Raw genomic sequence first — 57671 nt, 5'->3', positions numbered from 1 at the left:
GCTACACTTAATCAATTAGCTATAGAAGCAGGCGGAATGAAACGAAAACGCAAGTGCCATGGGCACCATTTTTTATCTTTGTGTGTATGGTTAAATCAACAAATCGCTACTACCTCTCTTACTCAACTTTGTAGTCAATTAGAAACTTCAACAGGAGTTTTATTAAGTCCTGAGGGACTTAATCGGCGATTTAACTCGGCTTCTGTAGCCTTCTTTCGAACTGTATTTACTACACTTCTACAAGCTAAAATTGGGGGATTATCTAAGATTTCTCATGCTCTTTCTGCTCACTTTGAGCGTATTCTTATCCTTGATTCTACAACATTTCAAGTGCCGGATCGATTTGCATCTACTTATCCTGGTGCCGGAGGATGTAGTCATAAAGCTGGTGTGAAAATCCAACTAGAGTATGACTTGTTGAGTGGAGAATTTTCTGATGTGAAAATTGAACCAGGAAAACGAAGTGATCAAGCGTATGGCGCGACTCGAACAGGTATAGCACAAAAGAATGAACTATATATTCGTGACTTAGGATATTTTCGTTTACAAGACTTTAAGTCTATTCAAGATAGGCAAGGATATTATTTATCACGTCTTAAGTTACCAACTAAGATATATAGAAAAGAGTTCGAAACAGTCGTATTTAAAACAAAACCCGCTCAACTGAGGCCGGTATATATACAAATTCATTTGGAAGAAATCATGAACCAATTACAACCTGGCCAAGTGTATGAATTACATGATGTATATGTAGGGAGCAAAGACAAATTACCTACTCGCATTGTGGTTTATAAATGTACGGAGGAGCAAAAACAAAAACGCCTACGTGATCGAGCTATTCGTGAAAAGAAAAAAGGAATTACATATACAGAGCGTACAAAACTTCTACAAGGAATTACGGTATATATGACAAACATTCCTACGGAATGGGTACCAAAAGAGAAAATCTATGATTTATACTCACTACGTTGGCAAATAGAACTGTTATTTAAGATATGGAAATCCTGGTTTCAAATTCATCGTTGTAAATCTATTAAACAAGAGCGATTAGAATGTCATCTTTATGGACAACTCATTAGCATCCTATTATGTTCTTCTACAATGTTTAAAATGAGAGAACTCCTGTTACGTAAGAAACAGAAAGAGCTAAGTGAATATAAAGCGATGTACATAATTAAAGATTATTTTTCACTATTTCATCAAGCATTACAAAAAAACACCCAAGAATTATCAAAGATTCTCCTTCGTCTGTTTAACCTCCTACAGCAAAACGGACGAAAATCTCATCGGTACGAGAAAAAGACAGTCTTTGATATTTTAGGTGTTGTTTATAATTATACCACTCCGAATCATCAGGTGGCATAGCTAAAAAAGTAAACCCATTCGGGTTTATTTGGTATGCGTACTTTTAAGACATATGTAAAAGGCAATGAAAAACTACTTGGAAAACCTTAACTTTTATATACAAATGTATCTTAAGTTGATGGATGTGGGGCAGCATCACATGCCCATCAACTTAAGAATTTTATAATGCCGCCAAAACAAAAAAATGTACATTTTCACCTTGAGATGTCGATTTTCTTGTTTTTGGGGCATTTGCTTTTCTTAACTTGATTGTGATGGGGTGCAACCCCATCGCAATCAAGTTAACGGTGAGAAACCCTAGCTACACCTTGATTTTTGTACTGTAACTTATGAGTTTCGCAAAAATAAACATGCCAAATAAACCTATGAAAATGTGATTTTTCCGCTAGACAACTTGCCTTTTATTCACCATCGTTTCATAGACAACACCAAGAATATCGAAGACGGTCATTTAGGATGTCCTTACACTCAAAAATTTCAAAGAACGACTTTCATGTTTTAAACAAAATCTCTATTTGCCAACGTAGAGAGTAGATATATAGATATCGCTGTAGTTCTTCAGTGAACAAATGAAACGCATCTTGAATCAATAGAAATATACAAAAGCGCCATCCTTTCTGTATATTTCTACAAAAAGAATAACGCTTTCTATGAATTATGTGTATAAGTTCACCTTAGGTTGATAGTAATGTAGAGTGATTCCTAATAAAGTGTCATTCCTTGATCGTCTGCTAAATATTTTCCGATTCCGTCTGATTCTAACACCTAAAGCTTGTATTTATTTGACTTATCACGAATCGTATCGGTGATGGATAAGTCTTTTACATTCACACGGGAAATGGAGAGATCACGATTAAGGACATAAGCGCGTTCTCCGTCCTGGCTAAAGACAATGGCTTGCCGGGGTTCTGTGAAACCACCGATTGTCTTAATCACATGGTTATCAGAGACGTTGATCACATCGATAGTATTGTCCGCCTTGCTGCTTGCAAAAAGCAGTTTACCATCGGGCGACAAGGCTGCACCATATGGCTCACGTCCAACTTTTACCTCGTTAACGATTTGTCCTAGAGAGATGTCCACCACGGAAATGCTGTCACGACCGCTGTTTGCAGCATACAATGTTTGACCATCGGCAGTCACGGAGATTCCACGAATCATAGAGAAACCAATAATCTCACGTACGATGTTCTTAGTGGCTACATCAACTACGGACACCTTATCTCCTTTAAAGTTTGTTACAAACACATATTTTCCATCCGGAGAGACTGTAATACCTTGGCGTGGTTGGGAGAAACCAGTGATGACTGCAGTCGGTTTGCGTTTCTCAAGGTCTATAACGGTTACAGAGCTATGTGCCTGATTGTTCACGTACAGCGTCTTTCCATCAGGGCTGACGCTGGTGCCGAATGCACCTGGACCGACTACGACTTCATCCTTTAAGGTTAGGCTTTTTGCGTTGTAGAATCGCAAAGTGCCTAGCGTACTGTCCGAGACAACAAATTCTGAACCATTGTTAACGAACACGATATTTCTCGGTGTAACAAAACCATCGATTTTCTTGCGTAAAGTACCTTTAGCAAGGTCATAAATACGGATGGATTGTTCGCGACTATCTGAAACAATCGCAATCTGCTCATCGGGACTTATAGCGAGGGAGTTGTTAGTGATACTTCCATCGAAGCTCTCCTTTGCCATAGAGCTTTTATTTTCAGTAAATGAAGCAAAAATGGCAGTCGGAAAAATAATAACAAACATCAAAGCTACAACCAATACACCTTTAAATTTCATTTTTTTTAACATTTCTTCACCTCGTTAAATTTTTTTCACATGATAAATCTTCAAGATACATGAATAACTTTCATAGGTACACGCAAAATCAGCAGGTAAACAGGGTGTTTGAATCTTTGCAAATATACTTACTATACGTTTTTTGATTCCCTCCTATTGTAATCGTATCTGAATTTTTATCCCTTCGTTCTATGTAAACGTACAGATGGACAAATTGGTTTGAATATTATAAAAAAATAAATTTGATGATTAAAAATAATTACATGTTTTATAAAGAGTACCACCACATCACTATCTAGCTAACAAAAGTAAATACCCCAAAACGAAAAATAGAACTGACTTCTCAAAGTAACTAACTGTAGAGAAAGAAAAGTTTCATTTTTGGGGTACTTCAAAATCTTAGCTTGATGGACATGTATGGTGATCCTTATAAGAAAAACGATTTAAAAATTGGTTCTATGCTTAAATATTTGGAGTTTTGATTATTGGAGTGGAAGTCGTAAATCTGCCGCGAAGGTAATCTTCATACTTTTTCCTTACATATAAAACAGTCCTTTACTTGACTAGAAAAATCAAGTAAAGGACTGTTCTTCTTATTTATATTATTTAGTTCAATCAGCAAGCTTTCCATATTGACGCTTATGCATCCAAGTTAATGTACCAATTGTTCCAAGTGATAACAGAACAATGAAGATCATTAAAACACCTGCGTTTTGCCACATATAACTGAAGTCTCCGCTTGAAATAACTGCTTTAAATCCTGATACAGAATATGTCATCGGGAACCATGCGTTAAAGATTTGCAGCGGTTTCGGAATTAACTCAAGTGGGAATGTACCCGCACTTGTTGTTAATTGTATAATCAATGTCAGGATTGCAATAAAACGTCCTGCATCGCTGAAAGCTGTTACTAAAAATTGAACTATCGCAATAAACGATAAACTTGTAATAATACTAAACAATACGAAGTATGGAACACTTTGCACTTCAACACCTAACCAAAACAGTAACACTGCGTCTGCCACAAGTGCTTGCATCACACCAACGGCAAGTAGTACACCAAACTTACTAATAAACCAGCTAAATCCTGATTTCGGTATACCAACTGTTTCGCGTAACGGGAACACGATAGATAATAACAATGCCCCAACGAATAAACCAAGAGATAAGAAGTACGGCGTAAAGCCTGTTCCGTAGTTTGGAACCTCTGTTACTTTCTCAGTTTCCACTTTCACAGGACTCGCGAACATGTCATATTTGTTCTCGTCACCTTTTGTTTCACTTGTTTTCTCAGCACCTTCGCCAAGTTTTGTTGCTAATTCTTTTGAACCGTCATTTGCTTCGCCAAGACCGTTTGTTACTTTGCCAGAACCGTCTGCTAACTGGCTGATGCCGTCTGCCATTTGTTTTGAACCAGAAGATAATTCACCTAAACCACCTGTTAATTGGTTTGAGCCTGCATATAACTGACCTAGACCTGCTGTTGCTTTACTAGACAGTTGATTTAAACCGCTATTTAAACCACTTGCACCTTTTGATGCTTCTCCTAATTTCTTACCAAACACTTGGAAATTCGTTACAAATGACTGTTGACCTTCTGCTAATTTACCGGCACCAGCAACAAGTTGCTGTTGACCATTTTGTAATTGATCAACACCATTTTGAAGCGCTACCTGACCAGTATGAATCGCATTTGCGCCACCGGCAAGCTTTGTAGCACCGCCTTGAATTTCATCTGTTTTTCCAGCAAGTCCTTTCACACCTTGTGAAACTTGTTCTGTACCTGCTGCCACACCTTTGCTACCTGCTTCTAATTGTTGAACAGTTGCTTGTAATTTTTGTTTCGCTTCACCATCAGGTAGATTTTTGATTTGTTCATTTAAAGCAACTAAACCGTTCGCAACGTCTTGAGCGCCTTTTGCTGTTTTATCAGCGCCACCACTTAACTCATTTGCTTTTTGTTGCCACTTTGTTGCACCCTGCGCTAACTCCGAAGCACCTGCGCTAAGACCTTCAGTTCCTTTTGTTAACTCTGGCAATTTCTTTTGCATTTCTTGAACGCCAGCTGATGATTTTTCTAAACCACCATGTAAATCATTAATACCTTTTTGAATTTCTTTTGCTCCACCAGCTAACTTTCCTTGTCCTTCTTGAAATTGAACAAGCCCATCTGCTAACTGTTTAGAACCGCCTGATAATTGTCCTAAACCGCTTTGGAATTCTCCTTTTGGATCGACAAATTGCCCTAAGCCACCCTCGATTTGCTGAGATCCATTTAATAGTTTTCCAACACCAGTTTGCATTTCACCAGTCTTACTATTTATCTTATTCAATCCATCTGTTACTTTCCCAGAACCGTCTTTTAATTTCCCTGTACCATCATAAATCTTACCAGCGCCTTCACTCGCATCCGCAAAACCTTTAGAAACATCTTGTAATGAATCAAACATTGTCTCAGCATATGTTTTTGTTACTGCAGCTGAAACTTCTCCTTTAATTTTTTCAATAGCTGATCCACCAATTTGTGAAGATAAGAAGTTTAAGCTTTCATTTGGAATGTACTCTAGTTCTGATTTTTTTGGGTTTGCATCCATCAATGTTGTTGTATTTTTCGAGAAATCTTTTGGAATGCGAATCGTCATGTAGTATTTGCGATCATCCATTCCTTTTTTTGCTGTTTTCTCGCTGACAAACTCCCATTTGAAGCCCTCTCCCTCTTTTTCTTTCAAATTATCAACAAGTTCTTTACCGGCTTCAATCGGTTTTCCATTGTACACTACACCTTCATCAAGGTTTACAATTGCAACTGGTAAATCATCTAATTGGTCATATGGATCCCAAAATGCCCATAAAAACATACCAGCGTACAATACTGGAATAAATAAGACCGCAATAATTGGAATTAAGATTTTTTTGTTTTTAATAATGGTAGCAAATTCTTTTCCAAGCAGTTTCAATCCTCGCATTGTTTACTCCTCCTTTAAATAATTGACCATATTGTTCATTTAGTCATTTTTTTGTAAAAAAAGAAGAAAATAGCGATCAATTCATCTTCTCGTATATGTTTCTATTTTCTTACAATTTCTCCTCCACTGACACATGACTGAATTATTCAATCGGTCACATTTTATAATAATAAGGGGATTATCTCATTTTGACAATCCTTTTAATAAATATAATTCAAAAAGTTTAGCGATATGCTCTTTTTCTAACGGTTCATGATGTTTTTCCCAATCAAAAATAAGAGATACATACAAACGAACCATAATAAATGCTGTAATTTCTGGATCACATTCCATAATTGCACCTTTAACAATGGCATCTTCAAGACGCGATTTAACAAACGTAATAATTGTAGCATCCAGTTGCTTCATCACATCTTGCACTTCTTTTGTTCCCATATCTCGCTCTTCTTGAATAAGCTTAATCATAAGTTGATGATCTTTTCGAAACTCTAAAATACTATATAAAGTACAATGTACGTTTTCAAAAAATGGTTCATTTGAATCGATAGTCATTTCTGCTACTTGCTTCATTTCTGTAATCAAATTAAAAATGATTTCACCAAACAATTCTTCTTTATTTTTGAAAAACGTATAAATCGTTCCCTTCCCAACATTCGCTAACTTTGCAACTTGGTCCATTGTTGTTGCCTTATAACCAAACATTGAAAAAGAATTTGTTGCAGCTTCAATAATAGAACGTTTTCGATCTACTGCCACATCTCCACCTCCGAATGACTTTTTGGACAATATAGTCAATAAGTTCGTTTTTGATATTATCACGGTTTTCCATTGTTTACAAGTCCTATCATTTTATTTATTTCCAAGTAGGGGTACTGCCCATCGCTATCAAGCTAAAATTCTTAATTACCCCCAGAATGAAAATTTTATATCTATACAAATTGTATTACTATGCACCTTTAAGACAGGTTTTATTATCATTATGACAAGTTAACTTGTCATAATGATAATAAAACTTTACAATGAAAATATAATTAATAAGGGGTGGTTACTAATGATGCAAAAAGAAGAGATATTAAGAAAATACAAAAAAATGGGGAGAGATGAACGTAAAGAACTTATAGAATTAGATTCATCTAGTTACGGTTTAATAGCGGTTCTTGTTTTAGTCCTATTTTTTAGTTCTTGGAAATTGATGCATGGTATTAAAAGTTACGAATTAATTTCAATTTTTTCTGGTTATATAGCTAGTACAAGCTTTTATAAGTTTAAAAAATTGAAAGCACAAAAATTTCTTATTGCAAGCATTTTAGCAATAATGAGTACAATTGCAAGTGCCATAGCTTTCTTTCTGGAGGGATGATAATTGAAAGATGAATTAGTACTGCAAAATCGTTTGAAAGTAGCAAGAGCTGAGAAAAAAATATCACAGGGAGAATTAGCTGAAATGGTAGGAGTATCTAGGCAAACAATTAGTTCTATTGAAACAGGACAATTTTGTCCAACTGCAAAATTAGCATTAGTACTTTGTATAGCATTAGATAAAAAATTTGAAGAATTATTTTATTTTTGATTAATCGGTGTACTAAGAGTCACAGAAAATTCCTATCAATCTAGTTCTTTCATTATTCATAAAGCAAAAAAACGTTATCCTTTCTGTATAATTATAGGAAAGGATGGCGTTTTTTGTATGTCTGTATCTGATGAATTAAAATTATTTGCTCAAGAAATTCAAAGTTTCTTATCCTCAAATATCTTACGAGATTTTGCTAGAGATGTTGGTTTTGTGCAGCGAACCAGTAAGTACCAAGTAAAGGATTTAGTCGCTTTATGTGTATGGATGAGCCAAAATGTCGCTACAACTTCTTTAACTAAGTTATCCAGCTGTTTAGAAGCATCAACAAAAGTGCTGATCAGTCCTGAGGGATTAATTCCAACCTACTTCTTTACAAAAAGAGGCCTCATGTATCCAAGCCTCTTTCTTCCATGCCACCAAAGAAGTGAAAACTGCTGCCAATATAGATTTCCTGCACATCGAGCACTTCCGCTACCTTCATCATTCAATACCAGCATAGAAGTTACAATTTTGTTACACTCTGCGCTTCATTTTTTCCATTCTTACTTTTTCTTAAGTCATATCTCAAAGATCATACATCTATTTTCGATACACTTGAAATTTAACAGAGCAGAAAACAAAAAGAACCACTTTGTTAGAGAGTGGTTCTTTATAAGTACGATTACTACATATTATAGAGCTTGTATGTAAGTAATTACTTACATGCATATTTCCTTATTTACTGGAAGAAGAATCCCCATTATATTATTTTCTAATCAGTCTAGTTAAAGCCATCCCAAGAAATCCAGCACCCATTCCCATTAGCCATCCAGTTTGGGTATTTCCTAACATAGAACCCACCCCTCCACCAAGAAACATGCAGCCAACGAATACTAATCCTCCAATTCCCCAGTTCGGCCGTTCCATAATTCAATCACATCCTTTCAATAAAACATATGCTATTAGCTACCTAAACTTTCTTGCATAGGATATGTTAATTATTTTGCTAGAGATGGTATAGTTATTTGGCTTAAGTTTAGCAACTTGCAGGAGGAGAATTTAATTTTTATGTATTATAATAACTTAAGGGTTGCGAAACAAATTCTTCTTCAACTAACCAGCTAATAGATGCCTAAAGGTTCCCACAATCGGGAGCTCATCCCCCCTCTAAGAATACCTCACTCAGTTCTTGTTGTTGTAAGATAAGCAGCATATAATCAAGTGAAATAATTTAACAAACCACATTAGTAACAATAACATCCAAAAAAGACATTCCAAATATGGAATGCCCTCTATTATTTTATAAAACTATTCACTTAAATCTATTTTTCAAATATAACATCCAACACTCTAAAATATTCTAATTAACTTAATCACTCATTTAACTAAAGAAATTTGTTAATTGCATAACGCTCTTCTAACTTTTCTTGCAAAATTTAGTGGATCATCAACGTCTTCGATATTAACGTAAATCAAATTTGGATCATCACATAACCACTCATTGTGTATAGACGAAACTATTATTCCTTGTTTAATAATTGTAGCAACAAATTCTGTAACTTCCTTTTGTAAGAGTGCTACCCGGCCTAGACATAATGCCCGTCCAGTTTTATTATCTCGTGATTCGAATGAGAAGGAAGTTGTTACTCTAAAACGTTTTCCTAAGATTGTTGCTTGTATTTCATCCCGATTTATTGTTGCCACACATTTTCCACCGGCGAATCCTTCTTGTCCGCCTATAATTCTTGCAAACTGTTGACAAATTAATTCATCATTAATCGCCATACCTTTAATCCCCCCTTTTACTGTTAGGGTATGAATTCATACATAAGTCTGAATCAGTAATGAATCTATTCAGTCACAAAAAAGATGCTGGTACACGAAATCAGTAGGCAACGATGTATAAAATTTTCGTTATCGGTAGCAAGAAAAAAAGCAGAAAATCACGATTGATTTTCTGCTTTTTTGAAACTTAAATTGGTATTACTTCACGCGGGGTTGCTATTTTCTAGTACACGATAACTGGATCATACGTGTTTAAATTATCATACACAGTTTTTGCAACATTAGGCAGAAGGTTAACACATCCGCCTGATCCCCCTGTTAAATAGGCATTATTTGCCCAGTCTTTTCGCCAGCCGGCATCATGGAATCCTTGACCGCTATTTGTGAATGGAACCCAGTAATCTACTTTAACTGCATAATCAGCTTTACCTACTGCGCTGCCTTTCAGCGTGTATGGTGTTCGTTTATATAGGACGTACCATACACCTGGTGATGTATCTTCACCCGTGCTATGTTTACCAGTTACTACATTTGTTGTGACTGCTAATTTTCCATCTTTGTAAATCCAAATTTGTTGCTCTGCAATTGAAACTTCCGCATACGTGTCTCCAATGCCATTATTCGATGTTGTTTCATAACCGATACCTTCTTTATCCCAGCCATTCCCGTGAATATTAGAAGCAGATAGCGATTTTTCACCTTTTTCAAAGGCTTGTTGAACTTGCTTTGTTTCTTTTTCAACATCTAGTGCCCAGCCATAGCCTTGTCCTTTTACTGATATGACCGAACCAGAATGAGTTTTAAATTTGAAATCTTTATTTAATGTTGATTTGGCATTATTAATTTCAGCAATCTTATTCTTAATGTCGCTCGCATCGATTGTAACTTTCATATCCTTTGACATAGAGGCATTTTGAATTAAATCTTTCGCTTTTAAAGGATAAACTTCATTCTGCACTTTATAATCAACGGACTGTTGAAGTAGATTCTGAAGTGCTTTCTCCTCTTTTTTGATTATCGGATCGTCTTCTTTAATAGGCTGTATGTATGCAGACTTCAAATGAATTTCGCTTTTATATTTCTGCTTGTCGTAATCTTTCAGTAGACTAGTAACGTCATACTGTTTTCCTTCAACGCTTTTCGAGATGACAATTTTTCCTTGTTCAAGCTTCGCCATAGCATCTTGAGGTGCTTTTAATTCTTTATTCATAGAGATGAGCTTTTCTTCTACAAGTTTTTTCATCGTTTCACTACGATATTGATCTGCCTTTTCTGGTAGCAATGAATAATTTTTTTCCTTTGAGGAAGGGAAAAGTGTCCACTGGCTTTTTAATAGTTTCTTAACTTGAGGCAAATCTTTTTCCGTAAGTTCCGTTTTTGTATCTGTTTCATCTAAAATTTGCTGTTGATCGACATAGACTTTGTTTTCTAGTCCAGATGTTTTTAATTTCTGTATTGCCTGATCAGCGCTCAGACCACCGACTTTTGTGTCGTTAATCGTAACATTCGAATTAAAGTGAGTTGCCTGATAATAACTCATTCCCCCAATGAGAAGTGCGATTATACCAACACCCGCTGCGATAAGCTTCCAATTTGTAAAACGTTTGCTTGATCTTACCCGTTTTTTATCAACTTCTTCAACTGATTCATTTATTGCATTGTTGTTCATCAATCTTTCCCCCGTATACATTAACGTCAATCGATTTTAAACCAAAACCATTGACTAGTGTACCTTATTTTTCCTGAAATTTCATTATTTTTGACTAGATTTTATCACATTTAATTGATCAAATTTAGACTTTTTAATAGAACGACACAGAAAAATGGTAGATATTTTTTTCAATTCACACTGAATAGTCCCTTACAAGTAATAAATTATTATAAAAAGTGTTCTCACTCTATGCCTATCAATCTAACAGAACAAGTTGCTCCCAAAACAGTTCCAGCAACAATACTTGTTGTCAATATAGCGAGAAACGCTAAGACGTTAAATAATAATAATCCCCCACTGCTCTGGGGTAACTCCATAAGACATTAATCTCTTGGTAAAATAATTGGTCATTTTAAGTATCAAATTATTTACCTATTATTTTTCTAAGTCAAAATCAATCCCATACATTCATATAAAAATAGATAAGGAGTGAGCTTTTTTGGCTATCAATAATGAATTTTTATTGATGGTATTTATATATATATTTACTCATAAGAATAGAACTAGCTAAGTATTTACTGGGGGGATTAAGAATGAATAGGGATGAAACCTCATTACATCCTGATACGGGTGTTACATCTGTAATGTTTGTTGAACGATCATTAAATGAAATTCGTTTTTGGTCTAGAATCATGAAGGAGCATTCTTTTTTTCTTCGATTGGGGTTTAGATGCGAGGATACCCAACTAATCGAAGAGGCTAATCAATTTTATCGATCGTTTGAACATATCGAACAAATAGCGTATTCCTATACAAATGAAACAGATCCTGGACAAATAAAAAGATTTAATTCAGAAGTACAACAAGCTGCAACTAATATTTGGGGATTTAAACGAAAAATTCTAGGGTTAATTCTCACATGTAAATTGCCAGGACAAAATAATTTCCCACTGTTAGTTGACCATACAAGTAGGGAAGCTGATTATTTTAGAAGACGTTTAATTGAATTAAATGAAGGTAAATTAGATGCTCTTCCTGATGCTATTATTAAAGAAAATATTTTCTTTTTAAGGATTATGGCAGACCATGCTAAATTTATTGGTCATCTTCTTGATCCATCGGAAAGAAAGCTTGTAGATACAGCCCGGAATTTTAGCAATGATTTTGATGAATTGATGTATCAAGCAATTGATTTAGAATCTATGAAACCACAATCTCAAACTGTTCCTCTTTTAGATCAATTTTTAGATCAAAATCGTGTGTCAGTTACATCTCTTCGGGATTTTAAGAAAACGGCACGTGATTTAATTGAGCAATGCAAAATAAAGAGTATCATTCATCCATTATTAGCAGACCATGTTTTCCGTGAAGCTGATAGATTTCTTGAAATAATTGATATGTTCGATGCTCATCTTACAAATATTAAATCACAACCTAGATAGTAGAAAATAAGGAAAGATACTATTTTTCCTCACGCTGAGAAGTTAACAATTTATTGTTAGCTTCTTTTCCTTATGACTTTCAGAATTTCTGAGTAATGGAATTAATCTTACGTATTTTAGTGGCTAATTAAGATAATATAATGTGTGTAACTTAGCATTTGGTGCGTTACTTGCTGGTCTCTTAACTGATATACTAAATGTGAATTGGTATTGGTTTGGTAGCTTTCTTACCTTTTAGTACAGAATAATAATAGCAGTACGATTAACTGAGACATTACCATCATTCGAATCAAAAAATCATAATCAGCCAACAAATGGGGTGCAATTTTTTTATACAAATGAAACCTTTATCAAGTAGCTATCAAATCAAAGAAATTTCCAGTGAACTTTACATTGAAAATAGGAGTGAGTGAAAATGGCATATCTATTACAAGTTGATTTTCCGTTCGAAGGTCCTTTTGGTGAAGAAATGGAAAAAGCATTTTGGGATTTAGCAAAAAGTATTAACGAAGAAGAAGGGTTCCATTGGAAAATATGGACAGAAAATCAAGAAACAAAAGAAGCTGGCGGTATCTATGTATTTGAAGAAAAACAAGATGCTGAAAAATATGGGGAAATGCACAAGAACAGACTTCAAGCATCTGGTGTTAAAGATATTAGAGTAAGAATTTTTAACATCAATGAAGAGCCAACTAAACTTAATCATGGTTATGTGAAATAATAAGGGATACGCAACAACTAGAATGGACAGAAAGTAAAGGTATCAGGACCAGATTAGCAGTTCCAATTCACGTGGAGGTGTACATAAAAGAGTGTTCTCTGCCTTTAATATATATAATGGTTCACTTCCATTATGCTTTTAAGATGTGAAATACGAATACATCCCATAAGCCACAAATAAAATTAATAGAATAGAAATGCTAAGTACCGTATATACGATCCATTTCAAATTTGAACTCATATAATCCCCCTCTCACCTTCTAATAATTCCAATATATAACAAAAAAGCATTGGATACCCAATGCTTTTTACACTTACGCAAATAGAGAAGTATTCACATATAAAGCTGGTGAACCACCTGAATGTACGAATAAAATGTTGTCTTCTTTATTAAATTTACCTTTTCTAATTAAGTCGATTAGTCCCGCTACTGCTTTACCTGTGTACACTGGATCAAGTAAAATACCTTCAGTTTTCGCAAGTAACTGAACTGCTTCTACCATTTCCGCTGTTGGTAACGCGTAACCAGGTCCTACATATTCATCAAAGCACGTAACAGCGTCGCGCGTAATAAAGTTTGGAATACCAACGTGAGCTGAAGTTTCATCTACAAGTTTTGCTACTTTCTCTTCTTGCTCAGCTTTTCCTCTACTTACGTTAATTCCGATTACAGGGATGTTACTTTGTGTTCCAGAAAAACCAGTAATTAAACCAGCGTGCATACCGCCGCTACCACTTACACAAACAACTGAACTGAAATCAATTCCTTGTTCAAATGATTGCGCCATAATCTCTTGCGCACAAGCAACGTATCCCATTGCGCCAGTAGGATTTGATCCACCAACTGGTATTACATATGGTGTATTCCCTTTTTCACTTACTTCTTTCGCTACTTTATGCATCTCTTCCATAAGATCTGCTCCGTTTGGTACAACAATTACGTTTTCAGCACCTAATAAATGATATAAGAAATAGTTACCGTTAAAGTCTCGCTTCTCTTCTGGCTCAAGCCCTTCTTCTAACACAAGGATACATTTCATCTTTTCTTTTACCGCCGCTGCAAGAGTTAAACGGCAATGATTAGACTGAATACCGCCTGCTGTAATTAACGTATCCGCACCTTTTTCCTGCGCATCCGCAACTAGAAATTCTAACTTTCTCGTCTTATTACCACCAGCTGTTAAACCAAGTAAATCATCTCGTTTAAAATAAATAGTTGGGCCACCAAGTGCCTCAGAAAAATTGTTTAACTTTTCAATTGGTGTATATGATTCTGTATATTTTTTTCTCGGGAATTTAGCTAAATTCATTGTAACGCTCCTTTTGTACTTCTTTCACAATATATGTAACGATACTATTATTACATGTAAAAATGATGAAGTCACCTTTCTGAATTAAAAATGTATTGAATTTCAGTTCGGTAAATTCAATTACATGAATGATTTTAACTTCAATACGGTACATGAAATTTAAATGAACGATTTTTCAAATATATCGTTCATAACTTGAAATATATCAACGATTCGACATAAAATATCGATTTACCGACAAAAACGATAAAACAAAAAGAGCCCTATCTCATTAGATGGGCCCTCTTCCAATTACTTATTTACCGAAAAACGAAGTAGCTGTGTTAATCCCGGCTGTAAATTCATTTCTCCTTTATGACGGACGTAAACGATTTTGTCCCCATCAAATTTCGGAGGGTTCCCTGGATTATACGTATGCCACTCATTCGTTCCTTCTATAGAATACTCCATATATTCAGTTGCACCGACGATTACGTTTTTACTATCATCAGCAGTTACATTTGGTGCCATTTGTGCAATTTTCGAATCGCTAATTAATAGTTTCTTAATATCCTTATCACGTTTATAATCGTAAGCTGTTACTACTACATCGTTACCGTATGCTTTGATTTGTAATCCTTGTTTAAATGAATATCCATCCGGAGCAGTTTTCTCTCCGCCATTTGCTCCAGCCGACATCCAGCCTGTTTCAATTCCGCCCGTATTTACAACTGTAAATCCTTTTTCATCTCCACCTGCAATTTTCTTTTTACCAGCCCAGTCCGGTAAGTTTAAATCCCAATGCGTATGACTCGTGAAGAAAACAACTTGTGGGTAGTCTTTTAATATATCGTACAATTTATCGACGTTTAAATAGTCTTGTAAATATGGTGATTGTCTTGATCCAGATACCGTATCAGGTAAAACGTGATGAGAGAAAATGAAAATTGGCTTATTTTTATCTTTTTGGCTGTACTCTTCTAAATTTTGCTTTAACCAACCTAATTGTTCATCACTCATATATACTTCGTCCCACATTTTTGAATCGTGATATTTCATATATTTTTCAGTTCCTAAAAATAGAAGCGGATAACCGTCTAATTCTTTTTTATGGTACACCTTTTCTTGTCCACTAAATTTTAAATAGCGGTTAAATAATGTTTCTTCCGCTACACCGTTTGGCCATGTGCTTTGAGATAATTTTCCATCAGCTGTCCATTTTCCAGCATAAAACTCATGATTTCCAACAGTTGACCATACATTTTCCGGGAGTTTATTTTTGTTTAACACACGCTTAACATCATCATATTGTGACTGCTGTCCAGTTGATGTTATATCCCCATTCATAATAAGTGCTCTAGAAAGTGGCGTCACCTTGTTCATATCTTTTAACACATGATCAAAATCCCCTAAATCCCCTTGGATATCACTAATAACGTTAAAAGTTGTAGCTGATTTTCGGACTTGCTCTTTCCCTTCCGCATGTGCTGAAAATGTCGGTAATAACGCCGTCATAATAGCTAATGAAGCAACTGCCTTTTTCATACAAATTCTCCCCCTAATAATAAAATGTATAAACTGACATGTTCTGCTTTCTCTTAGTTGCTTGTCCAATTCACATTATAGAGAGAGATTGTAAAGATTGATGGAGTAAAAATTTAAGTGTTTTTTAAGAGATTTTGTCTTTTTTTGCAATCCACAATTAACAATGCGCGCTAATCTAGCTTTCTAGCCTTTAACATTAAATAAATGTAAATTTATATGATGAATCTTTTAATTTCCGTTACATAACCACAACAAAATACGCTACTTTTTTAAGTCCTCTTCATTTAATCCGAATAACTCTGGTAAAACAAACTCCCCATCTTTTCTGATCAGTACATCATCAAACCAAATTTCACCCCCGCCATACTCTGGCCTTTGAATATTTACTAAATCCCAATGTATCGCTGATGTATTCCCGTTGTCTGCACCTTGCAACGAATCTCCAATCGCTAGGTGAAAACTACCATTTATTTTTTCATCAAATAACGTATTGTTCATCGGATGTAGTATGTAGGGGTTAAAAGCCAGCGCAAACTCTCCAATATATCTTGCTCCTTCGTCCGTATCAAGAATTCGACTTATTCGCTCTGTATCGTTTGCATATGCCTCTATTATTTTCCCATTCTTAATATGTAACTTTATATTTTGAAACGCATAACCTTGTTGAACAGATACTGTATTGAATGCTACTATCCCATTCACTGAATTTTTAACGGGTGCTGTATATATTTCGCCATCAGGTATATTATCTATACCATCTCCCTTTAAAATGCCGATTCCTTCAATTGAAAATTTCAAATCCGTACCTTCTCCAATAATCCTTACTTCCTTTGTTTTTTCCATTAATTCTTTTAACGGCTCCATTGCTTTGGACATTTTATTGTAATCTAGCGTACAAACATCAAAATAAAACTCTTCATAAGCCTCGGTGCTCATATTCGCTTCTTGCGCTGAAGCTGCATTTGGAATTCGAGTTGTCACCCATCTCGTTTTATACACTGCTTCACTATGTGCCTTTCCAAATACCTTTTGATACAATTTCATTTTCTCTGCTGGTACATCCGCTAATTCGTATGCATTTCTAGGACTACGGAGATTAATATATACGTGCATCTTACTTAAGCGGTAGCACTCCCAATCTGCCAACAACTTAAACTGTTCTTCAGATCCAGACAAAATCAATTGCCTCGTAACAGAAACGTCACGCATAGATACATGCGCATATCCCCCAGCTTTTTCCACAGCCTTAATAATCTCACGAACTACTATAGGGTCTATTTCAGTAACACTTTGAATTAATACTTGGTCACCAGGTTTCACTTTAGTAGAATGGTTAACTAGTATATCTGCTAATTTAGATAATTCTCGCTTCATTACGCTCCTCACCCTCCCATTTCCGTTTCAAAAACTTAATAAAAAAAGAGAAATACTTTCTTCAAGCATTTCTCTTTTTCATCCGAACGATAGATATAAAATAAATCATTAAAAATATAATATATAAATTCCATAACGTAGGTATTGCAGCTATACTAAGGTACAGCGTCCCAGGTAATAACTAAACTCCAAAAAGAATCATCAAAATAGGTTTTCTAACAAGTACTGCAATTACTGCTAAAAAAGAAGGAAGCAACAAAATAAAAAATACAGTGATATATACTTCCTTATCAAGTATTTGATTGCTGTAAGGATTGAAATAAAGGAAAACGATCGAAAGGATAAAAATGCTTATAGCCGCTAAAACTCCTATAAAAACATATACATTATTTTTCATAATCTATCTTCCTTCCAATCGCAACATACTGATGTATAAACGTTACTCCCTTTTTAGTTCGCTTTAAAATTATAAATCGGCTTAATAATATGTTTCATATCGATTGTGTCCTTTGTATTCTCAACAATTTCTTCCATTGGCTTATATACCATTGGAGCTTCATCTAACGTGCTTTCTGCAACAGATGTAGTCCAAACCTCTGTCATTGTATTTTGGAAATCCTCTAAGTTCAGTACTTCTTTCGCTTTCTTACGGCTCATAATACGTCCTGCTCCATGTGGTCCAGAAAAGTTCCAATCTGGATTTCCTTTACCAAATGCAATAATTGAACCGTCTCTCATATTAATTGGAATGATTACCCGTTCATTTTTTTGAGCTGAAATAGCACCTTTTCGTAGAATCATATTTTCCAAATCAATATAATTATGAATTGTAGTAAATTGATCTGTTACTTTCCAATCCATTCTAGTGACAATTTCATCCATCATTGCTTTACGATTTAACTCCGCATACTGTTGAGCAATTTTCATATCATTCATATAATCTTTAAATCCTTGCCCTTCTAAGTAAGCTAATTCTTTCCGAATTGTCGGCTTCTTAATCCCTCGTATAGCTTCATGTATTTCTTGTTGTCTACCTTCTCTTGTGAAACGCTCAATGATTTCTTCTTTAATAGATTTAACATTAATAAGTTGCTCATACGCAAGGTTTTGATAATACTCTGCTACTTGTTTACCTAAATTACGAGAACCACTATGAATGACAATGTATACATTCCCTTTATCATCCTCATTCAGTTCGACAAAATGATTTCCTCCACCAAGTGTACCAATACTCTTTTGAGCACGTTGCAATGTAAATGGGGCTCTTACACTATCAAAATCAATCATTTTTGAAAATCGATGTTCCTTATCTCGAATACGAAAACCACTTGGAACAAATTTACGAATTGTTTCGTCTAAGTGATCGAAGTTGATTTCCTCTTTCTTTTTGTCGATCACAACAACTTCAATGCCACAACCAATATCGTACTTACCTCCCAGTTTCCTGAAAGAGTGGACTATACCTTCTCTACAGTCATCGAGATATGCAGTCTCTACCGTAGGCTCACCGTATTAATTATCCCTCTTCAACTCAAAATGGATGAGGAATAATTCTGTATCTCAGTCTGCTAACCTGATACAAGTCTCTGAACCATTCGATTATGTCACCATAACCACTGGCTGCTGATTGCCCTCGCCTTTTATCGTTAGGGTTCCCAGTCAATTGAGTGAGTAGTTTAAAGTCTGAGCCGATTAATTAACCCCGACTAAATTAGGAACGATTTTATCTTGAATCGTCATCGTTGTCCCAATCGTACACCCTGCCCCCGCATGTGTATCTGGCATAATACGAATCTTGCTATCCTTTACAAACTCTTGATTACAAAGATCAATAATTTGACCTGCTGCAGTTTCTTCTACGTTAGTAGTAAATATTTTCGCTTCATTGTATTTCCCTTGTAATTTCAACATCTTCTATTTCTCCTTTCCTTCAACTTCCACAAAGCAGTATTCACATATATATGTAGCAATATATTTATAATTATATTTTCCATCACTACATTTAATCTCCTTGTTTCCCCTAAAAAAAGAGACACAGAGATTTCTCCCCATGCCTACTTATAGCTTTAAAAGTTAACTATTGAATGTTTTTATTGCGCTCTAATTGGTTTTGAATTCCTGACCTATCAATTTGAATCCAATACTCTGCAATTTTTCCATCTTCTACTCTATACACCGCACTTGCCATTTGAATTATTGGGAGTCCTGTAGGTTGATATCCATCGATTTCTCCTACATGCATACCTACTTGTTTCCAACGTACATATACTTTACTTCCTTGTTCTAAAAATTCTTGAATTTCTAAAGAGAAATTACCATATACTTCAATCATCTCTCTTACATGTTCAGCATAATCTTCAGGTGTTCTGCAAACTGTTTGTTCTTCTTCAGATACAATTTGATGTGCCAATACTTTTTCTGCCATTAATTGATTTGAATAATCAGGATTATTCCCTGAACGTACTTCTTCAAAAAACTTTCTAACAATTTGTTCTGGCGTCATTTAAAAACCCCCTTATTAAGAAATCCAATACCAATCATATCATAATTTATCTTAATCTAACTATTAAAGTAAACTGATTCGTGTGTACAATAAAAAGACAAAATCTCTTCTTTCTTAAGAAATTCCAATTGTTTCCCCTGAAAATTCACAATACTAATTATCTACCTCTTCACCGCATGCACATAATGCACCGTCTCAAAAGCTTCTAAATAATCGTTTCGTCCTTCAAAATATAATTTATGAATATCCTCTGGTGATAAATGCTCATAAATGAGTAAGCCCGACTTCTCTAACAATGCTTCCATTTCTTTATAAGAAAAACATGATTTCATCGGTTCTCCGCCTACCGCAGCCATTTTCACCATGTTTTCAACTCGATTGGATAATCCTTTTTCCGTAAATAAGTTTTCATCAGGATAATCGAAAACGATGGAACTCCCCTCTGGAACCATCTCGAATAAACATTCTATTAAACTAGCAAGCTCCTCTTTCGTTAAATAGTACGTAACACCTAAAAGGCTAAAGAAAGTTTTTTTATTTTCAAATCCTTCATTACGCAACTGTTCATAGGAAAATCCTTTCGTAAAATCCATTGAAACAAAATGAAGGTTATTTGGAATTTCAAGTTTTGCTTCTTCTACTCTTTCCTTCTTAAATCGCTGCGTAGAAGGATGATCCACTTCGAATACTTCTATTTTATTTTCTAATTCTCGGTGTCTAAAACTAAACGTGTCTAAGCCTGCACCAAGTATGACGTATTGTTTTGCTCCTAGTGTCATTTCATGTAGTAGTACTTTTTCACAATATGCCGCACGTGCTAAAGGTGTTGGTGATAACTGCACTTGCGTAATCCATTTTAATATTTCTTTCGGGTCATCTTGAAACTGCTGTGCAATGTCCTTATTGAAAAAATGTATCCCTTGAACCATGTTCATTTCAATATTGTTACGCTCTTTTTGTGAAATTAAATCTTTAGCTACATAATCATCAAAGATTTTAGGACTATCAAATTCACTATGATACGCCCTTCCAAAAGCTGATACTAACGACGTTACACTTGCTTCACCTTGTTTCACGCACATACACTCTCCTTCATTTTCACAACAAAAATAGGGTTCCCCTGGCCAGGAGAACCCTATTATACACGTTATTTTTATATTGGTAAATTATAGCATAAATAAGTTTTTTTGTCAATATTCTAGTTTGCTATCGCTCCTACAATTTGTGTATTCTCTGGCAGGAAGATTCCTGTTTATAACGATATTAACGGAGGCCGTTATGAAAAGATTAGTGATTATCCTAGAAGGAATTGTTCATCTTACTAAAGAGTTATCCCCTCCCCATAAGAAATTACATAATCATAGATTATTATGCAAATAATTCCTCTAGGCGCCGAACTTGGTATATAATGATAAAATAATCTACTTTTATATGCTCAAGTCTACACAAAACAGCTCACTCATATGAAAGAAAAGAGGTACAAAAATATGAAGACAAAACAAACAATCGCTGCATCAACACTAGCTTTAGCAATGATTGCAGGTGCAAACTCGGCCCATGCGGAAGTAAACGATGCTACTACTCAGCCAAGTACTGGAGATCGATTAGCTGAAATTAAGCAACATAAACAAGAATTAGATGCGAAACTACAGCAGCACAAAGAACATGTGGATCAAACGTTAAATGAACTTAACCAAGTTAAGCAAACTGTCGATGAAAAGGCGAATGAACTACATGAACATAAACAAGTTGCAGAAGAAAAAATCAGCGAAATAAAACAACATAAACAAGAGTTAGATGCAAAACTTCAGCAAGACAAACAAATCGCTGATGAGAAAATCGCTGAAATTAAAGAACATAAGCAAAATATCGATACAAAGGTTAACGAGATTAAAGAGCATAAACAAACTGTCGATGAAAAAGTGAATGAAATTAAGCAACATAAAGAGCACATCGATCAAAAGGTTACTGAACTTAAGCAGGTTAAAAAACATGCAGATGAAACATTAGCTGAGTTAAAGAAGGCGAAACAAACTGCTGAGGATAAACTTGCTGAAATTAAAGAAAACAAGCCGAATACCGGTAACACGTTAGAAGAACTGAAGAAAATTAAAGGGAATTTAGATAGCCTTTCATCTAACTTAGAACTTGCTAAACAAGATGTACAAAACAAACTAGCTGAGTTACAAAAAGCTAGACAAGACTTAGAAAATAAATTAAATGAAATGAAACAATCGAAACAAACTGTTTCAGATGATTTAACACAGAAAAAGCTAGGCCTAGACATTAAAATAAACGATTTTAAACATACTGAGAAAAAAATTGATGACAATTTAGCTGAGTTACATACAACGCAGCAAAATGTAGATAACAAAATTAATGAAGTATCACAACCTAAACCAACGACAGCGGATAATAACAATACTACTGTTCCAGCAAAAAACGATGCTAGAGAACTTCCTAACGCTGGTAGTGAGCAATCAAGTAATATGGCTTTAGGAATGTTATCTATTCTAGGTGGACTTTTATTAGTAACACGCAATAAAATTAAAACGTTATTCTCAAAATAATGCTATTATAACTATCTTAAATTATTAATGAAAAGGACAACAGCATTTATATGTACTGTGGTCCTTTTTCATTGTTCAATTTTGGATTAACTGCCCATCTCTAAGCGTCAATATACGATCACATACATCAAGCATTCTTTCATCATGTGTAATCATAATAGCTGCTTTTTGACTTTCTTTCACTTCACGTTTCATCATTTCCACGACTTCACGTGCGCGTTTTGAGTCTAAGCTTGCCGTTGGTTCATCTGCTAATATTAAATCTGGGTTGTTCATGAACGCACGAGCGATTGCTACCCTTTGTTTTTCCCCACCAGATAGTTGATTTGGATAATGATTTTTTCTTTCTCCTAATCCAAATGCTGCTAATAAGTGATCCGCACGCTTTTCAGACTCTTGTTTGTTGTCTTTTTTAAGCTTTGCAATGTAAAGTAATTGTTCTTTTACATTTAAATATGGAACAAGATTTGCGAATTGGAAAATGAAGCCGATTTTCTTCAAACGAATGTCTGTCATTTCCTTTTCTGATAACTTCGTAATATTTTGTTCACGAATGTAAATATCCCCTTTTGACGGTGATAGTAAAGCACCCGCGATTGATAATAACGTACTTTTCCCTGATCCAGAAGGACCAACGATTCCGATAAATTCTCCAGCTTTCACATCAAGTGACATCGAATGAAGGGCTGTTACTTCAGTATTCCCTTCTCCGTACACTTTACTTACTTTGTCTAATTTTAATAATGAAGTCATTACATCCCGCCTCCAATTGCTTCTAATGCATCAACTTTTAATACTTGATATAACGAAATAAGTGTTCCTAAAATACTAATTACGATAAAGATTGCTGCATATTGTGCAATCATCGGTGTTGTTAATAAGAACGGCATACCTGCTGGTAAAATTTGTTCTAACCCTTGTACAAGAACAATACTGATTATCATCGCCACAACTGATAAGAATAACGCCTGTACGACTAAGCTATTTGCTAAATAAGAATTTTTCGTACCGATTGCTTTTAATACACCTAATTGCTGTGTTTTTTGTAATGTAATTACGTAGAAGAATACACCAATTAGTAACGCAGCGATAACAAGTAAGAACGCAATAATCATCGTTAATGTTCCTTGTTCTTCTTTAAATCCTGGAATACTTTGTAATACTTCTTTTTTGTCGATAACATGTGCATTTTTAATGTCTTTATCTGTATTAAGTGCAATTGCACTATAATCTTTTTGGTTTGGTTGTGAAATAGCGCCCCATACGTCTTCATTTACATAAACGACTGGTGTATGGCTAAACATTTGATTTTTCGTAAATCCAACGATTTTAAATTCTTTCTTTGAAACAGGATCAATAATTGTATCTCCAATATCGATTCCTTTTTCTTTAATTGATTCATCAGCAACCATTTCGTTGTTTGCTGTACCTAACTTCTCACCTTCAACAATTTTCGGTTCTAAAAATGAATCGCGTTCACTTGAGAAAATAGCGACATCAACTTTTTTCGAACTACCTTTCTTTTCATAAGTTGAATTTTTCACACGAAACGGAACGGCCTCTTTCTCGCCTACTTGATTTACTACGTTATCTACATCATCTTGCTTAATTTGTGAACGAAGTAATTTATTTTCCGCATCATCCGCTAATACAAATTTATTTGCCTCCATATTTTGAATCGATGAAGCATTATCATATGATAATCCATTTGCTAATCCTGAAATTACAAGGACTAAAAATGATAATAACACCATAATAAGTCCGATTAATCCGTATCTTAATTTTGATTGTTTTAATTCACGCAGAGCTAAAAACATTTCGCTCGCTCCTTTCTCTTACTTTCTATGCACTTATGATAAAAAAGAAATATGAACGGAATATGAACGGAATATGAACAGAAGATCAAAAAATAAAGATTAAATTTTCTGAAAGTATTGAAAACAAATAGAATCCTTGATACAATTCAGTCAAATAATATTGACCGAGTAATTTAATTCAAGGAGTTGATCATTTTGAAGCCCATGTTCACACTAACTACTTATAGCCAACTAAAAGCAATGAGCGATCCACTACGAGTCGAAATGATGATGCGTCTATGTGAACGTCCTTATACAGGGCAACTACTATCTGAGAAATTCGGCATTTCAAGGGCGAAAATTCATTATCATTTAAAAGAATTAGAGAAGAATGGTTTTATAGAAATCGTATATACAGAAGAAAAAAATGGCATCGTTCAAAAATTTTATCAATCTGTCGCGAAAGGCTTTACCCCTGCCGCAGATTTATTACCTCATTTAGAATTATTAAGCGAATCAGGTCGCCAAATCTTTTTACAAATGACGGAGACAACGAAAAGCCACATTCTCGCTGCACCAGAAGAAGCTTTTACATTACGAAAAGTAAGCGAAGACCCGGCTGAGTGGAATTACGTTTCATCCTGCTGGGAGTTTGATGCTACGCCAGAACAATTTCAAGTGTGGGTGAAAAAATTTTATGAATTAATGTATGAATTAGACGAGATCACAAAAGACGCGGATAAAGATCCAAATAGTAAATCATATTACATTTCTACTACTGCACTACAAATCGATGAGCGAGCAATGCAACGCTTTGTGAAAAAAGAAGAGGAATAAACTTGTCGGTGTTTGTCGATAAGTCGATATCCCCTGTCGAAACGTCGATATATTTCATTTTGCGTCGATATAATTAAAGTTGTGTTCGATATATCTTGATTTGCGTCGATATAGTTTCATTTTAAAAAAATCGTAATACGATTTTTTTTACAACAACGGTCAATTTTATTTTACCGAATAAATTTATTATAAAGGAGTAGATAAAGTGGACGTATTAAAGAACCGTAATTTCCTCTTATTATTTTTAGGGAGAATTTTTACAAACATAGGAGATAGTTTGTATTATGTAGCAGCGATGTGGCTCGTATATAAGCTGAGTGGTAATCCTTTTTATTCTGGATTAGCTGGTTTTCTTACGTTATTACCTTCTGCACTTCAATTTCTTACTGGTCCATTCGTTGATAGATGGTCAATAAAAAACACCCTCGTAATCACACAAGTTTTGCAATGCATTCTTATTTTAATCATTCCTATTACACACTACTTCGACCTACTAACAGTTCAACTACTACTCATCATTATGCCCATCGTAGCCTTTATCGAACAATTCGCCTATCCCGCACAATCGAAAGCTTTACCACTTCTACTGCATAAAACACAATTATTAAAAGGAAACTCCCTCTTCTCATTTGCGTATCAAGGTATTGATTTAATTTGTACGACTCTTTCTGGAATATTAGTAGCACTATTTGGCGCAATTACTTTATATGTGATCGACTCCTTTACATTCGCGATTACTGCCCTTTTGTTCTTTTCATTAAAAATGCCGAAACAAACCGAAACAGGTGCAGCACTTTCAACTAAGCAATATTTCTCTGATTTAAAAGAAGGTTTTTCAATCGTCTTTCGTTCATTAATGGGTGCCTTCTTAATCGGTTCAGTTGTTGCCAATTTTTCAATCGGTATGACGATGGCGATACTTCCTTCTTTCGCTGATTCTTTAGGCGGCGTGAAATTATATGGTTTCTTTTTAGCCGCTATATCAGCCGGCAGTTTAATTGGAGCATTATTCAGTTCATGGGTTGGTAAACGTAATGTTGGCCATGTCTCCATTATTAGCTTTGCGGCTGGTGCTTTCTTTTGGTTTCTCTCTACGATTGTACCGTTTCAATGGCTATCTATTTTCTTATTCGGCCTAGCTTGGATACCAATTGGTGCGACCAACATATTATTTGCGACAATTAGTCAAATTGTAATTCCAAATCAATATATTGGACGCATCAACTCTGTCATGCGAAGTATGGGTACAATTGCTATGCCGCTTGGTTCTTTAATTGGCGGATACACTGCAAATGTATTTAGTAGCCAGCTCATTTTCGCACTCGCTAGCATCGGAATCTTATTCATTTCTCTCGTATGGCTACTTCATCCGAAATTACGAGCATTGCCAAAAGCTGATGAAATTACAGCGGATACTTTTGGGGTTCGGTTTAAGGAAGAACGGGTGAAAGGTACTGCTTTATAGTAGAAAGAAAATATTATCTAATCCGATGTGTAGAGATAAAATTATTTAATTTTAAAAGCTCAAACAAGCATAACCCCGTTCTAAATTTAGGACGGAGTTATGCTTGTTTAATTTTGGATGTAAACTACTTCACTACAATACAGCCGTTTAAAAATCTAAGTTTTATTCAACAATAGCGCCAATGGAATGAACTAGAACATTCAATCAACGATTTGATGGCCATGCCCCCTGCATTTTTCTTAATTGAATAATTTGGCCCGTATGATAAGCATCGTGAAGCATGATGTCCAGTAATTTCCCCTCAAGTGAATTTTGTTCAAGCTCTTTTTCAGAAATTGCACTCAACACCTGTCTTAAATTACGTTGAGCATTTTCAGAACGTTCAACGACTTTCTTCCATTCCTTATCACTATTAGATTGATTGGTTAGATAGAAGGTTTCACCACCGTCGAGATTATTTGTCCATTCACGGCCCTCCAAGTTTGCAGCAAGCCTCTCTTTATAATAAATGAGATGATTAACATTCTCCCAAATGGTATTCGTTGTCTCTCCAGATGGTTTCCAGATAGCCTGTTCGGCTGTAAGTCCCTCTATAGCATGTTTAAACGGTGCATACCAACTTTCTTTATCGAATGTTGAATCTAGTGCGTTTAAAAACAAGTCAATTCGTTTCAAAGTAATTTCCTCCCTAAATGGTTACAGTTTCGATAAAACCCTTATAACTCTGTAGGGATTCTACATTTTGAAATAAACTTCCTGCTAATCTTATGCCACAAACTAACCCAATTATAGAATAGAATGAATCGCATGTTTTCAAACAACTTTTTTCACTTTACACATAGACTAACGAACAAAAAAGAAGAGGCCGTTCCAAACAGCCTCTTCCCTTGCATCTATTTCGGAAGCTCAACCCGAACAGTCGTCCCTTCCCCTTTCGTACTAAATACCGAAACGGTTCCTTGATGCAGTTCAACGATTTTCTGCACGATCGATAACCCTAAGCCACTACCTTCTACGTTTCTTGCCCTTGCTGTATCTACTTTATAAAAACGGTCAAAAATACGAACCATTTCTTCTTTTTCCATGCCGATTCCGTTGTCTGATATAGAAATTACAATACTGGACTCTAACTCTTCCACAACAAATTCAATCGTTCCACCATCGTTTGAAAACTTAATGCTATTCGTAAAAACATTACTCCATACTTGATGAAGTAAGTTTTCATCACCTTTTACAGTGATGTCTGGCACATCAAATTCAACGGCTATATCTTTTTCACGCCATTTCCATTCGAGCATAAAAATGACGTCTTTAATTTGCTTTTGTAAATTGAATTCTTTTATCTGTAATACTTTCTCTTCTTTATCTAAAGAAGCTAGCGTAAGTAACTGTTTACATAAACTAGACATCCGCTTACTTTCGCCCTCAATAATTTTCAAGTAACGTTTTCTTTCCTCTTCACTCATATTCTCCGATTGTAATGTTTTCGAAAAACCTTGTATCGAAGAAAGCGGTGATTGAAATTCATGAGAAACGTTAGAAACGAACTCTTGTCTCATTTGATCTAATTCTTTAATACTTTTCGTCATCTTTTGAAAATTAGTTGCTAGCGTACCAATTTCATCTTTTCGATTTTCATCTAATTCAATATCATATTCACCACTTGCAATCTTTTGAGTCGCTTTCGTAAATGTTCGAATTGGACGAACGATATAACCTGCTGCAATCGCTATAAAAATGATACTTAATACGACCATGAAACCGAGTAATACCGCTAGAAAAATTCGCATCTCCCCAAACTGTTGTTGAATGTCAGGACGAATGAATAAAGCGTACTGTTTATCTCCATGTTTTAACGGTACACCCACACTATTAATTAATTCATTATCGAAAAATCCTGTAATAAAGAAACGCGTTGGATAAGTGGAAACACCATTAAACGTTTCTCCTTCCAATACTTTACGAACGGTATCATCGCTAATAGACGTCTTACGAAATGCATTGCCGATACGCTTTCCATTCTTTTGGTCATCTACAATATAAATTTCATACCCCAATTTCGCAACAGATTGTAAATATACCTCTTTATTCTCTTCACTTTGCTTTTCATATAATGATTTTACTTCCTCAGCATACTTTAAAATCTTTTCACTATTGTATGGTTTTAACTTCACTTGATAGTACACATTTGTTAATAAAAAGCCGATAATACTACTCAGTAGCATAATACCAACCGTCATAAAAACAAATCTAGAATATAATGATTTCATCTTATTTCAACTCCAACTTATAACCGAGTCCGCGCACTGTTGTAATTTGAAAATCATCTGTTCGTTTTGAGAAACGATCTCTCAGTCTCTTCACATGAACGTCGACTGTTCGCTCGTCCCCTTCAAAATCCATTCCCCATACTAACTCAATTAATTCTTCTCTTGAAAATGTTCTTCCAGGATAACTAGCAAGTTGCGATAATAATTCAAATTCCTTTAATGGAAGCAAAATCGTTTGACCGTTACATTTTACTTCAACACCTTTACGATCAATTGTCGTTCCGTGCAACGTGATAATATCAGCACTCAGCATTTGATAACGGCGCAATAATGCTTTCATACGGAAAATCACTTCAGCTGGTTCAAATGGCTTTACAATATAGTCGTCAGTACCAGAAATGAATCCTTTTTCTTTATCCACTAACTGATCTTTTGCAGTTAATAAAATAACAGGTATATCATGATACTTACGAATTTCTTCACATAACGTATAGCCATCCACAAACGGCATCATAATGTCTACTATCGCAAGATGAATATTTTCCTTCTCTAAAATGCCTTGCGCTACCTTTCCATCTTCAGCCTCAAAAACTTTAAACCCTTCTTTTTGTAAATGGTAATGTAATAACTCTCTAATATGCTTATCATCATCAGCTAATAAAATATGTATCATCTTCATTAAACCCTCTCTCGTTCATCCTTCTACATCCTTACATTAAGAAACAATTAGATTTTTTGCAAGAAAAAGAAAAACAAAATGTTATAAAACAGTTATTTGGTATAAGAGTTGATAAATAATCCCCTACAAACCAATATTTTATGATAAATAAAAAGAATCTATTTTGAAAAAAGATTATTCAAAATAGATTCTCACATTTTAGTATTAAGATTATTTTAATCAAAAACAATTGCTAACTCTTATTAAGCCTTAGTAATATCAACAAATCCTTCTCCGAACACATCACGAACATCGTGTATGGCGATGAAAGCAGTAGGATCCGTAGTTTGAACAATCCGCTTTAGCTTCACTACTTCTTGCTTATTAATAACAATATAAAGAATTTCCTTCGGAGTTTTCGTGTAATAGCCATGACCTGAATACACAGTAACCCCTCTGTCCATTAAGGTAGTCACCTTTTTGGCAATTTCATTCGGGTTATCAGAAATAATCGTAATAGCCTTTTTCGGATTCAAACCTTCAATTACAAATTCCATTACTTTCGTTCCTACATATAGCATAATAATTGTCAGCATCAGCTTTTCTGCACCAATGATGAAATAAGATGAAAAAGCAACGATTAAATCGAAGAACAATAGACCATAGCTAATGCTCCAGCCTAAGTACTTATGCGTCATTCTTGCTAAAATGGTAGTACCTGCAGTTGTTCCGCCAACACGAATGATTAGACCGATACCGCATCCTATAAATACTCCGCCAAAAATGGCATTTACCAGCATTTCATCCGAAGTAATGTACCAGCCCTCTGTCAAATGAAGAAATAGCGAGTTAGTAACTACAGCAATAATCGTATAAATTGTTGTTATCTTATTCAAAAATTTATAGCCAGCTATTAACAAAATCGCGTTTAGAATTAAGTTGACTAAGCCTGGTGACCACTCAAATAAATAGTAGGTAATAATCGTGATACCCGTTACCCCACCTTCACCAAACTCGTTCGGGATAACAAACAAATTCACACCTAATGCAAAAAGGAATGCACCAATAATAATAAAAATAATGTCTGTGGTTCTTTTCTTCATACAATACCTCACTTCTTATGTAAATATTTATTCTGCCATAAACTCTCACCATTATATCGTGGAACACTCAAATCGAACAGTGGTTTGTTTTTATTTTAATATGAATTTTTAATTAAACTTTATTCTAAATCTGTACATAAACTGACTCACACAAAGTTTGAACAAAAAAAGATGCGAAGTCATAGAAATAGACTTCACATCTTTTTTTATTCAAGCGATTTATATGAATGTAAATCCCCTGTAAGGTCTTTACCACGACCGTCACACCTTACTGCTTTGTACCCCATTTTTCTATACGGAAGTAGCCCCCCATCCTCAATATTATTTTGAAAATAGAATGATCAAAATGGATTCCTCACCAGCGGATTTAAGTTAATTTTCTTATAAACATGCTATGTTCTAAAGGATTATTACCATTGTATTTTACATTCATAAATTCCAGAAAAAGATTTACTTATCTTTATCCATATACTCTTTAATCTTTCGTTCTTCCCACTCTTTTCCGAATATCCCTAATGGAAGAGTTGTCAAACCGTGTATAACGATACCTATTCCCCAACCTCCAAGTGGATATAAGAACCATAATTTACTTGAGTCAGAGTTTATATTTATTAGAAAAAGCATCAAATTAACTAGTATATAGACCGTTAAATGAACATAAAACGCTTTTAAATTCTCTACCCTTTTTTTAGCTCGTAAATAAATCTCATCTTGTTCCATCTTTCAACACCTCTTTCGATATTGTATTTTTCACATTCACTCCAGTGTTAACATCATATTCTAATCGAAAATCCCTTATTCTTAAAAAAACACAAAATAAAAAAGCACGCATCTAATTGTCATTCACATGATAATTAGATGCGTGCTGCATAATACATTCAGTTTATACATTTGTTGTTTGGAGTAAATTGCAAATAACAACCACTTTTCTCATGCAATCTTGCATACTGTAATTTTCAAATATAAAGCGATTCTTACACTTGTGACTTTCATATAAAGTTTAATAAAAGAATTCATTGTAGATTATTCCTATATTCAACACTAGTGCTAAACTCTTGAATTACAGCAGGTGAATTTACTGAAGATGCAGAAACTAATGTCATATACCATGTTTTTCAACTCTACACTTTATATAGTCGTAGTAAATTAAATTATGCAGGGGTGGAATTAAAATGTTAATTAAACCAAAAAGATTACAGCCAGGAGATATTGTGGCGACAGTAAGTGCTTCATGGGGAGGAGCAGGTGATTCTAAGCTACGATGGCGTTATGAGCAAGGAGTAAAGAGATTAGAAGAAGTTTTCGGCCTTAAAGTTATCCCAATGCCAAATAGTTTAAAAGGTAGCGAATACCTTTATAACAATCCAGGGGCTCGCGCGGAAGATCTAATGACAGCATTTAAAGATACGCGCGTTAAAGCAATTATTACGAATATAGGTGGAGAAGATAGCATCCGTTTACTTCCTTATATTGATTTTAAAATTATACGTGAAAACCCAAAAATTTTTATGGGGTACTCTGACGATACCGTTTCACATTTGTTTTGTCATAAAGCAGGCCTTTCCTCTTTTTACGGTCCTGCAATTTTAACCGATTTTGCTGAAAATGTGGAGATGGATCCATATACGATTGAGATGGTAAATCGTACTCTCTTTTCAAATGAGATGATTGGCGAAATTCAATCAGCAAATGAATGGACGAGTGAGCGTTTAGAATGGATAGAGTCGAATAAAAATCAAAGGCGTACGATGCAGCAGAACAATGGATATGAGGTACTTCAAGGCTCTACCACTGTACAAGGACGTTTAATTGGTGGTTGTATGGAAGTGCTCGAATTTGTAAAAGGAACGGAACTTTGGCCTGAGAAAAAACATTGGAAGAATAGTATTCTCTTCTTTGAAACATCTGAAGATCATCCAGAACCAAGTTATATAAAGTATTGGTTGCGAAATTATGCAGCTCAAGGCATTCTGGAAAAAACAAATGGGATTATTTTTGGTAAACCAAAAGACGAAAAATATTATGAAGAATATAAACATGAAATACTTAAGATTATGAAGGAATATAACTTAGAAGATTTGCCTATTCTTTATAATTTAAATTTTGGCCATACCGAACCGAAATTTATTTTGCCTTACGGCGCGATAGCAGAAATTGATTGTAATACTGGATCTTTCTATATTTTAGAAAGTGGAGTGGAATGAAACTTTAATCAGCGGGGGCCATTCCCCCACTGATTGATTATATCTTTTTCATTTGGTCCCTTTGATAATTAAAGAATAATCCCAGAAAAGCTCCCCTTCATTACTTCCTTTTCCAGTTGATTCATACATGTAAACGTCGTAATAATTTTTGTACGATTTTTTTCATCGGGTTCAAATTGTTCAATTGTTACGTCACAACGAATCGTATCACCGCTAAAAACAGGACGTAAAAATTCAAAATCCATCTTGCGGGCTAGTACGTTATAATCACCGCCAATTTTTGTAGGCAGCGTTGATGTTAACAGACCTTGTACAACAAATCTTCCTTGTTCATCTGGTGTAACATGATGAACTCCTTCATCCTTAGACACCTCTGTAAATAACGCAACATCTTCTTTTGTAAAAGTTCGCTCAAAGGTGATTTTTTCGCCTACTTGCAATTTCATTGATACCCCTCCTCAAGTTCCTTTCTTAAATAAGAAAAACCGAAACTAAAAATCAGTTCGGTTTTTCAAAACTAACGAAGTCTATTTACTTTAACGAATGAACAAACAACCCACTGCGCAGTTTCGGTTCGAACCACGTTGATTTTGGCGGCATGACTTCCCCGGCATCTGCGATTGCTAATAAATCTTCCATTGACGTTGGATATAATGCGAATGCAGCTTTATATGCACCGCTGTTCACAAGACGTTCTAGTTCTTCTAGTCCGCGGATTCCGCCGACAAAATCAATACGGGAATCGGAACGCGGATCATGTATTTCAAGTACTTGACTTAATAAATGATCTTGCAAGATAGATACATCTAAACCTCTCACAAGATCGTTCGCATCAAACGTTTCCTCTTTCACAGTAAGCTTATACCACTTCTCGTTTATATACATGCCAAATGATTTTGGTTCATTTGGTTTATACGGAGAAACATTTGCTTCTTCCACATAAAAATATTGTGCAATTTGCTTTAAAAACTGTTCCTCTGATAAGCCATTCAAATCTTTTACAACTCGGTTATAGTCCCAAATTGATAATTCATCGTGAGGGAATAAAACGGATAAGAAGAAGTTAAATTCCTCTTCTCCTGTGTAATTCGGATATTGTTCTCTTCGCATAAGTCCAACTTTTGCAGCTGATGCGGAGCGGTGATGCCCATCTGCAATATACAAGTTCGGAATATCTTCAAATGCGTTTACTAAAGTTGCAATTACATCTTCATCTGCAATCTTCCACGCAACATGCTCAACGCCGTCTTCTGCTGTAAATTTATAAATTGGTGTATGTTCTTCTTTCCAACTTGCAATTAAACGTTTCACTTCGTCTTTAGTACGGTACGTTAAAAAGATAGGACCCGTATTTGCGTCACACACATCAACGTGGCGAATACGATCTAGTTCTTTTTCATGACGCGTTCTCTCATGTTTTTTTATTGTGTCATCTTCATACTCGTCAATTGATGTACAAACGACAAGACCTGACTGCGTTCTTCCTTGCATCGTCAGCTCATAAATGTATAACGCTGGCTCTTCATCTTGAATGAATACTTCTTCTTGTATAAATTGCTTTAAATTTTCACCCGCTTTTTCATATACGCGATCATCGTATGGTGAAAGTGCCGGATCTAAGTCGATTTCTGCTTTATCAACGTGTAAAAAAGAATACGGATTTCCTTTTACAACTTCTCTTGCTTCTTCACTATTTAATACGTCATACGGTAAAGCTGCAACTTGCACTGCTTTTTCTTCTACTGGACGAATGGCCCGAAACGGTCGGATTTTTGTCAAGTTTCTCTCTCCTTTACACAATCATTCGAACGGCTACAACACCTGAAATTTTCCTTATATTTTCCACAACATTCTCTTTAATTATATCATCAATTCCGTTATCAATATCAATCATTGTGTACGCCCAAGAATGTTTACTACGATTAATCATATCTGCAATATTAATATGATGTTCAGCTAAACATCCTGAAATTTGTCCTACCATGTTCGGTACATTTTGATGCATAATTGTAATTCGTTTCTTACCGATATACGGCAGTTCTACGTTTGGATAGTTTACTGAATTACGAATATTTCCTGTCTCTAAATATTCACGCAATTGACGAGCTGCCATGACCGCACAATTTTCTTCTGATTCAGACGTAGATGCACCAAGGTGAGGTGTCGCTGTTACATTTTTCATTTTAATGACATTTTCATTTGGGAAGTCAGTTACGTAATGTGCAATAATCTCTTCTTCTAACGCTTGTTGAAGAGCTTTTTCATCTACAAGTTCTCCTCTAGAGAAATTGAATAGACGCATTCCTTTTTTCATCGTCTCTATAGCGTGTTCACCAATAATTCCCTTCGTTTGGTTCGTAAGAGGAATATGCAGTGTAATATAATCACACGTTGCAAAAATTTCATCTAGGCTAAACGCTCTTTGCACATGTGTAGAAAGACGCCAAGCTGTTTCAACTGAAATGTAAGGATCGTATCCGATAACGTCCATTCCTAACGCTAACGCATCATTTGCCACTAAAGCACCGATTGCGCCAAGGCCGATAACCCCTAGACGCTTCCCGGCAATTTCAGATCCAACAAATTGTTTTTTCCCTGATTCAACAAGCTGAGGTACTTCCTCACCCTCTAAATTTTTCGTCCAGCTTACTCCATTAATAATGTTACGTGAAGACATAATAAGACTTGCGATGATAAGTTCCTTTACTGCATTTGCATTTGCCCCTGGCGTGTTAAATACTACAATTCCCTTTTCTGTACATCGGTCTACAGGAATATTATTTACACCAGCACCAGCTCTTGCAATCGCCTTTAAATCTTTTGAAAACTCTTCTTGATGCAAAGAATAACTACGAAGTAAAATACCGTCTGGGTGGCCAATGCTATCCCCTACTTCATAACGCTCTCCGCCAAGGACTTGCAAACCTTTTTCCGCAATTTGATTTAACGTTTGAACACGAAACATATCCCCATCTCCCTATCTATTTTCAAGCTCAAATTCTTTCATATAATTTACTAATTGCTCTACACCTTCCACTGGCATCGCATTGTAAATACTAGCGCGCATACCGCCGACTGAGCGATGTCCTTTTAGCGTAACGAAACCGCGTTCCTTCGCTTTTTGTAAAAACTGATTGTTAAGCTCTTCTGACGGTGTTGTAAACGGTATGTTCATAAGTGATCGATACGTAGGATCAACTGGTGAAGTAAACAATTTAGATTCATCTAAAAAATGATAAAGAAGTGACGATTTCTGTCTATTTTGTTCTTCAATCGCAGATACACCGCCTTGCTCTTTCAACCACTCTAGTACAAGTTTTGTTACATAAATACTAAAGGATGGCGGTGTATTATATAAGGAGTTATTTTTACTGTAAGTTTCATAGTTTAACATTGTCGGACAAGAACGGTCTGCCCCGCCAATTAAATCTTTTTTTATAATAGCAATCGTTAAGCCCGCTGGTCCTAAATTCTTTTGCGCTCCCGCATATATAAGACCAAACTTCGTAACATCATATCGTTCTGATAAAATATTCGAGGACATATCCGCAACAAGCGGCACTCTTTCTAAATGTGGAATGTCCACATATTTTGTCCCCTCAATCGTATTATTCGTTGTAATATGTACATAATCTAGTTTTCCATCATGCTGCAAATCATCCATTTTAGGAATCGTAGTAAACTTCTCTTGCTCAGAAGAAGCAATCACTTGTACTTCCCCTACTTTTTCTGCCTCTTGCAGCGCCTTTTTAGACCATGAGCCAGTCAGTACGTATCCAGCTTTTTTATACGTATTCATTAAATTTAACGGTATCATAGAAAATTGTAATGAAGCACCGCCTTGTAAAAATAATACTTCATACTCATCAGGAATGTTCATTAATTCACGAAGTAAGCTGCTCGCTTCATCGATAATACTTTGAAAATAAGAAGATCGATGACTCATTTCCATAATAGACATGCCTGTCCCTTTGTAATTTAAAAGCTCCTTTTGCACTTTCTCTAAAACTGGCAAAGGGAGTATTGATGGTCCTGCAGAAAAATTATACACTCTCTCCATCACCCGGATGACCTCCCTATTTCTCATTTTTATGAATTTTTAAACTTTCTGAATTATACCTCACAATGCAATATACGGTCAATTTCTTTTCTATTATTACGGCGCAAGACGCAATGGAATCGCTCGCACGTGTAAACACTTTTTTACAAACATACAAAAAAGTGTTAAGTACATAATCGTACTTAACACTCTAGTAATAAAAGAATAATAGCTAATCGTTCGTAAAGAACCGATCAAAAATTTGGTAAATAGCAGAAAGACCAAAGAGCCAATAAATAGTGTCCACAAGCGCCGGCATAGAACCAAACCATTTCTCAACTACGTTGTAATCTAACGCTACAAATAACCAATTCAAACCGCCAAGAATCACCAAAATTACTGTAAGGTAAGACAAAAATTTCATTATGATTGCCCCCTAGGTGATAAGATGGTGAAAGGCCTTTCACTAAAAATATATGTACTATACTTCAAAACTTGCCTATTTTCAAAAATTTATTTTCGGTACCAACTGTTAATAACTTCCTCTGCTTCTTTGCTCTGTATTTGATACGCATGCGTACTATTATTAGAGCCAATAAACCAAATTGAAAAACCTTTAAAATACGGCATCGGTTCTAATACATCTCGGTAAGCACGCCATCCATTTAATTGTACATCTTTTGAAAATACATTTGAAACGTCTGGGTTCCACGGATTTTGCAGTCCAAGTTCACGCGCTGGAACATTAAATCCACCAAAGTAAACTGGCTTCCCAGTTGCTTTATGTAATTGTTCCAATTGCTGAACAACATTTTCCCCTCGATTATATACTGTCGTCGCAAATAAACTTTGTAATAAAAAAACAAAAAAGGAACGGATTTCCGCTCCCTTTCCCTATCTTTACACAATTGAAATTATTGAATTCCTTCTGGTAACTTAATTGGGTCAAATTTTTCATATGAATTAATTTTTATACTCACAACTGCATCCATTTTTTCTTTATCCGTGCTAGATTTCTTATCTGCATTACGTTCACTCACTTTTACAGTTGTGCGCATCTCTTCAAATTTATAATCTTTTGTTATTATATATTCAACATTAAACGCATCCATAAAACAGATACAATACTTATTTAACCTCTAAACTAAACCAGTTATTCAATCCATATGCTAACGTAACTAACGCTCCTATAACACCAAAAACAACAATATTTATGCCAATTGAAGACCCGAATAAAACAGCCATCATTGACACAATCATGAGTAGTATGGCGATACCATTAATCTTAATTTCTACTACATCGCCATCCTTTACTTTCTTTTCTTTACTCCCAAAAATAAATTGTTTAACTTTTATATTTGCTTCATCTAACTCAAAAGGAAGCGTATATTCTTCATTATTTTCAAGTTTCATTACTACTTCATTATCTACCTTTACAGCGACTCTCGCTGCTCCCCCCATCATCCCCGTTGCCCTTACTACTTTAATACTCATGCTAAATCCCCCTTGCTTCAACACCTTGTGAGTCTATTTTCCCAAGTAACTCTTCATATTTTTGCATCTCTTCTTGCGCGTTATTCCAGCTCTCACCGTAAATATGAGTTAACTTTTTTGCTGTAATTTCGATTATAAAAGAGCTCTCTTCATTTTGAAGTAATACATACGTTCTTGTATCCTCTTTATATATTTTAATAGGAGTTGCTTTTTTTAACTTCTCCGCAACTGGTTGTCCTACTTTTTCTAACATAACCGGTACATAACTTTTCTCTATAGCTCCCTCGATTGAACTTCCATTCCAATCACCTTTTCTTAATACATATAATACAGATACTACTTCCAACTTATCGAGCGATTCTTTTGTATCTTTGAGAGCTTTATCTTGTTGCTCTGCAATCTGTTTCTTCGTTTCTTGGCTAATTTGTGGCGTCGTATTCACCGCATTTGTATTATTTAAGTTATACAATTTCCCAGCTTTAAATATAAAGGAGATCGTTAAAACAACAATTAAAGAAATATACCATTTATTATATTTGGGTGATTCAATATCTGAATATGATTGAATCTTTTTATGTTCAGCTGATGATAAAGCGGGCTCTTTCACTGCCGCCGCAACTTCTTGCTGCTCCTCATACACAGTTCCTTTACTCCAAAACCCCTCTAATTGTGCTTCCAGTTCTTCTTTTGATAGTTTCACAGTCGGAATAGTAGTAGTCTCTCCTTTTTCAACTGTACTCTCCATATTAGAAATTTCACGACTTCGAATGATTTTATTTCTTTTCACATTGTATTCAGCATCAAAGGGAGTTCCTAATCCTACCCCTTTATGAATTCGTCCATTTATAATAGATGAAATGATATACATAATAAGAATTACTATATACACAGAACCCGCATACCAACCTGTTAAATATACAGGGAGAATTATCCAACCTAAAAGACTTAAAATAACTAAACTATAATGCAATTTAAGACTTCTCCTACTTGCAAACGAAAATATTCTACAAAACTTATAAAAAGCATTCCAAAATGTATAAGTAAAACTTGCCATAAAAGCACAATACTTATTTTTCGTTCCTATTGTATCCCTATAAATTTTGTAGGCACCTTCGTGATTCGGCTCTAATCGTATTGCAGTTTCAGCTAGCATTCTTGCTTTTTTAAAATTCCCTTTTTCTTTTGCTACATTTGCAAAATACACTAGATTTGTTACATTTTCTGGATTCAGCTCTAAAGCATGTTTTTCCGCCTTTATACCCTCTTCTTTTCGTTTCGGAAAATAACTCAAAAGAATAAAAGCATATCTTCCAACATACGTATCATTTTCAGGTTCTAATTCTATTGCTTTGTTATAGTAAGTAATACCTTTATTTAGCGATTCAATATATATTTTTGCCTCACCCATATAAAAGTAATATCGGCCTTCTTCCGGATAATTTTTTATTCCTATTTCTGCTGTCTCTTTTAATCTCACAAAATTTTCTTGTGCATAAAAAATCTCTAATGCTATTGATAAAATATTCTCTTCTAAATGATCTATTCTTAGTGCTTCTTCTATATATTTACTTGCTTCATCAATTTGGTGGAAACCAAGGTAATATACATGACTTAAACAAAGATAACCAGTAGCATCTTCTGGATCTTCTTTTATCATCCATTCTGCTTCTTCTTTTGCTCGATCAACATCGTCAAGCTTTAATAAATGTAAGATTCTCATAAGTTGCTCTTCCATCTATGCCTTTCCCTCCACTCCTATATCATTTATTTCAATTGATGCTCTTCCATATACTCTAATACTTTGTCGAAATCTTTATTTACATCACTAAACGTTGCATAATTCTTTGCGGTGGAAAACCAATCTAAAGTTGTCGGTTGCCGTTTTTTCATCGCTTTTAACAAATCTTCATTGGATAACGGTTGTAACTGTCCCGTTTCAAATGAACGCTGAATAGCTTCATTTATAGCGTCTTCCACTAAATACGTTAAATCCGCCCCTGAAAAATGCTCTGCATACTTTGAAACAAAATCTAACTGCAATTCCATTCTCGGTTTATCCTTTGTTTTCAGCTCTAATATTGTCAGTCTTTCCTCATAACTTGGTGGTGCTACAAAAACAAGTGAATTAAAGCGGCCTGGTCGGCGTAACGCTGGATCAATATACCATGGCGTATTTGTTGCCCCAATTATATAAACACCTTCATTAAAAGAGTTACTTCCATCCATCTCCACTAACAATTGATTGACTAACGTTCTTTGATGATGAGCTCCCATCTTCTGTCTATTCCCGCCATATGCGTCTAATTCATCTATAAATAAAATACAAGGCTTTGTTTTTCTTGCCTCTTCGAACACTTCATGTAAATTTTTCTCCGCTTCTCCTGACCACATTGAGAGTATTGCTTGCAGCTCTAAATGAATAAAATTAGCGTTTATCTCACCTGCAACTGCTCGCGCTAAAAATGTCTTACCACATCCAGGCGGTCCATAAAATAATAAACTACCTCCTACTTTCTTACCGAAAGCTTGAAAATACTCTGGATTTTTAATTGGCATAATAAAATCCATATTTATTTTCTTTTTAATATCTTCCATTCCGCCAACATCATCGAAAGTTATTTTACTCTCTTCCACTTCTACCATTTGATTTTTTTCTCTATCAAAAGAAATCACTTTAATTTTCTCTCGATATTTCTCCATGTCGTTCATTCTTGTACTTCTCCCCCTATGAAATCCTTGAATTTAGAACGTATGTATAACATATACATGTATCCCTATTGCTGTAAAACCTTATGCTATACGACCGTTTCCCCTTAAACAAAATATTCCAAAAGAAATTATAACAAGCTTCCACAGAATATTTTGTCAAAATTTGTCACATCACAAAAAGAGACCCTTACATATAGTAAGAGTCTCTTCTAACATTATCATGGCTTTAAGGTTAACACTTCCCCCTCTATTCCATCCGTATTCAGTGTAGTCGTATGATATGTGCCATTTACCCAATCATCTATTTGATCATGATACCAATCACTTCTAAAATGTCCTGACTGTCCTGGTCCTACTATATGATAACCGTTTGACATATCTTTCGTATCAATAACGAATCTCCAAGACGCCCCATGATTTACAAGACCGTTATCATCATAATTCGCTGCTTGAACGGTAACTTGACTTCCGCCAATTGGAACTGGTTTCTCACGATTAAATGCAAGTAATGCTAACATACTAGATGATCTCGAAATTGGATGCGTAAAAGCAAGTTGATGGTAATCGCCCCACTTCCATTCTGCAACATCGGGTCCATATTCCTTCTGTAATTTCTTCATTACATTCTCGTACGATGTATGCACAACTTTCGTGAATCCTCCGTACTTTGTAAACCAAGCGCTATTTTCTCCTGCTACTTGTTTTCGAATCAATTCATCAACAACTTGTGACTTTCCTTCAAATAACTCCATCACATCTTTCGGTATTTCTTTTGAAAATAACGTATTTGAAATTTCCTTCATTAATAAATGGAATATTAACGGTGCCGCTTCATCTTTACTATCGTAAAAGTTCCACTTCGTTAATTGTTTTATTCCTTCCTTCTCTGCTTCAGTTAAATCCGCTTTATTTAACTCCTTTAAAAATATTGGGGTAAACTCTTTCCCATATAAATTCTTTTGATCCATCTGTAACTTCTGTAAATCTTTCACCGTATACTTTTCCTTCTCTTGCAAAAACTCCTGAATACGCATTTGCCTATATGGCTGCGCCCACGTATTACTAATATGGTACGGATAATTATCATCAACAATTTTATTATTCGCAGTTGAAATAAACCCTTCTTTCGGATTTATTACTTTTGGTAGCTGATCAAATGGTATATACCCTTCCCATTCATATTCATCTGTCCATCCTGGAACAGGCAAACTACCATCACCTTTTTTTCGCACTGGTATATTTCCATTTGCTTTATAGGCAATTGTGCCATCATTTGATGCAAATACAAAGTTTTGAGTGGGTGTATGAAAATCTTGAAGTGCTGTTTCAAACTCATTCCAATTTTTTGCTTTATTCATATTTAAAACAGCCTTTAATTCAGCTGAAGGCTCCAAAGCAGTCCACTTTAAAGCAAATACAGTTTTCGTTTTTTCTTTCCCCTTATCCGCAAACTCTGAAATGACTGGACCATGCCTCGTAATCGTAACGTTATAAGGAATTGTTTTTTCGCCTTTTACTTTAATAGATTCATCAACAACAGTAGCTTTTTCCCATTTATCGTTATACAGAAATTCATTTTCATTAGTAGGGTTTCTTTTTTCAATATATAAATCTTGCACATCAGGACCTGTATTCGTAACACCCCATGCTATTTTGTCGTTGTGGCCTAATATAACTCCTGGCACTCCAGCGAAAATAACGCCGCTCACATGTAAATCTTTCATTTCTAGTTTCGTTTGATACCAAATGGAAGGTGTCGCAAGAGAAAGATGGGGATCATCCGCTAAAATCGGCTTACCTGACGCACTCTTCTCACCGCTTATAACCCAGTTATTACTCCCGTTAAACTCAGGTGGAATGATTGTTTTTGAAAAACTTTGCGCTACATTCACATTTGTATTTTGCAGTTCAGCTAGCAATCTAGGAGCATCTTTCGGATATGTTGGAAATAGCTCATTTGCTTGCTCTTTCGGAAGGTTTTTCAGCGCCCAATATCGAAACGCCTGTCCGTGCCAATGTCCCCCTAAATCAAACGCCATATACTTCCCAATCGTTAAAGAATCCACAATTGACCATTCAGCAGGTTCATAGCCTAATATAGTAAACTCGACCGGCAATTTCTTTTCCGCTTTCGCCTCACGTATAAAAGCGTTCACCCCATCAGCAAATGACTGCAAAGCAAATTTCGCTTCCCCATCATATTGACTAACAGACGCTTCTGCTGCTCTCCGTAAACCGAGCGTTCGAAATAACTTATCTCGATCAACAGCTGCTTCCCCAACAACTTCGCTTAACATTCCAGAAGCTTGTCTTCTACTTAAATCCATTTGAAACAAACGATCTTGCGCTTGTACATATCCTTGTGAAAAATATAAATCATGTGCATTTTCCGCTTTAATATGCGGTACCCCTTTACTATCACGCTTCACCGTAACAGCATGTTGTAAATCCTCTAGCTTTATCGTTCCATCTATCTTTGGCATAGATCCCAGCGTATATATATTCAAAAAAATTGCAGCACAGATAACTAATAAAATAACGATACTACTAGACCAAATAAAAATTCTTTTCCCCCTAGTTCGCTTCTTTTTTATGACGACTTCCATACAATCCCTCCTTTCTCAAACTATTCGCTTCTATCGTAAAAGAACCTTTTAGAAAAGAAAAAACCTTACTTTCTCACGTTATGGATCATACAAACTGTATACTTCTCTCTTACGCACTGCTTCCTTTCCTTTACTGAAGTTTACTCGCCCTTTTTTACACCAATTCCTCAAAATCCCCTTCACATAAGCGAACGTTCGCTTATTATTTTCAAACGCAACTTTAAGTGCTTCTAGTACTACCTTTCCTGAAACTCTTTGTATCCAACCCTTCAATTCCTTCACAATATATGGAGATAGACTACTTATATTGTGTTCGTAAAACTTATAAACTTCACTATGTGGAGTAGTCTCTTCTACCGTTATAACTTCCGCATCTTCCTCCTCTTCAACAACTGCTTGTAAACTACTATTATCCTCTTCTTTCGGCATACCAAAATGCTGCAGTAATAATGGAATCTTCCATTCTTCTTCAAGACATTTACGTAAAAACATATGTATAAACTCTTTACTCTTCACAGCCTTTAACTCACGTAACACGCACTTCTCTACATTCGTATTTAAAATAGGGTTATAGCGTAGCCAATTTGTAATATATAACTCTTTCGTTTCTGTATCATATAAAATCTTCCCGTATTCAACAAAGCGGTTCAACAACTTCTCAACAGTCTCCCTACTGTAACCTGTTTCAAGCTCTGCCAAACGTTTCGGTAATATGTAAATTCCACATTGCTTCGTTTTCGTACCCGTTAACAAATATATGTAAAAATAACGCTCCTCTGGTGTTAAGTCTAATATGAATTCATCTTGCCAAAAGTTAACCCGCACATTACGGTATACCGCCATATGTTTCCCTCCCGCCCATTACTAGTAAAAAGGCAAACTTCAATCCTTCAATATAAATATAGGATTGTAGGGATGGTTTGGGCATTTGAATTCAAATTTTTTTACTACTACAACAACGGTTTTATTTTTTCGCGCTTTTTGTTCTTGTAGTTGTAGTTGTTTTTGTTTTGTTTTTTCTTAGTGATTTATTACTTGGTAGGTGCTTATGAGGGGCTTGGAAGGGGCTTGGAAGGGGCTTGAAAATACAAAAATTCAATCTACATACACATTCCTACTACACTCTACTTACATTTTGCAAAAATATAATTTCTAGAGTTATTAATCCCCTCAAAAAACCTTTGAAATATTGCTATAATACAAATGTAAAGAGGGATATATTCTACTCGCTAATATTGATACATTAAGTAAAGAAGAACAAAAAGTAATGAAGCAACTAATTAGTAAGTTAAAATCTTTTGCTCATGCACCACTAAATAAAAATCACTGCTTACGTATGAAACCATTTACTGAATTTGAAGGGCTAGAAATAACACCGCTATAATGGCTTGAAAATATTGTTGAAATATTAAGGCAAAGCGTATGAGTTTATTAGATTATATATTAAGGGGATGACCTAATTGTTACATACGATTGTTTATGATAAAGCGAAGTACCATTTTGAAGGTGATTTTCCTGAGGACTTACCAATCGATCAAGCTTTTGTACATACTGGCATGTTTTTAGGATGGATAATTGAACATGATTTATGTAGTCAAGAATTTGAAGAAGAGTCTCAAGACGAAATTAACCAGTTTAAACTTAGACAAATGACTGGTACACAAATTTATATGAACTGGGATGGCGTTTTAGCAGACGACATGTTAAATGATGAGGGCAATCAATTCGCAATGTACTACTTTAACCATGACGAGGACTGAAAGTATATAAATGATTACAGTGATGTTTTTATAGACGAAGGCGAAACTCTCTACCATGTGCAAGATACTTGGGAAAACTATTTCAAATTAAAAGAAGTTATTGATTATAGCTATAATTTTTGGAAAGACAACTTACAAAATAAATAATTATAACAAGTCGATTTCTTATGTTAATAAGGAATCCGCTTGTTAATACAGAATTTAATTTCAATTTGTTGATTAGCATCGATATACATCTTTTCACTTAGTACGAATTCAAGCGTTCTTTTCAATACGATCCCCCTTTTATTAGCCACTAACAACTTGTATATTTTTTTATTCTTCCTTACCCTACTGTAATTGTCTCACAACTATAGATAGCTTGTAGCAGTTACAAAATCAAGGCCTTCAAAATTACTAACGGAATTGTCATACTGAAAATTATAAATTAATACGATAGAATTATAGGATTTCTTTAATTTAACTTCTTCCTTAATTCGAGAAAGTATTTTATCATCATATGAGCATCCCGTTAACAACACAGAAATATCATCACTCGCTTCTTCTAACACTTCCTTTTCAATAAAATCCTCATCTACATCAATCATATCAATATTAAAATCAACAAAAAACCTTGCTGGTATAGAGTCTCCTTCTTCATCATATGTAACCTCCATATATACATCTAACTGATCTTGCGTTTCCATATTCCCTAACCATATTGAAACCATTCCATGTACTTCCATTAATAGCGTCCCCCATTATGAATATATATTCTCATTCAACTTACGCTTTAAATATTCAGCAATTTTCATCTCTCCTCTTTATAGACTCTCTAATTCTTTTCGCAATTTGAATCTTATCCATTGTATTTCTCCTTTAATTCTTATCTTGCAGAACTAACTTTATAACTTATCAACTACTTTAAAACTCATGATTTTTATAAAAACCATTTCTTCTTTCCATTCAGTTAAATAGGATTATTCGGAAATTCATTATCATACTTAATAATTAGCGCTTTATCATTTTCATCAATTGGTACTTCACCTAAGTATTTATGTTTCCAAATAATCATTTGATCACTAAAACTATATTCTGTATCGAACCAATTTGTATAATCGAAATGCATGTTAAATTTCCCACTATGTTCAAGAGACATTGTAACGGAGTACCAAAGTTCTTGGTGGTTATCTTTAAAAACACTTCTTAATTCATCACTTAATTCAAATAACTTTCTTTTATTACTTCTAAATTCTATTTTATCAACAGCAAAGTAAAACGGGATTTTCACACTATAATTAAAATCTTCTCTATCTTCAGGTGTATTATAGTAAAAGTAAGTTCCCCCTCCAGTTTTTGATATTTGAGCGTAGAAATAAAATTTATCCCACTCTGCTGGAATCATTTCATTAACCGTCTCCGCTATCTCTCTATATAACCTATTCAGCTCTTTTTCCAATTAAATTCCCCCTATGTGATTTTTACCGTCCACTTTTTCTATATTATACCATTCTCTAGATTAACTCTGGCTTCATTTTATTCAAAAATCAGACCAAGTCTCGATGAACTTTAGAAAGTAGACATACCTCTAGAATACAATTAGTATTAACATTGAGAAGTATGCAAGGCTTAAAAATACAAACTAGATAATTACACTTAAAAAGGTTTTTATATTAAGAAAGGAAGTGCACAGCTATGGACTTTAAAACAGTTATGCAAGAGCTTGAATCCCTCGGTAAGGAACGAACGAAAAAAATATACATATCTAACGGTGCACACGAGCCAGTTTTTGGCGTAGCTACAGGCGCTATGAAACCAATCGCTAAGAAAATAAAATTAAATCAAGAGTTAGCCGAGGAGCTGTATTCCACAGGAAACTACGATGCTATGTACTTTGCAGGTATTATCGCAGATCCAAAAGCTATGAGTGAGTCTGATTTTGATCGCTGGATAGACGGAGCATATTTTTATATGCTATCCGATTATGTGGTGGCAGTAACTTTATCCGAGTCAAATATTGCACAAGATGTTGCTGATAGATGGATTAAAAGTGGGGATGAGCTGAGAATGTCAGCAGGATGGAGTTGCTACTGTTGGCTTTTAGGAAATCGTAAAGACAATGAGTTTTCCGAAAGCAAAATTTCCGATATGCTTGAAATGGTGAAAAATACAATTCATAATTCACCAGAACGAACAAAATCCGCTATGAATAATTTCCTAAACACTGTGGCAATTTCATATGTTCCACTACACGAAAAGGCAGTCGAGACTGCAAAAGAAGTTGGTATAGTTGAAATAAAACGTGATAAGAAAAAAAGCAGCCTTCTAAATGCTTCCGAAAGTATTCAGAAAGAGCTTGATAGAGGAAGACTTGGTTTTAAGCGTAAATATGTAAGGTGTTAATCAGATTCGTATCAGGGTGTCAATCCGATAAAGATTGATACCCTTTTTTCATCTTCAAAATATTCACTGTCCCGATTGATCTTTATCATAAATCCCATCAGTGAATCAGCTATTTTATTTTCAAAGTGATATACAGGCGTTTGTTGAGACGTATTTAAATTAAAAAGTAATATCCTGATACCCTACTCCAACTACCTTTTCATTTAATAAACGAACTCCTACACCATTTTCTATATCCCACGTACACTTAAATGTAATCCCAATCTCTCTTCCCCCCATAATATCTGCATACGGAACAACAATACCATCTAAACTAATCATCTCTAGTATTTGATCAGTTGTTTCAATTAATGGATAATTTTCTTGCACTCCAATATCATATCCTAATTCACATCGCCTTTGTTTGTAATAGTCTAATATAGACTGTAATAAACTTATTTGTACCTCTTCCCAATTTTTCATTAATGATTGATACGCTATATACTGCCCTTCATCAAACATCCCATCTTCTTCACCATCTATCATCAAATCAACCTCAGTTTCATTACCTATAAAAGTTATAGGCATACACTTAGCCCAAGCATAATTATATTCAAGCTCTCCGAAAACTGAATCATTCATTCTCATTTATCCGTCACTCCTCTCGCACTCATTACTAAGACGTCCCTGTTTATTATTCATTTCTGTTAACACAAGTTACATCATGACTCCACTAAATAACACCTAACATTTGAAATATTCTTTTATAAATGAATAAAATGTTGGCCAACTCTCCTTTAATTTTCCACTTAAAAGTAATTCATCTCCACCTTCAAAATTTACTGAGTAAACTTGATCGGTTACACTATCAAGTACCAATGCAGCATTTGCTGTCATTTCCGTTAAAACTAAATACTTATTAGGAAATCCATGTTCCTTTCGAGCAATAATTGTGTAGTATTCAATATTATCTTCATCATAATAACCGAATTCAAAGCTCGTCCCAAACTTTGAATGAACTGAATCTCCATCTATCGTGTAATCTATATCAACATACTCCTCAAGATTTTGGAGTGATTTAGAAATTCCAAACCACACTGAAACCATTCCACTATATTCCATTTTCCCACCCCCACCTAGCCGGTCTATAATTCATATAAACATTATTTTTGTAGCCTCAAACTAGAAATCAACTCATTTAAACTATTCGAAACCTCTATAAACAACCCACGTTCAAAATCCTCCAATTCGACCTTTCCGCTTACATTATTTAAAACAACTAGTGAACCATTTCCTTCTACTCCTATCGGAATCTTATCTAGCTTACGATGATTTTTTTCATACCCTTCTAACTTCTCTTTGAAAGAATCTAATTCTATATTTGGTAATACAGCCTCTAAACTAATATAATGGTCACCGATAAACCCATCCAAATCAGCAAACCAATATGAGTTAAAATAGTGATGAACTGAATCATGAAACTTAATTGCGAACCGCTCCTCAAGTAGGATTAAATCAGTTTTAAAATATTTCTCAACCGGTTTCCATGAAATTTCATCTTCCTCTATTTCACCTTGATATATAACAAAATCACCCTTTTCGTTATATGGTGTTTTAAATAAGAAATTCAAACCTCTATCAAAATATTCTTTTCTCAATTTAAAATATGTACTCATAGCATTCTTCACTATCACCATACTCCTCTTCAATGCACCATACATTTCCCTTTTTACTTTCAATTATTCATATAAATTCTCAATTTCAATAAACCAAAAAGACCCCTTTTTCATACACTTATTATCAATTTTTTTCAACTCTTCCTTCAACCAACTTATTGTACACTCGGGTATATTATTATCGATAAAGGCATCCTCACCATTTATCTCTACTGCCTTATCGATCATTTTTGAATATACTAATAAACATTCTGCAAATTGATGTATAGAAGAATTTATAAACACTGCTTTATACTCATCACTACTATTTAGAAATACTACATTTTCTTGTTTTTCAATTATACAAATTGGATCTCCAGAACTAGTTGTTCCTAAAAACCAATATTTTCGAAACTCTTCTGGCATATGAAATACATTTGTAATAGACCTTATGAAAGACTGAGATGAAGTAAACTCTAAATATGGTGACGGTGTTTCTGGTAAGCCTCCTATAGACAAAAATCGTTTCACTTCATCTGAAAAGTTTTTGTCCATTAATTCTTTTTCATGAAATGTAATAAGTGGGCCATCTTTATTAACATCCCATTTCTCTCGAAAATCCTCTGGTAATATCATTCTTTCACCTTCTTGACGTGTTTATATCTTTTAAGATTTAATTGGGCTACTAGTTGTTTTTTTATTTTTTCCACATAAAAAAATACCATCTATTATTATCTACACTTATTCACTAAAACTCCCTATTTCCTCTGTCCAAAAACATCCTTCCGTTAAAGCAACTGCATCAATTTTTTGAAGTGCACTAGAAATCCACTCTACCAAACCTTTAGGTATATTTTTCTCAAAATAAGCTTTTCTTCCATTGGCAGCCTTTACTTCTTTTATAAACTCTACATAGACAAGTAAAGCTTCTGCAAACTTCTCTATCGTACTATTTATAAGAACAACTTTATTTTCATTGTCATAATCTATATATACGAGTTGTGATTTAGATTCATCAATACAAATTGGGTTTCCACTACCAGTAAATCCAAAGTATATAAACTTATAATACATCGTACCTAATTCATTATGTATCTCGCTCAACCTTATCCCGCCACCGTTATTTGCAGATTCAAATGTAAGAAATGGCGGAGCAGACTCCGGAAAACCTGCTTTAACTAAGAAGTCTTTCGTTTCTTTCGAGAAGGAAAAGGAACCAATGACTTTTTCATCATAATGAATTAAACCGTATATATCTTTATTCCAATTCACTAAAAAATCTTGTGGTGAGATCATTTTTATCCTCCTGCATATCATACACTCTGTATTCGATTTTACTCGTATATCGCTTTCTTATACGACTCGACTACATGTCCATAAAAATACTTTTTACCAATCTTCCATTCTTTCTTTGTTAAAACATCAATATATGACATCAACTCTCTATTTTTTTCATTTGTTATAATCGTATCGTATTGAATTGGACATTTGATTCCACTCCAAATTGATAAAACGGAAGGTAGAGTAATAACATTATAAGTAGTTCTATCTCTTAAAGAACTCATAACTTCCGACACTAATTCCTTTGCCCAATCTCTAGGAAAAGATAGTCTATTACGATAATAATATTCTTGCGCATCATTATTTTCGATAAAACCAGAATAAGCTTCATTAAATTCTGCTAACGATACTTCATAATACTCGTCCTCAATTCCAAGCATCCATGAAAGTTCATTTCTAATAGCTTTTTCAACAAAGGTACCTTCCCACTCTTCTAGTAATGCTAGAAGGTATGGTACTACATTATATGAGAGAGTTTCACCAGCACTTACTACAAAATTATGAACCCCATCCTCTGAAGCACTTGAAAGGAATTTCAAATTATTCGTTTCTAATAAATCATCGTGAGTAGCTACTGAGCAAAATAGTCTAGTACATAAATTCAAAACAAGATCATCTCGAGTACTATTCATAAGTTCGATTAGTAACCCCTTTACAGAGAAATCACCAAGCTTTAACAATTCATTAATTAAGATAATGCATTCTTTCTCTGTTGCACTATCTCTTAGGTTAGACTTAAGATTTTCAATTGTATGATTAGAAACCTCTCCATACCAAATATCTTTTTTCAAATGCTCTAAGTCCATAATTTTCTCTCCTTTTATTGCTTCTTACATTTATACGAACCATGTTATATGGATAATATTATTAATCATGTAACTTATTTAAAAACTCCGTAAAATCATTAACAATATAGAATACATTTTCTCTTGCTCTTTCCTCTGCTGCTTCTTCCGTAATCCCTTCACTTTCCATCAATGTTTCCTTTTCCCATGCCCCCTCATGTTCCCAAAAGACAACAATTGGATCTTCTTTATGATTTTTATAATCAAAGCAAATTAAATTTCCTGCTGGGTCAAATGCGAATGGAAGTAATCCTAACGGTAATGTGTCATTGTAATCATGAAATACCTCCATAATATTTTCATCATCATCCATATCATAAGTTAGTAATGTCCCAAAAACCTTTCTCTTCCCCTCAACTTCAAATACTTCTGGGCTAACATGTGCTCCATTATTCTTCATTACACATTCTATATAATCTAAAGGGAAATGAATGCCCAACTCCTTTTCCACATTCTTTACATTTTCTCGCAATATAGGCTTATCTGGTAATCTCCATTCCACTTTACTCATCTCGCACCATCCCTCTGAATTTCCTCAATTAATTACTACACATCTAAAACAGTTATAAGAGACCTTAATAAATTACATTTAAAATCTTATTTATATCTGTCATACAGTCTTTCACTAAATCGTAAAAACCAACATGTACATTATCTTCATATATCCAAAAAAGGTCTGTTCCATATGGTGCTTCAAATATTTCTAGCATTTGAGGTGCAATTGAAGACATTGATTCTGCATTAATTATGCAAAAGTTTTTTGGATTGTTTACATATTCATCATCATCCACTTCTGAAAAGATGTTCCAACCATTTAATTGAGAAATAGAACTTTCTTCTCGAAAACTATATCGAATAGGTACTCCATTCAAAACATTTCTAGATACAATAAACCCTCCATATGCATCATTTCTATTTACCATGTTCATACTCCTTTACAATATTAATAAGGCAATACTCTTACAACTTCTAAAGTCAGCCAGTTCAAAATCACAATCATTAAACACTGCCCCTATTAATCTCTTTATTCTTAGTCTTATCCCTTTTACAATCTTTATTATCTCTTATCCATCTTACGCTTTATGTATGCAGCAATTTCTGTTTGTCCGAATTCTTCAGCATATTCATAAGCATTCATATTCTTAAAGTTTTCTCCAGTGTATCTAATTGAAATATCTATTCCTTTTTCAACTAAAAACTCAACTACTTCTTTACGTCCGCCATAAATTGCTCCAAATAGTGGATTTCTTTTTGCTAAACTTACATCCAATTCGGCACCAGACTCTACTAAATATTTTACTATTTCCAAATGTCCTGCTCCTGCGGACAAATTTAATGCAGAAGCATCAAATGTACCGCTTCTAGCATTCATATCTATCCCTTTATTAATCAAATACTGAACAATTTCGATATGTCCTTTCTTTGCTGCAACATGTAACCACGTACCAAATGGTGTCATTGAATGTAAAAATCCTGGATTATCACCTATTAGACGTTTTACTTCATTAATATCACCAAGCTTAATAGCATTTCTTATTGTTTTATTTATACTTTTCTCCCCCAGAACATCATACCCTCTCTCTTCATCTAACAACTCTTCCTACGCCTCCTGAATTGCATTAAATAATTCGTAATACTCCCAATCTTTCATACATCCTCCCTACAAAAAAATCCCCACGTTTATGTGAAAATAATTTAAACAATCTTTCAACACAAATATGAGGACTTCCTTATTTCATGACTATACTTTACACATTTTATTCGTTAGAATCTTCTTCTTTCAATTTATATACCCTATCTCTTTTTTCATCATTTTTGATAAAAATAAGCTTTCCTTCTTTCACAAAACCTTCTAATAGTAAGCATACTTGCCCATATGCTTTAGGCTTATCAGTTGTGAATCTTTCATCTGATATTTTACCAGCTCGTATTAATTGTTCGCATAACTCAAGTGCACTTATTTCTTCAGAATTAAGTAATTGTAAAATATCCTTTTGTAAGGGCGATAAAGGTACAGGGATCTCGGCTACCTCCACCTTTTCTTTTTCTTCTTCAAATAAATCTTCAAATGAAATTTGATCCATTACACCTTTTCCTTTCTAACAATTGGTTTATATAACATGAACTGAATCCTATATGTACTGGAACTTTAAATATTATTTATTGTTATGTAGTACTTACCTTATTACATGAATTTCAAACTCATGTACATCATTTCATATAGTATGTTTTGATTATACCAAATATACGTTCTGTCTTCTATTGTAGAATTCGTTATAGCAGGAATGAAAGTAATAGTGAACATTTACCTCCTTGTTAGTTGTATAAACCATGTAAAAAAATAGAAATAACATTCGTAAATTTGTATAATGAAATGAAATTTTAGTTGTTTTCCTTTATTTGAGCGACTAATAATCACTAATCGCAAACTCTTAAAATTTTAAGAGTTTGCATTCTATTATAGGAAACGCTACAAAGGATTTATTGATTACTCCTGCTCCTAATTCGGAAGCATATGTGGTGAAACTATATAACACAAATACCCTAGCTCTTCGCTAAGGTGTTCTCAGTTTTATTCATAATACAACTCTTCTTGGCTTTTATTTATACAAGCATCATGTTAATAGAATCTTATAGCGGGAGGGTGTCTTCATTTTTCTATTACATCAATATACAGCTTCCATCTCAAGTGTACATTTTTAAATATTCAGCAATTTCTACTTGTCCTCTTTCAGTAGCAAATTCGTAAGCTCCCATCTCTTTCATAGTATCCCCTGTATACTTTACAGTACTATCAATACCATTCTGAACAAGATACTTTACAATATTAAGATGCCCACCATAAATCGCCGAGAATAGAGGATTTCTATTTGGGTCACTAACATCTAATATTGCACCATTATCAAATAAGTACTCTACAATACCAATTTCACCTTCACTAGCTGCATGTGCAATAGGCGCTGACTTTGGTACACCTTCATTACGGTTAATGTCCATACCAGATTCAACAAGAAATTTTATCATATCCAATTCACCAGCTCTAGCCGAAACATGTAGCCAAGCTCCAAATGGTGTTACAAAATTAAGTAAACTTTTATCAGTGATAATTATCTCTTTCGCTTGTTCTATATCACCTTTTTTAATGAAATCATAGATTTTTATCGCTTTTTCCTTACTTTCCATAGAATCCCCCTGCACTATTTTCATCTAGCTTAAACAGTTAGACATTGACTACGATACATTTAGCTAAGTGCTACTGAGAGAGCAGATTTAAGCATAGTATCAAAATCGCAAAAAGTTTCCATATGCTCGCCTGAGGGCTTGTCTAGTTCAACAAATTTCTTTTTGGAAACATTATAACAATACCAAGCTATATCTGAATCTCCGAAAAAAATCAGCTCATCTTCGTCTTTAATTGACTCCCATATTTCATTAGCATCCAAAAAACTATCCACCTCATTTATTGGCTTAAAATCTAAAAAACTTTGGTCAATCCAATATATTATTAATCCATACTACCTAATAGATTTGTTAGTTGCCATATCTTCATGATAGCTCTCCTTATTCTCAAGCATTGTACAAGAATTATATTTTGCTTTTTGTAAAAAACTTCTCCCCTATTTTATCACTTCTTGTTTTTTCTCTATCACTATCTGTTAGTTAATTCTTTAATTATCGTTTCAGCCTTATGTAATTCTTCTAATAGCGTATGTGGATAGTCATTGTAACTGTCCATATACGCACGCACACCACCCACAATGGTTATTCCCTTAATATCCTCGTTATTCTCTAATATTTCTAATGCTTTTTTATATCTTTTATATATTAGTTGTAAAATGCCACTATTAATATCTTTAACATAGTCTTTCTCTAACTTATGTATCACGACTTTTACTTGTTGAATTAACTGACTTTTCTTGTTCACTATGTCCTCCTATTTCTTAGCACGGATTTTATCATTATCAGTTCAGTAGGAAACCTTACAGGGATAATCCCTAGTAATTATCCATTTTTCATATACCTATTTTTAAAGTTTGTCCTTTTAATACTTCTATAATCGTTTCATATTTTCTAGCGTTTTTTTAAGCACATACTATTGCACGAATTAACGCCAATTTTCAAAAATATTTTTTAAAAATATCATCTATAAATAGCACTTTTTCTCCCTCTATTAATCATGTAATTTATTTAAAAACTCAGTGAAATCACCAGCAATATAAAACAGATTTTCTCTTGCTACTTCCTCTGCTTCTTCTGCCGTAATTCCTTCACTTTTCATCAGTATTTCTTTTTCCCACGCACCTTCATGTTCCCAAAAAACAACAATTGGACCTTCTTCATGATCCTTATAATCAAAACAGATTAAATTTCCTGCTGGATCATTTGCGATAGGTAAAATCTCTTTAGGGAGTGTAGGATTATATATTCTATATTTTTCAACAATGTATTCACTGCTTTGTTCATCAAAACTAAATAAACTACCAAAACAACGCTCTACTTTTCCTACATTAAATTCCTCTGGTAATACACTCGCCCCTCCATTTATCTTGACACAATCAATATAATCTTGGGGTAACTTGAATCCTAATTGTAAGCCACTCGATTTAATCTTAACTTCTGATACTTCTGAATCAGCATATTCCCATTGTAAATCTTTTCTCATAATACCCTCTCTCCAATCTAATCCATCTCTTTTATAGCATAATATTTTTTTCTTTTATAATAGTAGTACTTTTTGAATCCATACCTGTAGGATTATTTTCTATTAAGTCTTCTTTGACCCTATTAACATTTTTAATTTTAAGTAACTACTCAGAATAAAAGCTATAATCTATTTCAATCTTACTAAGGCCATCCAATACTTTCTCTATCCTATTAGTCAAGTCTGCTATTTCCTCTTGTGTTAGTTCTTTTGTAACATCTAAATCCTTAAATATCCTTAACCTCTTCGATATTCCTTTAACATATCCAATAAAGACCTTATCTTTGGATAACAATATTTCGCCTACAGCAGTATCAACAATAAAGTCTTCTACCTTTCCAAGGTTTATATACTCATTAATAGTTCTTGCTATTGCATATTCATGTCCCCTATTTAATTTCAAGTAATCATTATAGTCTTCATTAATTTCCTGAAATATTTCATCGTATCCCCATTCTTTCACGATATCATTCCTTTTATAGGATAAGAATCCTACCATTATTTTGGGTACCTTTAATTTTTTATACTTCTATTTAATAACCACTCCAACAATGGCTTTGCCTCACCTATTACGTGTATCTAGTTCTATACATATATTTCTTAGTAACATTTAGTTTACCACCCAGTATTAAAGCAATTTCATTCAGAATCATATATCTTTTAATAGGATCAAATTGTTCTGTTGTATAATCTAAAATTTCAGTTTTTTCATTTTAGTTAATATCCTTAAATTCCTCTTTTTTACTAGAATTTAATAGTTTTGCTATTTCTATTTGTCCCTGTTCATATGCAAATGCTAATGCATCCATATTTTTCATATATTCTCCCGTGTACTTAACGTGAATGTCAATTCCATTTTCAATCAGAAGTTTTACTATATCTATATATCCACCTTGAATAGCACCAAACAGCGGATTCTTTTCCGGTTCACTCACATCTACTTCCGCTCCACAAGTCAATAGATACATGACAATTTCAAGCTGTCCTTTTGAAGCCGCTTGGTTAAGTGCCCCATCACCATATACACCACCTCGCTTATTTATGTCAGCACCTAATTCTATAAGTCGCTTGACTATTTCAAGCTTCCCATGTGTGGCTGCAACATGAAGAAAAGTTCCAAACGGCCTCATCGACATATTCAAGAGCTCCGTATCTGAACCAATTAACTCAGCTACTCTTTCAACATTATTTTGCTTGATGGCTGTACGAATTTCTTTAGCTAGTTGAATATTTTGCATATTAATCCCCTTATCTCAACTTCTTTTTTTCTCTG

Annotated in this window: 57 protein-coding genes and 7 pseudogenes (1 of these 64 cut by a window edge); 12 read left to right on the top strand and 52 right to left on the bottom strand. The window is 34.5% G+C overall.

Annotated features, from left to right (window positions below; all coding sequences use genetic code 11):
- Positions 1-1365, top strand: the 3' portion of a protein-coding gene (locus tag MR065_RS14715; RefSeq protein WP_242214177.1) for an IS4 family transposase. Its footprint begins 66 nt before the window's first position; 1365 of the gene's 1431 nt are visible here — the last part of the coding sequence; its start codon lies off the left edge, out of view; the stop codon is at positions 1363-1365.
- Between the two features lie 765 nt (positions 1366-2130).
- Here MR065_RS14715 and MR065_RS14710 read toward each other — a convergent pair.
- From MR065_RS14710 to MR065_RS14700, 3 genes are all read right to left on the bottom strand, one after another.
- Positions 2131-3168: a WD40 repeat domain-containing protein gene (locus MR065_RS14710; RefSeq protein WP_242214176.1), complete on the bottom strand. Its 1038-nt coding sequence runs from the start codon at positions 3166-3168 to the stop codon at positions 2131-2133.
- 599 nt (positions 3169-3767) lie between these two features.
- Positions 3768-6122, bottom strand: a complete 2355-nt coding sequence (locus tag MR065_RS14705) for a YhgE/Pip domain-containing protein (RefSeq protein WP_242214175.1) — start codon at positions 6120-6122, stop codon at positions 3768-3770.
- Positions 6123-6305: 183 nt separating this feature from the next.
- Positions 6306-6878 (bottom strand): TetR/AcrR family transcriptional regulator, encoded by a 573-nt coding sequence (locus MR065_RS14700; protein WP_242214174.1) that lies wholly within the window; start codon positions 6876-6878, stop codon positions 6306-6308.
- A 298-nt stretch (positions 6879-7176) separates the two neighbouring features.
- Between MR065_RS14700 and MR065_RS14695 the strand changes: the two genes are divergently transcribed.
- The 3 genes and pseudogenes from MR065_RS14695 to MR065_RS14685 all read left to right on the top strand — a co-directional run.
- On the top strand, positions 7177-7482 hold the full coding sequence (locus tag MR065_RS14695; RefSeq protein WP_033714617.1) for a DUF6442 family protein: 306 nt from the start codon (positions 7177-7179) through the stop codon (positions 7480-7482).
- A gap of 3 nt (positions 7483-7485) precedes the next feature.
- Positions 7486-7692, top strand: a complete 207-nt coding sequence (locus MR065_RS14690; RefSeq protein ID WP_000651002.1) for a helix-turn-helix transcriptional regulator — start codon at positions 7486-7488, stop codon at positions 7690-7692.
- A 117-nt stretch (positions 7693-7809) separates the two neighbouring features.
- Positions 7810-8049: pseudogene (locus MR065_RS14685) on the top strand (IS4 family transposase); the annotation flags it as partial.
- 390 nt (positions 8050-8439) lie between these two features.
- Here MR065_RS14685 and MR065_RS14680 read toward each other — a convergent pair.
- The 4 genes and pseudogenes from MR065_RS14680 to MR065_RS27600 all read right to left on the bottom strand — a co-directional run.
- Positions 8440-8601: a hypothetical protein gene (locus tag MR065_RS14680; protein WP_242214173.1), complete on the bottom strand. Its 162-nt coding sequence runs from the start codon at positions 8599-8601 to the stop codon at positions 8440-8442.
- Between the two features lie 471 nt (positions 8602-9072).
- A complete protein-coding gene (locus tag MR065_RS14675; RefSeq protein ID WP_097905438.1) occupies positions 9073-9459 on the bottom strand; it encodes a DUF1259 domain-containing protein in 387 nt (128 codons plus the stop codon).
- Between the two features lie 223 nt (positions 9460-9682).
- Positions 9683-11128 carry a L,D-transpeptidase family protein gene (locus MR065_RS14670; protein WP_242214172.1) on the bottom strand — a complete coding sequence of 482 codons (1446 nt, stop codon included), beginning with the start codon at positions 11126-11128 and terminating at the stop codon, positions 9683-9685.
- A gap of 321 nt (positions 11129-11449) precedes the next feature.
- Positions 11450-11521 (bottom strand): annotated as a pseudogene (locus MR065_RS27600) (MarR family winged helix-turn-helix transcriptional regulator); the annotation flags it as partial.
- Positions 11522-11703: 182 nt separating this feature from the next.
- Between MR065_RS27600 and MR065_RS14665 the strand changes: the two are divergent.
- Together MR065_RS14665 and MR065_RS14660 are read left to right on the top strand one after the other, a co-directional pair.
- Positions 11704-12552 (top strand): DUF2935 domain-containing protein, encoded by an 849-nt coding sequence (locus tag MR065_RS14665; RefSeq protein ID WP_242214171.1) that lies wholly within the window; start codon positions 11704-11706, stop codon positions 12550-12552.
- 415 nt (positions 12553-12967) lie between these two features.
- Positions 12968-13273, top strand: coding sequence for a monooxygenase (locus MR065_RS14660; protein WP_242214170.1), 306 nt, complete (start codon positions 12968-12970; stop codon positions 13271-13273).
- 313 nt (positions 13274-13586) lie between these two features.
- Here the strand turns inward: MR065_RS14660 and cuyA are convergent, their stop codons facing one another.
- The 8 genes from cuyA to MR065_RS14620 all read right to left on the bottom strand — a co-directional run bounded on the left by cuyA (position 13587) and on the right by MR065_RS14620 (position 21065).
- Positions 13587-14582: a D-cysteate sulfo-lyase gene (gene cuyA / locus MR065_RS14655; RefSeq protein ID WP_242214169.1), complete on the bottom strand. Its 996-nt coding sequence runs from the start codon at positions 14580-14582 to the stop codon at positions 13587-13589.
- Between the two features lie 291 nt (positions 14583-14873).
- The gene (locus tag MR065_RS14650) at positions 14874-16106 is read right to left on the bottom strand and encodes a DUF4073 domain-containing protein (protein WP_242214168.1); all 1233 of its coding nucleotides are present in this window, start codon (positions 16104-16106) and stop codon (positions 14874-14876) included.
- 261 nt (positions 16107-16367) lie between these two features.
- Positions 16368-17480, bottom strand: coding sequence for an aminopeptidase (locus MR065_RS14645; protein WP_242214167.1), 1113 nt, complete (start codon positions 17478-17480; stop codon positions 16368-16370).
- Between the two features lie 181 nt (positions 17481-17661).
- Complete coding sequence (locus MR065_RS14640) at positions 17662-17877, bottom strand: hypothetical protein (RefSeq protein ID WP_242214166.1); 216 nt, start codon at positions 17875-17877, stop codon at positions 17662-17664.
- Between the two features lie 53 nt (positions 17878-17930).
- A complete protein-coding gene (locus MR065_RS14635; RefSeq protein ID WP_242214181.1) occupies positions 17931-18890 on the bottom strand; it encodes an RtcB family protein in 960 nt (319 codons plus the stop codon).
- A 282-nt stretch (positions 18891-19172) separates the two neighbouring features.
- Positions 19173-19391 (bottom strand): RtcB family protein, encoded by a 219-nt coding sequence (locus tag MR065_RS14630; RefSeq protein WP_242214165.1) that lies wholly within the window; start codon positions 19389-19391, stop codon positions 19173-19175.
- Positions 19392-19557: 166 nt separating this feature from the next.
- Positions 19558-19983 carry an ester cyclase gene (locus MR065_RS14625; protein ID WP_098768967.1) on the bottom strand — a complete coding sequence of 142 codons (426 nt, stop codon included), beginning with the start codon at positions 19981-19983 and terminating at the stop codon, positions 19558-19560.
- 161 nt (positions 19984-20144) lie between these two features.
- Positions 20145-21065: a class I SAM-dependent methyltransferase gene (locus MR065_RS14620; protein ID WP_242214164.1), complete on the bottom strand. Its 921-nt coding sequence runs from the start codon at positions 21063-21065 to the stop codon at positions 20145-20147.
- A 405-nt stretch (positions 21066-21470) separates the two neighbouring features.
- On the opposite strand from MR065_RS14620, the gene MR065_RS14615 reads away from it, so the two are divergent.
- Positions 21471-22553, top strand: coding sequence for an LPXTG cell wall anchor domain-containing protein (locus MR065_RS14615; RefSeq protein ID WP_242214163.1), 1083 nt, complete (start codon positions 21471-21473; stop codon positions 22551-22553).
- Positions 22554-22628: 75 nt separating this feature from the next.
- Here MR065_RS14615 and MR065_RS14610 read toward each other — a convergent pair whose 3' ends face one another.
- Both MR065_RS14610 and MR065_RS14605 read right to left on the bottom strand, forming a co-directional pair.
- A complete protein-coding gene (locus tag MR065_RS14610; protein ID WP_242214162.1) occupies positions 22629-23306 on the bottom strand; it encodes an ABC transporter ATP-binding protein in 678 nt (225 codons plus the stop codon).
- A complete protein-coding gene (locus MR065_RS14605) occupies positions 23306-24370 on the bottom strand; it encodes an ABC transporter permease (protein WP_002161171.1) in 1065 nt (354 codons plus the stop codon). The genes MR065_RS14610 and MR065_RS14605 overlap by 1 nt, the downstream gene beginning before the upstream one ends.
- A gap of 195 nt (positions 24371-24565) precedes the next feature.
- Here MR065_RS14605 and MR065_RS14600 point away from each other — a divergent pair, with 195 nt between their 5' ends.
- Together MR065_RS14600 and MR065_RS14595 are read left to right on the top strand one after the other, a co-directional pair.
- On the top strand, positions 24566-25186 hold the full coding sequence (locus tag MR065_RS14600) for an ArsR/SmtB family transcription factor (protein ID WP_242214161.1): 621 nt from the start codon (positions 24566-24568) through the stop codon (positions 25184-25186).
- Between the two features lie 205 nt (positions 25187-25391).
- The gene (locus MR065_RS14595) at positions 25392-26651 is read left to right on the top strand and encodes an MFS transporter (protein WP_242214160.1); all 1260 of its coding nucleotides are present in this window, start codon (positions 25392-25394) and stop codon (positions 26649-26651) included.
- A 204-nt stretch (positions 26652-26855) separates the two neighbouring features.
- On the opposite strand, the gene MR065_RS14590 is transcribed toward MR065_RS14595, so the two are convergent.
- From MR065_RS14590 to MR065_RS14570, 5 genes are all read right to left on the bottom strand, one after another.
- Positions 26856-27326, bottom strand: a complete 471-nt coding sequence (locus tag MR065_RS14590; RefSeq protein ID WP_098991653.1) for a DinB family protein — start codon at positions 27324-27326, stop codon at positions 26856-26858.
- A gap of 218 nt (positions 27327-27544) precedes the next feature.
- Positions 27545-28921, bottom strand: a complete 1377-nt coding sequence (locus tag MR065_RS14585) for a sensor histidine kinase (RefSeq protein ID WP_242214159.1) — start codon at positions 28919-28921, stop codon at positions 27545-27547.
- Between the two features lies 1 nt (position 28922).
- Complete coding sequence (locus MR065_RS14580; RefSeq protein ID WP_201025605.1) at positions 28923-29600, bottom strand: response regulator transcription factor; 678 nt, start codon at positions 29598-29600, stop codon at positions 28923-28925.
- 242 nt (positions 29601-29842) lie between these two features.
- Positions 29843-30682, bottom strand: a complete 840-nt coding sequence (locus MR065_RS14575; protein WP_242214158.1) for a YitT family protein — start codon at positions 30680-30682, stop codon at positions 29843-29845.
- 450 nt (positions 30683-31132) lie between these two features.
- Positions 31133-31402 (bottom strand): 2TM domain-containing protein, encoded by a 270-nt coding sequence (locus tag MR065_RS14570; RefSeq protein ID WP_242214157.1) that lies wholly within the window; start codon positions 31400-31402, stop codon positions 31133-31135.
- A 452-nt stretch (positions 31403-31854) separates the two neighbouring features.
- Between MR065_RS14570 and MR065_RS14565 the strand changes: the two genes are divergently transcribed.
- Positions 31855-32886, top strand: a complete 1032-nt coding sequence (locus MR065_RS14565; protein WP_242214156.1) for a S66 family peptidase — start codon at positions 31855-31857, stop codon at positions 32884-32886.
- 68 nt (positions 32887-32954) lie between these two features.
- Here the strand turns inward: MR065_RS14565 and MR065_RS14560 are convergent, their stop codons facing one another.
- The 12 genes and pseudogenes from MR065_RS14560 to MR065_RS14505 form a co-directional block, all read right to left on the bottom strand.
- Entirely contained in the window at positions 32955-33332 is a 378-nt protein-coding gene (locus MR065_RS14560; protein WP_098991846.1) for a hotdog family protein, read from the bottom strand.
- Between the two features lie 85 nt (positions 33333-33417).
- The gene (locus MR065_RS14555) at positions 33418-34665 is read right to left on the bottom strand and encodes a DUF1015 domain-containing protein (protein WP_242214155.1); all 1248 of its coding nucleotides are present in this window, start codon (positions 34663-34665) and stop codon (positions 33418-33420) included.
- 13 nt (positions 34666-34678) lie between these two features.
- The gene (locus tag MR065_RS14550; RefSeq protein ID WP_242214154.1) at positions 34679-35851 is read right to left on the bottom strand and encodes a 3-phosphoglycerate dehydrogenase family protein; all 1173 of its coding nucleotides are present in this window, start codon (positions 35849-35851) and stop codon (positions 34679-34681) included.
- A 12-nt stretch (positions 35852-35863) separates the two neighbouring features.
- Entirely contained in the window at positions 35864-36946 is a 1083-nt protein-coding gene (gene serC / locus MR065_RS14545; protein WP_242214153.1) for a 3-phosphoserine/phosphohydroxythreonine transaminase, read from the bottom strand.
- Between the two features lie 211 nt (positions 36947-37157).
- Positions 37158-37349, bottom strand: coding sequence for a DUF378 domain-containing protein (locus tag MR065_RS14540; RefSeq protein ID WP_000670801.1), 192 nt, complete (start codon positions 37347-37349; stop codon positions 37158-37160).
- Between the two features lie 89 nt (positions 37350-37438).
- A pseudogene (locus MR065_RS14535) lies at positions 37439-37777 on the bottom strand (glycoside hydrolase family 113); the annotation flags it as partial.
- A gap of 62 nt (positions 37778-37839) precedes the next feature.
- A pseudogene (locus tag MR065_RS14530) lies at positions 37840-38037 on the bottom strand (hypothetical protein); the annotation flags it as partial.
- A 16-nt stretch (positions 38038-38053) separates the two neighbouring features.
- A complete protein-coding gene (locus MR065_RS14525; RefSeq protein WP_242214152.1) occupies positions 38054-38419 on the bottom strand; it encodes a hypothetical protein in 366 nt (121 codons plus the stop codon).
- Position 38420: 1 nt separating this feature from the next.
- The gene (locus tag MR065_RS14520) at positions 38421-40154 is read right to left on the bottom strand and encodes a tetratricopeptide repeat protein (RefSeq protein ID WP_242214151.1); all 1734 of its coding nucleotides are present in this window, start codon (positions 40152-40154) and stop codon (positions 38421-38423) included.
- A gap of 29 nt (positions 40155-40183) precedes the next feature.
- On the bottom strand, positions 40184-41128 hold the full coding sequence (locus tag MR065_RS14515; RefSeq protein ID WP_242214150.1) for an ATP-binding protein: 945 nt from the start codon (positions 41126-41128) through the stop codon (positions 40184-40186).
- A 218-nt stretch (positions 41129-41346) separates the two neighbouring features.
- Positions 41347-43734 (bottom strand): penicillin acylase family protein, encoded by a 2388-nt coding sequence (locus MR065_RS14510; RefSeq protein WP_242214149.1) that lies wholly within the window; start codon positions 43732-43734, stop codon positions 41347-41349.
- Between the two features lie 78 nt (positions 43735-43812).
- On the bottom strand, positions 43813-44577 hold the full coding sequence (locus tag MR065_RS14505; RefSeq protein WP_242214148.1) for a DnaD domain-containing protein: 765 nt from the start codon (positions 44575-44577) through the stop codon (positions 43813-43815).
- Positions 44578-45194: 617 nt separating this feature from the next.
- On the opposite strand from MR065_RS14505, the pseudogene MR065_RS14500 reads away from it, so the two are divergent.
- A pseudogene (locus MR065_RS14500) lies at positions 45195-45641 on the top strand (DUF7832 domain-containing protein).
- Positions 45642-45844: 203 nt separating this feature from the next.
- Here MR065_RS14500 and MR065_RS14495 read toward each other — a convergent pair.
- Positions 45845-46219 carry an immunity 22 family protein gene (locus MR065_RS14495; RefSeq protein WP_242214147.1) on the bottom strand — a complete coding sequence of 125 codons (375 nt, stop codon included), beginning with the start codon at positions 46217-46219 and terminating at the stop codon, positions 45845-45847.
- Between the two features lie 224 nt (positions 46220-46443).
- Positions 46444-46932: an antitoxin YezG family protein gene (locus MR065_RS14490; protein WP_242214146.1), complete on the bottom strand. Its 489-nt coding sequence runs from the start codon at positions 46930-46932 to the stop codon at positions 46444-46446.
- Between the two features lie 236 nt (positions 46933-47168).
- On the opposite strand from MR065_RS14490, the gene MR065_RS14485 reads away from it, so the two are divergent.
- Positions 47169-47876 (top strand): DNA alkylation repair protein, encoded by a 708-nt coding sequence (locus tag MR065_RS14485; RefSeq protein WP_242214145.1) that lies wholly within the window; start codon positions 47169-47171, stop codon positions 47874-47876.
- Between the two features lie 159 nt (positions 47877-48035).
- On the opposite strand, the gene MR065_RS14480 is transcribed toward MR065_RS14485, so the two are convergent.
- The 16 genes and pseudogenes from MR065_RS14480 to MR065_RS14405 form a co-directional block, all read right to left on the bottom strand.
- Entirely contained in the window at positions 48036-48503 is a 468-nt protein-coding gene (locus MR065_RS14480; RefSeq protein WP_242214144.1) for a DUF6985 domain-containing protein, read from the bottom strand.
- 96 nt (positions 48504-48599) lie between these two features.
- Positions 48600-48977 (bottom strand): immunity 22 family protein, encoded by a 378-nt coding sequence (locus tag MR065_RS14475; RefSeq protein ID WP_242214143.1) that lies wholly within the window; start codon positions 48975-48977, stop codon positions 48600-48602.
- Between the two features lie 41 nt (positions 48978-49018).
- Complete coding sequence (locus tag MR065_RS14470; protein ID WP_242214180.1) at positions 49019-49531, bottom strand: SecY-interacting protein Syd; 513 nt, start codon at positions 49529-49531, stop codon at positions 49019-49021.
- Between the two features lie 63 nt (positions 49532-49594).
- Complete coding sequence (locus MR065_RS14465; RefSeq protein WP_242214142.1) at positions 49595-50146, bottom strand: SUKH-4 family immunity protein; 552 nt, start codon at positions 50144-50146, stop codon at positions 49595-49597.
- A gap of 105 nt (positions 50147-50251) precedes the next feature.
- A complete protein-coding gene (locus MR065_RS14460) occupies positions 50252-50806 on the bottom strand; it encodes an SUKH-4 family immunity protein (protein ID WP_242214141.1) in 555 nt (184 codons plus the stop codon).
- A gap of 38 nt (positions 50807-50844) precedes the next feature.
- Positions 50845-51657 carry an Imm47 family immunity protein gene (gene imm47, locus MR065_RS14455; protein WP_242214140.1) on the bottom strand — a complete coding sequence of 271 codons (813 nt, stop codon included), beginning with the start codon at positions 51655-51657 and terminating at the stop codon, positions 50845-50847.
- 61 nt (positions 51658-51718) lie between these two features.
- On the bottom strand, positions 51719-52207 hold the full coding sequence (locus tag MR065_RS14450; RefSeq protein WP_242214139.1) for an SMI1/KNR4 family protein: 489 nt from the start codon (positions 52205-52207) through the stop codon (positions 51719-51721).
- A 64-nt stretch (positions 52208-52271) separates the two neighbouring features.
- Positions 52272-52619 (bottom strand): DUF2185 domain-containing protein, encoded by a 348-nt coding sequence (locus tag MR065_RS14445; RefSeq protein ID WP_242214138.1) that lies wholly within the window; start codon positions 52617-52619, stop codon positions 52272-52274.
- Positions 52620-52753: 134 nt separating this feature from the next.
- Entirely contained in the window at positions 52754-53260 is a 507-nt protein-coding gene (locus tag MR065_RS14440; RefSeq protein ID WP_242214179.1) for an ankyrin repeat domain-containing protein, read from the bottom strand.
- 193 nt (positions 53261-53453) lie between these two features.
- Positions 53454-53780 carry a DUF3895 domain-containing protein gene (locus MR065_RS14435; RefSeq protein ID WP_242214137.1) on the bottom strand — a complete coding sequence of 109 codons (327 nt, stop codon included), beginning with the start codon at positions 53778-53780 and terminating at the stop codon, positions 53454-53456.
- A 601-nt stretch (positions 53781-54381) separates the two neighbouring features.
- Positions 54382-54879 (bottom strand): ankyrin repeat domain-containing protein, encoded by a 498-nt coding sequence (locus tag MR065_RS14430; RefSeq protein ID WP_242214136.1) that lies wholly within the window; start codon positions 54877-54879, stop codon positions 54382-54384.
- Positions 54880-54938: 59 nt separating this feature from the next.
- Positions 54939-55208: pseudogene (locus MR065_RS14425) on the bottom strand (YrhA family protein); the annotation flags it as partial.
- Between the two features lie 137 nt (positions 55209-55345).
- Positions 55346-55621: a hypothetical protein gene (locus MR065_RS14420; protein ID WP_242214134.1), complete on the bottom strand. Its 276-nt coding sequence runs from the start codon at positions 55619-55621 to the stop codon at positions 55346-55348.
- Between the two features lie 246 nt (positions 55622-55867).
- Positions 55868-56359, bottom strand: a complete 492-nt coding sequence (locus MR065_RS14415; protein WP_242214133.1) for an SMI1/KNR4 family protein — start codon at positions 56357-56359, stop codon at positions 55868-55870.
- 145 nt (positions 56360-56504) lie between these two features.
- The gene (locus tag MR065_RS14410; protein WP_242214132.1) at positions 56505-56861 is read right to left on the bottom strand and encodes an Imm3 family immunity protein; all 357 of its coding nucleotides are present in this window, start codon (positions 56859-56861) and stop codon (positions 56505-56507) included.
- Positions 56862-57114: 253 nt separating this feature from the next.
- Positions 57115-57636: pseudogene (locus MR065_RS14405) on the bottom strand (ankyrin repeat domain-containing protein); the annotation flags it as partial.
- Positions 57637-57671: the final 35 nt, after the last annotated feature.

The organism is Bacillus cereus group sp. BfR-BA-01383 (assembly GCF_022663495.1).
GTDB lineage: Bacteria > Bacillota > Bacilli > Bacillales > Bacillaceae_G > Bacillus_A > Bacillus_A cereus_AU.
This window is presented reverse-complemented; position numbering and strand designations above follow the sequence as displayed.

Bases quoted from the DNA above. Each gene is read 5' to 3' on its own strand.
- MR065_RS14710 (WP_242214176.1), bottom strand. From the start codon at position 3,168: ATGTTAAAAAAAATGAAATTTAAAGGTGTATTGGTTGTAGCTTTGATG.
- MR065_RS14705 (WP_242214175.1), bottom strand. From the start codon at position 6,122: ATGCGAGGATTGAAACTGCTTGGAAAAGAATTTGCTACCATTATTAAA.
- MR065_RS14695 (WP_033714617.1), top strand. From the start codon at position 7,177: ATGCAAAAAGAAGAGATATTAAGAAAATACAAAAAAATGGGGAGAGAT.
- MR065_RS14680 (WP_242214173.1), bottom strand. From the start codon at position 8,601: ATGGAACGGCCGAACTGGGGAATTGGAGGATTAGTATTCGTTGGCTGC.
- MR065_RS14675 (WP_097905438.1), bottom strand. From the start codon at position 9,459: ATGGCGATTAATGATGAATTAATTTGTCAACAGTTTGCAAGAATTATA.
- MR065_RS14670 (WP_242214172.1), bottom strand. From the start codon at position 11,128: ATGAACAACAATGCAATAAATGAATCAGTTGAAGAAGTTGATAAAAAA.
- MR065_RS14665 (WP_242214171.1), top strand. From the start codon at position 11,704: ATGAATAGGGATGAAACCTCATTACATCCTGATACGGGTGTTACATCT.
- MR065_RS14660 (WP_242214170.1), top strand. From the start codon at position 12,968: ATGGCATATCTATTACAAGTTGATTTTCCGTTCGAAGGTCCTTTTGGT.
- cuyA (WP_242214169.1), bottom strand. From the start codon at position 14,582: ATGAATTTAGCTAAATTCCCGAGAAAAAAATATACAGAATCATATACA.
- MR065_RS14650 (WP_242214168.1), bottom strand. From the start codon at position 16,106: ATGAAAAAGGCAGTTGCTTCATTAGCTATTATGACGGCGTTATTACCG.
- MR065_RS14645 (WP_242214167.1), bottom strand. From the start codon at position 17,480: ATGAAGCGAGAATTATCTAAATTAGCAGATATACTAGTTAACCATTCT.
- MR065_RS14640 (WP_242214166.1), bottom strand. From the start codon at position 17,877: ATGAAAAATAATGTATATGTTTTTATAGGAGTTTTAGCGGCTATAAGC.
- MR065_RS14630 (WP_242214165.1), bottom strand. From the start codon at position 19,391: ATGTTGAAATTACAAGGGAAATACAATGAAGCGAAAATATTTACTACT.
- MR065_RS14625 (WP_098768967.1), bottom strand. From the start codon at position 19,983: ATGACGCCAGAACAAATTGTTAGAAAGTTTTTTGAAGAAGTACGTTCA.
- MR065_RS14620 (WP_242214164.1), bottom strand. From the start codon at position 21,065: ATGTGCGTGAAACAAGGTGAAGCAAGTGTAACGTCGTTAGTATCAGCT.
- MR065_RS14615 (WP_242214163.1), top strand. From the start codon at position 21,471: ATGAAGACAAAACAAACAATCGCTGCATCAACACTAGCTTTAGCAATG.
- MR065_RS14610 (WP_242214162.1), bottom strand. From the start codon at position 23,306: ATGACTTCATTATTAAAATTAGACAAAGTAAGTAAAGTGTACGGAGAA.
- MR065_RS14605 (WP_002161171.1), bottom strand. From the start codon at position 24,370: ATGTTTTTAGCTCTGCGTGAATTAAAACAATCAAAATTAAGATACGGA.
- MR065_RS14585 (WP_242214159.1), bottom strand. From the start codon at position 28,921: ATGAAATCATTATATTCTAGATTTGTTTTTATGACGGTTGGTATTATG.
- MR065_RS14580 (WP_201025605.1), bottom strand. From the start codon at position 29,600: ATGAAGATGATACATATTTTATTAGCTGATGATGATAAGCATATTAGA.
- MR065_RS14575 (WP_242214158.1), bottom strand. From the start codon at position 30,682: ATGAAGAAAAGAACCACAGACATTATTTTTATTATTATTGGTGCATTC.
- MR065_RS14570 (WP_242214157.1), bottom strand. From the start codon at position 31,402: ATGGAACAAGATGAGATTTATTTACGAGCTAAAAAAAGGGTAGAGAAT.
- MR065_RS14565 (WP_242214156.1), top strand. From the start codon at position 31,855: ATGTTAATTAAACCAAAAAGATTACAGCCAGGAGATATTGTGGCGACA.
- MR065_RS14560 (WP_098991846.1), bottom strand. From the start codon at position 33,332: ATGAAATTGCAAGTAGGCGAAAAAATCACCTTTGAGCGAACTTTTACA.
- MR065_RS14550 (WP_242214154.1), bottom strand. From the start codon at position 35,851: ATGTTTCGTGTTCAAACGTTAAATCAAATTGCGGAAAAAGGTTTGCAA.
- serC (WP_242214153.1), bottom strand. From the start codon at position 36,946: ATGGAGAGAGTGTATAATTTTTCTGCAGGACCATCAATACTCCCTTTG.
- MR065_RS14540 (WP_000670801.1), bottom strand. From the start codon at position 37,349: ATGAAATTTTTGTCTTACCTTACAGTAATTTTGGTGATTCTTGGCGGT.
- MR065_RS14525 (WP_242214152.1), bottom strand. From the start codon at position 38,419: ATGAGTATTAAAGTAGTAAGGGCAACGGGGATGATGGGGGGAGCAGCG.
- MR065_RS14520 (WP_242214151.1), bottom strand. From the start codon at position 40,154: ATGGAAGAGCAACTTATGAGAATCTTACATTTATTAAAGCTTGACGAT.
- MR065_RS14515 (WP_242214150.1), bottom strand. From the start codon at position 41,128: ATGAACGACATGGAGAAATATCGAGAGAAAATTAAAGTGATTTCTTTT.
- MR065_RS14510 (WP_242214149.1), bottom strand. From the start codon at position 43,734: ATGGAAGTCGTCATAAAAAAGAAGCGAACTAGGGGGAAAAGAATTTTT.
- MR065_RS14505 (WP_242214148.1), bottom strand. From the start codon at position 44,577: ATGGCGGTATACCGTAATGTGCGGGTTAACTTTTGGCAAGATGAATTC.
- MR065_RS14495 (WP_242214147.1), bottom strand. From the start codon at position 46,219: ATGGAAGTACATGGAATGGTTTCAATATGGTTAGGGAATATGGAAACG.
- MR065_RS14485 (WP_242214145.1), top strand. From the start codon at position 47,169: ATGGACTTTAAAACAGTTATGCAAGAGCTTGAATCCCTCGGTAAGGAA.
- MR065_RS14480 (WP_242214144.1), bottom strand. From the start codon at position 48,503: ATGAGAATGAATGATTCAGTTTTCGGAGAGCTTGAATATAATTATGCT.
- MR065_RS14475 (WP_242214143.1), bottom strand. From the start codon at position 48,977: ATGGAATATAGTGGAATGGTTTCAGTGTGGTTTGGAATTTCTAAATCA.
- MR065_RS14470 (WP_242214180.1), bottom strand. From the start codon at position 49,531: ATGAGTACATATTTTAAATTGAGAAAAGAATATTTTGATAGAGGTTTG.
- MR065_RS14465 (WP_242214142.1), bottom strand. From the start codon at position 50,146: ATGATATTACCAGAGGATTTTCGAGAGAAATGGGATGTTAATAAAGAT.
- MR065_RS14460 (WP_242214141.1), bottom strand. From the start codon at position 50,806: ATGATCTCACCACAAGATTTTTTAGTGAATTGGAATAAAGATATATAC.
- imm47 (WP_242214140.1), bottom strand. From the start codon at position 51,657: ATGGACTTAGAGCATTTGAAAAAAGATATTTGGTATGGAGAGGTTTCT.
- MR065_RS14450 (WP_242214139.1), bottom strand. From the start codon at position 52,207: ATGAGTAAAGTGGAATGGAGATTACCAGATAAGCCTATATTGCGAGAA.
- MR065_RS14445 (WP_242214138.1), bottom strand. From the start codon at position 52,619: ATGGTAAATAGAAATGATGCATATGGAGGGTTTATTGTATCTAGAAAT.
- MR065_RS14435 (WP_242214137.1), bottom strand. From the start codon at position 53,780: ATGGATCAAATTTCATTTGAAGATTTATTTGAAGAAGAAAAAGAAAAG.
- MR065_RS14430 (WP_242214136.1), bottom strand. From the start codon at position 54,879: ATGGAAAGTAAGGAAAAAGCGATAAAAATCTATGATTTCATTAAAAAA.
- MR065_RS14415 (WP_242214133.1), bottom strand. From the start codon at position 56,359: ATGAGAAAAGATTTACAATGGGAATATGCTGATTCAGAAGTATCAGAA.